Annotated in this window: 49 protein-coding genes, 1 tRNA gene and 1 other RNA gene (2 of these 51 running past the window's edge); 33 read left to right on the plus strand and 18 right to left on the minus strand. The window is 44.2% G+C overall.

The genetic code is table 11. The features are described 5' to 3' along the window. On the minus strand, positions 1-711 hold the 5' portion of the coding sequence (locus HRU80_07550) for a hypothetical protein (protein QOJ28743.1). 816 nt of this gene lie to the left of the window's left edge; 711 of the gene's 1,527 nt are visible here — the first part of the coding sequence; it begins with the start codon at positions 709-711; its stop codon lies off the left edge, out of view. A gap of 77 nt (positions 712-788) precedes the next feature. On the opposite strand from HRU80_07550, the gene HRU80_07555 reads away from it, so the two are divergent. The 22 genes from HRU80_07555 (at position 789) to HRU80_07660 (ending at position 21,423) form a co-directional block, all read left to right on the plus strand. Continuing rightward, positions 789-941, plus strand: coding sequence for a hypothetical protein (locus HRU80_07555; GenBank protein ID QOJ28744.1), 153 nt, complete (start codon positions 789-791; stop codon positions 939-941). 102 nt (positions 942-1,043) lie between these two features. Continuing rightward, complete coding sequence (locus HRU80_07560) at positions 1,044-2,027, plus strand: MoxR family ATPase (protein QOJ28745.1); 984 nt, start codon at positions 1,044-1,046, stop codon at positions 2,025-2,027. Positions 2,028-2,045: 18 nt separating this feature from the next. Continuing rightward, the gene (locus HRU80_07565; protein ID QOJ28746.1) at positions 2,046-2,921 is read left to right on the plus strand and encodes a DUF58 domain-containing protein; all 876 of its coding nucleotides are present in this window, start codon (positions 2,046-2,048) and stop codon (positions 2,919-2,921) included. Next, a complete protein-coding gene (locus HRU80_07570) occupies positions 2,918-3,829 on the plus strand; it encodes a hypothetical protein (GenBank protein QOJ28747.1) in 912 nt (303 codons plus the stop codon). Before HRU80_07565 ends, HRU80_07570 begins: the two co-directional genes overlap by 4 nt. Then, positions 3,829-4,830, plus strand: coding sequence for a VWA domain-containing protein (locus HRU80_07575; protein QOJ28748.1), 1,002 nt, complete (start codon positions 3,829-3,831; stop codon positions 4,828-4,830). Before HRU80_07570 ends, HRU80_07575 begins: the two co-directional genes overlap by 1 nt. A gap of 2 nt (positions 4,831-4,832) precedes the next feature. Further along, positions 4,833-5,852: a VWA domain-containing protein gene (locus HRU80_07580; protein ID QOJ28749.1), complete on the plus strand. Its 1,020-nt coding sequence runs from the start codon at positions 4,833-4,835 to the stop codon at positions 5,850-5,852. Beyond that, complete coding sequence (locus HRU80_07585; GenBank protein QOJ28750.1) at positions 5,849-6,583, plus strand: tetratricopeptide repeat protein; 735 nt, start codon at positions 5,849-5,851, stop codon at positions 6,581-6,583. The genes HRU80_07580 and HRU80_07585 overlap by 4 nt, the downstream gene beginning before the upstream one ends. Positions 6,584-6,611: 28 nt before the next feature. After that, entirely contained in the window at positions 6,612-8,423 is a 1,812-nt protein-coding gene (locus HRU80_07590) for a protein BatD (GenBank protein QOJ28751.1), read from the plus strand. Further along, entirely contained in the window at positions 8,420-9,160 is a 741-nt protein-coding gene (locus HRU80_07595) for a tetratricopeptide repeat protein (GenBank protein QOJ28752.1), read from the plus strand. Before HRU80_07590 ends, HRU80_07595 begins: the two co-directional genes overlap by 4 nt. 48 nt (positions 9,161-9,208) lie before the next feature. Further along, positions 9,209-9,499 (plus strand): YHS domain-containing protein, encoded by a 291-nt coding sequence (locus tag HRU80_07600; GenBank protein ID QOJ28753.1) that lies wholly within the window; start codon positions 9,209-9,211, stop codon positions 9,497-9,499. After that, positions 9,499-9,804, plus strand: coding sequence for a hypothetical protein (locus HRU80_07605; GenBank protein ID QOJ28754.1), 306 nt, complete (start codon positions 9,499-9,501; stop codon positions 9,802-9,804). Before HRU80_07600 ends, HRU80_07605 begins: the two co-directional genes overlap by 1 nt. A 462-nt stretch (positions 9,805-10,266) precedes the next feature. Continuing rightward, entirely contained in the window at positions 10,267-10,971 is a 705-nt protein-coding gene (locus HRU80_07610) for a 1-acyl-sn-glycerol-3-phosphate acyltransferase (protein QOJ28755.1), read from the plus strand. 2 nt (positions 10,972-10,973) lie between these two features. Further along, on the plus strand, positions 10,974-11,258 hold the full coding sequence (gene gatC, locus HRU80_07615) for an Asp-tRNA(Asn)/Glu-tRNA(Gln) amidotransferase subunit GatC (protein ID QOJ28756.1): 285 nt from the start codon (positions 10,974-10,976) through the stop codon (positions 11,256-11,258). A gap of 23 nt (positions 11,259-11,281) precedes the next feature. Continuing rightward, positions 11,282-12,031: a 3-deoxy-manno-octulosonate cytidylyltransferase gene (gene kdsB, locus HRU80_07620; protein QOJ28757.1), complete on the plus strand. Its 750-nt coding sequence runs from the start codon at positions 11,282-11,284 to the stop codon at positions 12,029-12,031. A gap of 11 nt (positions 12,032-12,042) precedes the next feature. Continuing rightward, entirely contained in the window at positions 12,043-12,996 is a 954-nt protein-coding gene (locus HRU80_07625; protein ID QOJ28758.1) for a pyridoxal-phosphate dependent enzyme, read from the plus strand. Between the two features lie 40 nt (positions 12,997-13,036). Further along, positions 13,037-13,477 (plus strand): HIT family protein, encoded by a 441-nt coding sequence (locus HRU80_07630; protein QOJ28759.1) that lies wholly within the window; start codon positions 13,037-13,039, stop codon positions 13,475-13,477. Then, positions 13,462-13,869, plus strand: a complete 408-nt coding sequence (locus HRU80_07635; GenBank protein QOJ28760.1) for a cobalamin B12-binding domain-containing protein — start codon at positions 13,462-13,464, stop codon at positions 13,867-13,869. The genes HRU80_07630 and HRU80_07635 overlap by 16 nt, the downstream gene beginning before the upstream one ends. A 24-nt stretch (positions 13,870-13,893) precedes the next feature. Further along, complete coding sequence (locus HRU80_07640; protein QOJ28761.1) at positions 13,894-16,860, plus strand: choice-of-anchor D domain-containing protein; 2,967 nt, start codon at positions 13,894-13,896, stop codon at positions 16,858-16,860. A 222-nt stretch (positions 16,861-17,082) separates the two neighbouring features. Continuing rightward, positions 17,083-18,804 (plus strand): AMP-binding protein, encoded by a 1,722-nt coding sequence (locus HRU80_07645; GenBank protein ID QOJ28762.1) that lies wholly within the window; start codon positions 17,083-17,085, stop codon positions 18,802-18,804. Between the two features lie 168 nt (positions 18,805-18,972). Then, positions 18,973-19,659 (plus strand): IS5 family transposase, encoded by a 687-nt coding sequence (locus HRU80_07650; GenBank protein QOJ28763.1) that lies wholly within the window; start codon positions 18,973-18,975, stop codon positions 19,657-19,659. Positions 19,660-19,671: 12 nt separating this feature from the next. Further along, positions 19,672-19,998: a transposase gene (locus HRU80_07655; protein ID QOJ28764.1), complete on the plus strand. Its 327-nt coding sequence runs from the start codon at positions 19,672-19,674 to the stop codon at positions 19,996-19,998. Between the two features lie 246 nt (positions 19,999-20,244). Beyond that, positions 20,245-21,423: a hypothetical protein gene (locus HRU80_07660; GenBank protein QOJ28765.1), complete on the plus strand. Its 1,179-nt coding sequence runs from the start codon at positions 20,245-20,247 to the stop codon at positions 21,421-21,423. A gap of 64 nt (positions 21,424-21,487) precedes the next feature. Here the strand turns inward: HRU80_07660 and HRU80_07665 are convergent, their stop codons facing one another. Then, positions 21,488-26,836, minus strand: a complete 5,349-nt coding sequence (locus HRU80_07665) for a T9SS type A sorting domain-containing protein (GenBank protein ID QOJ28766.1) — start codon at positions 26,834-26,836, stop codon at positions 21,488-21,490. A 291-nt stretch (positions 26,837-27,127) separates the two neighbouring features. Here HRU80_07665 and HRU80_07670 point away from each other — a divergent pair, with 291 nt between their 5' ends. Beyond that, positions 27,128-27,730, plus strand: a complete 603-nt coding sequence (locus tag HRU80_07670) for a hypothetical protein (protein QOJ28767.1) — start codon at positions 27,128-27,130, stop codon at positions 27,728-27,730. Here HRU80_07670 and HRU80_07675 read toward each other — a convergent pair. The 9 genes from HRU80_07675 to HRU80_07715 form a co-directional block, all read right to left on the minus strand. After that, the gene (locus HRU80_07675; protein QOJ28768.1) at positions 27,727-28,944 is read right to left on the minus strand and encodes a hypothetical protein; all 1,218 of its coding nucleotides are present in this window, start codon (positions 28,942-28,944) and stop codon (positions 27,727-27,729) included. The genes HRU80_07670 and HRU80_07675 overlap by 4 nt on opposite strands. 373 nt (positions 28,945-29,317) lie before the next feature. Continuing rightward, entirely contained in the window at positions 29,318-29,662 is a 345-nt protein-coding gene (locus tag HRU80_07680) for an RNA-binding protein (GenBank protein ID QOJ28769.1), read from the minus strand. A 324-nt stretch (positions 29,663-29,986) separates the two neighbouring features. Next, positions 29,987-30,060: transfer RNA gene (locus HRU80_07685), tRNA-Asp, on the minus strand. A gap of 115 nt (positions 30,061-30,175) precedes the next feature. Beyond that, entirely contained in the window at positions 30,176-31,276 is a 1,101-nt protein-coding gene (locus HRU80_07690; protein ID QOJ28770.1) for a 6-phosphofructokinase, read from the minus strand. A gap of 138 nt (positions 31,277-31,414) precedes the next feature. Beyond that, complete coding sequence (locus HRU80_07695; GenBank protein QOJ28771.1) at positions 31,415-32,524, minus strand: T9SS type A sorting domain-containing protein; 1,110 nt, start codon at positions 32,522-32,524, stop codon at positions 31,415-31,417. A gap of 2 nt (positions 32,525-32,526) precedes the next feature. Next, complete coding sequence (locus HRU80_07700; GenBank protein QOJ28772.1) at positions 32,527-32,943, minus strand: hypothetical protein; 417 nt, start codon at positions 32,941-32,943, stop codon at positions 32,527-32,529. A 5-nt stretch (positions 32,944-32,948) separates the two neighbouring features. Beyond that, positions 32,949-35,402 (minus strand): HEAT repeat domain-containing protein, encoded by a 2,454-nt coding sequence (locus tag HRU80_07705; GenBank protein ID QOJ28773.1) that lies wholly within the window; start codon positions 35,400-35,402, stop codon positions 32,949-32,951. Beyond that, entirely contained in the window at positions 35,399-35,716 is a 318-nt protein-coding gene (locus tag HRU80_07710) for a DUF4286 family protein (protein QOJ28774.1), read from the minus strand. Before HRU80_07710 ends, HRU80_07705 begins: the two co-directional genes overlap by 4 nt. A 6-nt stretch (positions 35,717-35,722) precedes the next feature. Then, entirely contained in the window at positions 35,723-37,174 is a 1,452-nt protein-coding gene (locus tag HRU80_07715) for an SLC13/DASS family transporter (protein QOJ30487.1), read from the minus strand. Between the two features lie 216 nt (positions 37,175-37,390). On the opposite strand from HRU80_07715, the gene HRU80_07720 reads away from it, so the two are divergent. Genes HRU80_07720 through coaD form a run of 3 tightly spaced genes read left to right on the plus strand, consistent with a single transcriptional unit; the run spans position 37,391 to position 39,919 of the window. Continuing rightward, positions 37,391-37,921 (plus strand): type 1 glutamine amidotransferase, encoded by a 531-nt coding sequence (locus HRU80_07720; GenBank protein ID QOJ28775.1) that lies wholly within the window; start codon positions 37,391-37,393, stop codon positions 37,919-37,921. Positions 37,922-37,928: 7 nt separating this feature from the next. Next, the gene (locus tag HRU80_07725) at positions 37,929-39,428 is read left to right on the plus strand and encodes a beta-propeller fold lactonase family protein (GenBank protein ID QOJ28776.1); all 1,500 of its coding nucleotides are present in this window, start codon (positions 37,929-37,931) and stop codon (positions 39,426-39,428) included. Between the two features lie 5 nt (positions 39,429-39,433). Next, on the plus strand, positions 39,434-39,919 hold the full coding sequence (coaD, locus tag HRU80_07730; protein ID QOJ28777.1) for a pantetheine-phosphate adenylyltransferase: 486 nt from the start codon (positions 39,434-39,436) through the stop codon (positions 39,917-39,919). 354 nt (positions 39,920-40,273) lie between these two features. On the opposite strand, the gene HRU80_07735 is transcribed toward coaD, so the two are convergent. The 3 genes from HRU80_07735 to ychF form a co-directional block, all read right to left on the minus strand. Then, on the minus strand, positions 40,274-41,422 hold the full coding sequence (locus tag HRU80_07735) for a pyridoxal phosphate-dependent aminotransferase (protein QOJ30488.1): 1,149 nt from the start codon (positions 41,420-41,422) through the stop codon (positions 40,274-40,276). A gap of 83 nt (positions 41,423-41,505) precedes the next feature. Then, the gene (gene typA / locus HRU80_07740; protein QOJ28778.1) at positions 41,506-43,347 is read right to left on the minus strand and encodes a translational GTPase TypA; all 1,842 of its coding nucleotides are present in this window, start codon (positions 43,345-43,347) and stop codon (positions 41,506-41,508) included. A 76-nt stretch (positions 43,348-43,423) separates the two neighbouring features. Further along, positions 43,424-44,500 carry a redox-regulated ATPase YchF gene (ychF, locus tag HRU80_07745; protein ID QOJ28779.1) on the minus strand — a complete coding sequence of 359 codons (1,077 nt, stop codon included), beginning with the start codon at positions 44,498-44,500 and terminating at the stop codon, positions 43,424-43,426. Positions 44,501-44,829: 329 nt separating this feature from the next. Between ychF and glgC the strand changes: the two genes are divergently transcribed. From glgC to sixA, 4 genes are read left to right on the plus strand one after another with little or no spacing between them, the layout of a single operon-like run. Next, positions 44,830-46,071 (plus strand): glucose-1-phosphate adenylyltransferase, encoded by a 1,242-nt coding sequence (gene glgC / locus HRU80_07750; protein QOJ28780.1) that lies wholly within the window; start codon positions 44,830-44,832, stop codon positions 46,069-46,071. Positions 46,072-46,085: 14 nt separating this feature from the next. Then, positions 46,086-47,978: an excinuclease ABC subunit C gene (locus HRU80_07755; GenBank protein QOJ28781.1), complete on the plus strand. Its 1,893-nt coding sequence runs from the start codon at positions 46,086-46,088 to the stop codon at positions 47,976-47,978. A 50-nt stretch (positions 47,979-48,028) separates the two neighbouring features. Then, positions 48,029-49,225, plus strand: a complete 1,197-nt coding sequence (locus tag HRU80_07760; GenBank protein ID QOJ28782.1) for a hypothetical protein — start codon at positions 48,029-48,031, stop codon at positions 49,223-49,225. Beyond that, a complete protein-coding gene (gene sixA / locus HRU80_07765; protein ID QOJ28783.1) occupies positions 49,222-49,701 on the plus strand; it encodes a phosphohistidine phosphatase SixA in 480 nt (159 codons plus the stop codon). Before HRU80_07760 ends, sixA begins: the two co-directional genes overlap by 4 nt. On the opposite strand, the gene ffs is transcribed toward sixA, so the two are convergent. After that, positions 49,701-49,795, minus strand: an RNA gene (gene ffs, locus HRU80_07770) — signal recognition particle sRNA small type. The genes sixA and ffs overlap by 1 nt on opposite strands. A gap of 1,246 nt (positions 49,796-51,041) precedes the next feature. On the opposite strand from ffs, the gene HRU80_07775 reads away from it, so the two are divergent. Beyond that, positions 51,042-52,511, plus strand: coding sequence for a hypothetical protein (locus tag HRU80_07775; GenBank protein ID QOJ28784.1), 1,470 nt, complete (start codon positions 51,042-51,044; stop codon positions 52,509-52,511). 25 nt (positions 52,512-52,536) lie between these two features. Next, the gene (locus HRU80_07780) at positions 52,537-52,923 is read left to right on the plus strand and encodes a hypothetical protein (protein QOJ28785.1); all 387 of its coding nucleotides are present in this window, start codon (positions 52,537-52,539) and stop codon (positions 52,921-52,923) included. Positions 52,924-53,231: 308 nt separating this feature from the next. On the opposite strand, the gene HRU80_07785 is transcribed toward HRU80_07780, so the two are convergent. Next, the gene (locus HRU80_07785) at positions 53,232-54,179 is read right to left on the minus strand and encodes an SDR family oxidoreductase (GenBank protein ID QOJ28786.1); all 948 of its coding nucleotides are present in this window, start codon (positions 54,177-54,179) and stop codon (positions 53,232-53,234) included. A 17-nt stretch (positions 54,180-54,196) separates the two neighbouring features. Further along, a complete protein-coding gene (gene rfbB, locus HRU80_07790; GenBank protein ID QOJ28787.1) occupies positions 54,197-55,255 on the minus strand; it encodes a dTDP-glucose 4,6-dehydratase in 1,059 nt (352 codons plus the stop codon). A gap of 363 nt (positions 55,256-55,618) precedes the next feature. Here rfbB and HRU80_07795 point away from each other — a divergent pair, with 363 nt between their 5' ends. Further along, on the plus strand, positions 55,619-56,962 hold the full coding sequence (locus tag HRU80_07795; GenBank protein ID QOJ28788.1) for a UDP-glucose/GDP-mannose dehydrogenase family protein: 1,344 nt from the start codon (positions 55,619-55,621) through the stop codon (positions 56,960-56,962). Between the two features lie 263 nt (positions 56,963-57,225). Here HRU80_07795 and HRU80_07800 read toward each other — a convergent pair whose 3' ends face one another. After that, positions 57,226-57,671 carry the 3' portion of a response regulator transcription factor gene (locus tag HRU80_07800; GenBank protein ID QOJ28789.1) on the minus strand. The gene runs 316 nt beyond the window's last position, so the window shows 446 of its 762 coding nt (coding positions 317-762); its start codon lies beyond the right edge, outside the window; it ends in the stop codon at positions 57,226-57,228.

Below are 57,671 nucleotides of genomic sequence, written 5' to 3' on the forward strand. Positions count from 1 at the left end.
CGGGTTATCATTATTTTCGGTAAATAGTTCTTCTTCAACCCGGATAGCCAATATGGAATTTCCAATTTCTGATATTGAAAGAAGCTTCATTTTATGCCGGATGGTTCTGAAGCTGCTGAAGAAGAGGGATTTTTCGGCCGTAATTTGCCTTCGCGGATTTTGGGTTTGACTGACTGCGGTATCAGCAAACAGACTGAGGTGATTAGCAAGATCATTCCTGAGAAGGGTATTGGTATATTCAAAAAAGAATGTGTTGAGTTTATCGGTTAATGCTGCGGTTTTTTCTAGCAGTTCGGTCTCCAGATTGTTCAGGGTGTTCTTAAGGTCAGAGGTTTTAATGAAGGTTTTTTGCACTGACCGGAGTCCCAAGAGAGCATTAAAATAGTGTTGGCTATCCCGCTGGGCAATGGCAGAAAGAATGAGCCGGTAAAAATCAGCTGACTGAGGAGGAAGTTCTAGGATGGCGAGTTCTTTTTCGGCTTCAATGATTTTGCCTGAGACGATAAGTGCCTCGATGCGGGTTTGGGGAGTCTCTTTGTTTAAAAACCATACTACCGCTACAAGGAGCAAGAGAATGACCAGGCCGGCCGCAACTGCCAAAGGACTCTGTTTTTTGACCGGAGGCAGGTTACTCCCTGAGAGATTTTGAGCTGGATCGGAAAGGGAGGGTTCCTTTGGAATCTGGTTTTCCGGGGCGGAGTGGTCTGACATGGTTCTGTTTTTACTGATTAAAAGTGATAAAAAAGGATTGGGGCAATTTACAATAAAGAATTTTGCAGGATGAATTATTGCTCTGGATAGTGGCCGGAAAACCTGAGGGAATAAATGAACTTAAAAACCTCAAGCCCCTTCATCTCCACCCAGGGGCCGGCACTCAAAGTAGAGAAGAGGTGAACAGTAAACGGCCAGGAAAATTTAAAATTCTACTAATTATGAGGTAAAAAGGAGTGGTTTGTCATGGTTTTTTTCGCCGGGGGAGGTAAACTTTTTATTTTTGGGGTCGTCAAAAAAACAGGTTTTTTAATAATTTTTGAGGGTATCCCTTGGACATTTCAGCGTTAAATGAAAAAATCCGCAATGAGAGTGCATTTGTTGACCTGCTTTCCAATGAAATAAGCAAGGTAATTGTGGGGCAGAAGGTTATGGTGGAACGGCTCCTGATCGGGCTGCTTTCAAACGGGCATGTGCTGCTTGAGGGGGTGCCGGGTCTGGCCAAAACTCTGGCAATCAAGACTCTGGCTTCTTCGATGAAGGCAAAGTTCCAGAGAATTCAGTTCACGCCTGATCTGCTTCCGGCTGATTTGGTCGGTACACAGATTTACAATCAGAAAGAAGGGAATTTCCTGATAAAGAAGGGGCCTCTTTTTTCGAACTTTATTCTGGCGGATGAAATTAACCGCGCCCCAGCCAAGGTGCAGAGTGCATTGCTTGAAGCGATGCAGGAGCGACAGGTGACTATAGGGGAGCAGACTTTTAAGCTGGAAGACCCATTTCTTGTTCTTGCTACCCAGAACCCTATTGAGCAGGAAGGCACCTATCCGCTTCCGGAAGCACAAGTTGACCGTTTTATGCTCAAGGTGAAGATTTCCTATCCAAGTAAAGAAGAAGAGTTAAAGATTCTCAGAAGCAATACCTCAACTGAGAGTGTTTCTGTTCAGCCGGTGATTACCGCTGAGGATATCATCAGAGGGAGAGAACTGGTGAAGGAGGTTTATCTTGATGAAAAGATTGAGCGGTATATACTGGATATCGTATTCGCGACAAGAAATCCGGAGGAATATAAACTTGCCAAATTGAAGCCGCTGATACAATACGGATCATCCCCCCGCGCGAGCATCAGTCTTGCTCAGGCATCAAAAGCTCATGCATTCATCCGCAGAAGGGGATATGTGATCCCGGAGGATATCCGCTCGATTGCTTATGATGTGATGAGGCACAGGATAGGGGTTACTTATGAAGCTGAGGCGGAGGAGATTACTTCTGAGAATATCATACAGGATATCCTGAATACCGTTGAAGTTCCGTAATATATCTATCCTCAGGGCATGATTACATCAGAGCTTCTTAAAAAAGTACGCCATATTGAGATAAAAACCAGAGGTCTGGTAAACCATCTCTTTTCAGGTGAATACCATTCGGTTTTCAAGGGAAAGGGTATGGATTTCAGCGAGGTGCGTGAGTACCAGTATGGCGATGATATACGGAACATAGACTGGAATGTAACGGCCAGGTTCGGGCATCCTTTTATCAAGGTATTTGAAGAGGAGCGTGAACTGACGGTGCTTCTGGTAGTTGATCTATCAGGTTCGCAGTATTTCGGCTCCTATCAGCAGGCAAAGCAGCAGATTGCCGCGGAGCTGAGCGCCATCCTTTCACTGAGTGCACTGAAGAATAATGACAAGGTAGGGCTGATTCTTTTCACTGATTCAGTTGAAAAGTATATACCGCCTCAGAAGAAGAAGACTAATGTGCTGCGCATTATCAGGGAGGTGCTTTCATTTGAACCAAAGAGCCGTGGAACGAATATTAAAAGTGCGCTTGAATTTGTGAACAAAGCGGTAAAAAAGCGGAGCATCTGTTTTCTGATTTCCGATTTTAATGATAAGGATTATGAGCAGGTGATCAGAATAACGGCAAGAAAGCATGACCTGATTGCCGTAAAGGTCGAAGACCCGCGTGAAAACGACCTGCCCTCAGTCGGGCTGATGCGGCTTGCTGATCCGGAGACGGGCAAAGAGATGCTGGTAGATACCAGTTCTATTAAGATACGCTCGAAATTTTATGAAAAGGTGCAGGAGCGGAGGGAGCGTACAAAGAAGATATTCACTGCTGCCGGGGTTGATACCATTCAGATTAATACGGCTCAGTCTTATATACCCCCATTAGTCAGTTTCTTTAAAAAGCGGGAGACACGCTTGTGAGTAAAAATCTGCTGCTCCTTCTTTTTCTTCTTCCTGTGATTCTCTCAGGACAGGAGATTCAGTTTAAAACAGGGATTGATTCGACATCTTATCTGGTAGGTGATCCGGTTTCGCTGAAGATAGAGGCAAAGTATCCGGCAGACCACCGGTTAGTGTTCCCCGCACGGTTTGATTCACTGGCGCCGCTTGAATATTTATATACCGATACACTTTCGCTTGAAGAGAGCGGGGGCATGCGGGAAGCGAAGTTTGCTTTTGTGATAGCGGGATATGACAGCGGGCTTTTTACCATCCCACGCATGCCTTTTCTGTTTGTAAAGGGGGAAGGTACAAAGACCTTTTACAGCGATTCCTTTCAGGTTCTGATTTCCACTGTAGCGGTTGACACTTCTCAGGATATACGTGATATAAAAGCCCCGGAGAGAATTCCTTTTGATTACTCATTCCTCTGGTGGCTTCTGCCTCTGCTGATTGTGCTTGGTGCACTGGGTTACTGGCTCTATAAGACACTAAGCAGGCGGGAGAAACCTGAGGCGAAGGTTCCGGTGGTGAAAGTGAGTCCTTATGAGGAAGCACTGAGCGCGCTGCAGCTGTTAGAAAAAAAGCAGCTCTGGCAGAGCGGCATGATTAAAGAATTTCATTCTGAGATTACCGGTATTATCAGGAATTATTTTGAGCGGGCTTATTCACTCCCAGCGCTTGAGAGCACGTCTGCCGAAACGCTTGAAGCTCTGAGAAACAAGGGAATTTCGCAGGGTATTATCGCGAAAACGGAAACATTTTTTGAAAACGCGGATCTGGTAAAGTTTGCTAAATATATACCTGTCCCAGACCTGAATCAGCGTATGATGACAACCGCCTATGATATCCTGAAAGAGTCTGAATCAGTTAACGGGGAGAAGCGATAATGAAGTTTTTCGCGAATTATGAGTTTCTTCAGCCGGGATATCTCTGGTTTCTGCTGCTGATACCCGCGGTTCTGGCGTGGAAATATTTTATTGCGAAGCGGGATTCAGCCGCGGTTGTTTATCCGGGTACGGCAGATATTTTCGGTGGAATTAAGAGTCTGCGGATGAGACTTGCATTTTTGCCGGCGCTGCTGCGGTATCTTGCTATTACGGCAGTTATTATTGCCATCGCACGTCCGGTTTCTTATACATCGGGAGAGAATATCAATACGGAGGGTATTGATATTGTCCTGGTACTGGATATATCAGGCAGTATGCTTGCTGAGGATTTTAAACCAAACCGGCTTGAGGCGGCAAAGAACCTGACAAAGGAATTTGTGATGGCACGCCAGACAGACAGAATCGGACTCGTGATATTTTCACGGGATGCTTTTACACAGTGTCCGCTTACGGTTGATTATAAGGTGCTTACCGATCAGCTCCGGGTTGTGAAGTCCGGAATGATTGAAGACGGCACAGCAATAGGCAATGCCATCACCAATGGTGTTAACCGCCTGAAGGACAGTGACGCAAAAAGCAAAGTGCTCATACTGCTGACCGACGGTGTGAACAACGCGGGAGAAGTTGACCCGATAACCGCCACAGAGATTGCAAAGACCTTTGGTGTGAGAATATATACCATCGGTGTCGGAACCATGGGTGAAGCGCCATATCCCTTTAACACTCCGTTTGGAAAGCAGTATCAGATGGTGCCCGTTCAGATTGATGACGCAATGCTGACCAAGATTGCCACACAGACCGGCGGGAAATATTTCAGGGCTACGGGGAATAAAAAGCTTGAGGGGGTATTTAGCGAAATTGATAAACTAGAGAGGTCAATTATAGAGGTGACTTCCTACAGAAACAAGACGGAGCACTTTTATCCTTTTGCCCTTGCTGCGCTGCTTCTGGTATTTTTTGAGTTCCTTCTTGCGCGAACCTATTTCAGGAGACTGGCGTAAGTATGAGATTCGCGAGACCTGAATATCTTTACCTGCTCTATGCACTGCCGGTGCTTATTGCTTTTGCTGTTTATATCTATAAAAGACAGAAGAAGCAGATAAGCCGCTTTGCCGGTGCCGGGATTTTTTCTTCCCTCCTAAGCAATAAGAGCAGGGGTAAAGATTATCTGAAGCTGGGTATCATTCTACTTGCATTTCCTTTCCTGATACTTGGAATTGCGAATCCGCAGATCGGGACCAGGATAGAAGAGGTGAAACAGAAGGGGATTGAAATCTATATCCTGTTGGATATTTCGCAGAGCATGCTTGCGCAGGACTTGCTGCCTAACCGTCTTGATAAGGCAAAGAGTGAAATTAACGCACTGCTGCAGAAACTGAAGGGTGACAGGATAGGTCTGATTATTTTCGCGGGAGATGCGTATATACAATTCCCGCTGACCACTGATTACTCTGCCGCCGGGCTTTTCCTGAGCGCTGTGGATGTAAATTCGATTCCTAAACCGGGAACGGCTGTGGCTTCGGCGATCAATCTTGCCGTGGAGTCGTTTGATTATGACTCTCCTTCCCGCAAAGTGATTATTACTATAACCGATGGTGAGGATCATGAAGGAGACCTGGAATCTTCGCTCAGCAGCGCAAAGGATAAAGGGGTGAGCATTTATACGATTGGAATGGGTTCACCTGACGGAGCACCGATTCCCATACTTGATGCACGGGGTAACAATATCGGATTTAAGCAGGACGGAAGCGGCAATGCAGTAATCACCAGACTCGATGAACAGACTCTGCAAAAGATAGCCGCTGAAACCGGAGGAGAGTACTATCTTTCTTCACCGGGACGTAATAATCTGGATGAGATACACTCTGATCTGGAAAAGATAGAGAAAAGTGAATACGGCGCAAAGATGATAACAGATTATGATGACAAATATTACTGGATGCTGATTCCGGCGCTTTTCCTGCTGATACTGGAACTTTTAATCTCTGAACGGGTAAAACTGAGGAAGGAGAAGAAATCATGAAATATATTTATATACTGATGTTTGCCGCTATCCTGGCAGAAGCACAGGGGCAGAGCATACGCACACTGAACAATGACGGTGTGGAGGAGTTTGAGAAGAAAAATTTCTCCGAGGCGGAAATTAAGTTCAGAAAAGGGCTTGAGCAGGAGCCGGAAAACAAAACACTAAAACTGAACCTCGGCGGAAGTTATTATAAGCAGTCCAAGTTTGAAGACGCGCTGAAAAGTTATACCGAAAGTATTAACGCTCTGACTGATAAGAATGAAAAATCGAAGGCATATTACAATCTGGGGAACTCACTGCTGAAGCAGGAGAAATATAAAGAAAGTATTGAAGCATATAAAAACGCACTGAAGTATAATCCGGGGGATGCTGATGCAAAATATAATTTGAGTTATGCCCTGAAGAAACTGCAGGATCAGCAGAATCAGCAAAATCAGGATCAGAATAAAGATCAAAACAAAGATCAGAACAAGGACCAGAATAAAGATCAGAATAAGGATCAGAACAAAGACCAGAATAAGGATCAGGACAAACAGGATCAGCAGAATCAGCAAAACCAGCAGAATAAGCAGGATCAGAATCAACAGAAGCAGGGGCAGGATAAGCCAAAGATTTCTAAGGAGGATGCAGAGCGGATTCTGACCGCGATGAAGAACAATGAAAAAGAGATGCAGAAAAAACTGCGCAAGCAGGAAGGAGTCCGCGTTAAAGTTGAAAAAGACTGGTAAGCACGAAGCAGGATATTCCAATTAAGCGATGATTACTTTGCAGAGACTTGCGGTTTTTATTTTTCTTGTGCTGGTGCAGCATGGATGGTCCCAGACATTTCAGGCAACGGTTAACAGGAACAGCGCTACAACGGATGATGTGATAGAGGTGAGCTTTACATATTCCGGCAAGGATATCAATGGTGTGGGGGGATTCCAGGCACCGACCTTTACGGATTTTAAGATAGTCTCAGGACCTAATCAGTCAACCAGTATGCAGTTTATAAACGGAGCAGTCTCGGGGCAGAAATCCTTTTCTTATTATATACAGCCGCTCAAGACGGGAAAACTCACTATACCGGCTGCCACGGTTACAGTGGGGGGGACCAAGATGAGTTCTAATACTATTACGGTTGATGTAACCAAAGGAACGGGGAAGCCGAAGAAGGAAGAATCAACCGATGTGGATATGAATGAGATCGCGGAGAATCTCTACATCCGGGCATTTGCTGATAAATCATCAGCTTACACCGGCGAGCAGGTGACTGTCACTTATAAGCTATATACACGCCTGAATATATCTACACCGCAGATAACCAAACTGCCGAATTATCAGGGATTCTGGGCGGAGGAAATTGACATGCCGCAGGTTATCAACTTCAGCCGGGAGACTATTGATGGTGTTGTTTACAATGTGGCAACGCTTAAAAAAGTTGCCCTTTTCCCGCAGCAGACGGGACAACTTTCGGTAACGCAGTATGAACTGAAAATACCAGTGGTCATACAGCGGAAAAGAAAGTCAAACGACCCGTGGGGAGATTTCTTTAATGATCCTTTCTTCCGGACAACGGAGACTATCGAATATACCGCCAAATCCAATGTGCTGAAGATAGAGGCGAAAGAGCTTCCTCCTGCAGCATCCATCGTGAATTTCACCGGTGCAGTGGGGAGTTTTAAACTGCAAAGTAAGATTGATAAAAAGCAGGTGAAACAGGGAGATCCGGTAAGGCTCACTTACACCCTGAGCGGAACAGGCAATATATCTCTGCTCACCCTGCCGGAGTTTGATCTGGGGAGCGGGATTGAGAAATATGAGGATAAGTCGGATAACAGTATCAGCAGAGGCGGAGTGATCAGCGGAACCAAGACTGTTGAATATCTGCTGATTCCGCGCAATGCAGGTGAGACGGTGATTCCGCCTCTGGCATTCAGTTATTTTAACACTACTGCAAAGAAATATGAAACCGTTGAAGCTGAAGGATTTACTATTGAAGTAACACCTAACGCAGATTTTGTTTCATCGCTTCCGGACAGAAGCAATAAAGGGGAAACTGATATCCGGTATATAAAGACCAGTTACACCAACGCGGAGATGAGCAAAGGCAGTCCGTTTGAAAGCCCCGTGTTCTGGGTTTTGTCATTACTGCCATTTATCGGATTTGGGGCGTTTGCGTATATATTCCGCAGAAAGCAGGAGATGCTTGCTGATCTTTCCGGTTACCGGGAGCTTCAGGCAAAGAAATTTGCCGCAAAACAGCTGAAACAGGCAAAAAAGCTCATGGAAGCGGGGAACAAGGAGGGCTTTTATCTTGAAATTTCTCGCGCGCTGCAGAAGTACCTTGAGAATAAACTCAGGATTGCCGCTGCTGACTTTTCCATCGAAACGGCTGAGGAACGGCTGAAAGCACTGCATCTTGAAGAAGATATTCTTCAGCGGCTGAAGGATACTTACAGCGGCATACAGTTTGTGCGCTTTGCACCGGCTTCAGGCGCGGGTGAGGCGATGAGTTCGGTATTTGAGTCGGCTTCCGGACTGATAACCGGTCTTGAGAAAAGCATTGTAAAAGGGAGGAAGCGTTGAGGTACGGACTGATACTCTTCCTTCTGATGAGCATAACGGTATATGCGGACACGCAGAAGCTTTTTTCGGAGGGGTGTGAACTATATAATCAGAAAAAGTATGAAGAGGCGCTTGAGCGTTTCGGGGAGATTGAATCCTCAGGTGATATATCCGCAGAACTGTTTTACAATATCGGCAATGCGCATTTCAGAAGGGGACGGCTTGGCTTTGCGATTGCTTATTACGAAAAAGCAGCTGTTCTCAATCCGTCTGATGAAGATATCCGGCAGAATATTTTGTTTACCAGAAGTCTGGTGAAAGAAAAGCAGGAGGAGGTACCGGTGATTGCTCCCCTTGAGTGGTGGATAAGTGCCGCCGGGATGCTGAGTTTTTCAGGATGGATGTATGTACTGGTTTTTCTTCTTTATCCTTTGTCACTTTTACTGATTTTACGATACTTTTACGGTAAAGGGGGAGTGGTTCATTTGTCCGCGGTAATTGCCATTCTGGTAATGATGTTTTTAGCGGCTAATCTTGCTTACACCCGGTCGGATTGGATTGATACTGTTAAGCACGGGGTGATTGTCCAGACTTCGGTTACCGTGCTTTCTTCCCCGGCTGAGGACGGAAATCAGGTTTTTAAGACGGTCGAGGGGGTAAAAGTAAGGGTTGAGGATACGGTTGAGGAGTGGGTCAGGGTAAAAATGGCGGACGGAAGATCCGGATGGATCAAAAAAGAGCAAATTATGGTTATTTGATAATTAGAAGATTTCTATTAACTTGAAGTATAAAAAGAAGGAGTTCCAATGAAGAAAGTTCTGTTGTTTCTGTTCCTTTTTGTTGTTTCCGCCTCATTTACCCTGGATGCCGGTATTCAGGATAAAAAGGAGAAGCAGGAAAAAAAGGAGAATAAAGTATTTAACACTGTATGTCCTGTATCAGGCGAAGAAATTGAAGGTGATTATACCCATACCTATAAGGGTGTTACCTATGCAGTTTGCTGCAAACGCTGCCTGAAAAAGTTTGAAAAAGAGCCGGAAAAGTATATCAAAAACCTCAGTGAAGACGGAAAAAAATTCAAAAAAGGAGATAAATAATGAAAAAATCGCTTTTGTTCCTGTTCATGTTTGCAGTTGCTTTCACCCTGCAGGCGGACGAACCAAACAAGAAAACCAAGAAAGAGTCTGATGATAAATTCTGCGTTGTTCCTGAAGACGGAAATAACAACCAGACCTCTTTTGTTTTCACAAAGTCCGATGACTCAAAAAAATCTGAGTCCAAGAAGGATAAGAAAGAGATGAAGGATGGCGAAAGCTGTTCAACAGACAAAGAATCAAAGGAAAAAAGCTGCTGCTCTTCAGACAAGAAAAAGAGCGATAAAAAAGAAGATCCTAAAAAGTGATTTTAGAACCCCTCCAAGTGAGGGGTTTTTTATTTTAGTTTCTGGTTCCACTCGGCTTCCCCTCGGCTTCCCCTCGACTCCGCTCGGGGGCCAGCTCGGGGATTGGCTTGGAGAACGGCTCGGCTTCCCCTCGACTCCCCCTCGACTTCGCTCGGGGACCAGCTCGGGGACCGGCTCGGGCACCGAATTGAGGACCGGCTTGGGGACGGACTTGGGGAGAGGGCAAGGGCAGGGTAAGTACTGTTAGGATTTTAAAGACATGAAAACGAATGGGGTCGTTTGGGAATATTGGGAAGTTGTAAGCAGTGGATAGAATGGCTACAATGGAAAAAGCATTCATGAATTAAATAGGTATTGAGTAATCAGGGGATTGCTAATATTTCCTGGAAATTCTCGGGGGTGGGCAAAAATCCAGGTGAAATTGCGTAAATTTACGTTCAAATAAGTAATTTTCAGGCGAATTTGACTTACATAAAACTTACTCTCATCGGGCTTTACACCCTCTTCCTTTCGGTTGTGGCCCTGATATTCTCATTTGTTGACCGTAGTTTTAAATCCTATTTCTGGACCTCCAAAATTTTTGCTAATGGTGTTCTGGGTATCTCTGGCGTAAAGCTTAAAGTGACCGGACTGGAAAATCTGGAGAAGGATAAAATCTATATTTATGTTTCCAATCACTCAAGTATGTTTGATATTCCTGCATTGCTGGCGGCATTCCCGGGCAGGGTGAGCATTATTTATAAGAAGGAGCTGAGCCGCATTCCGGTTTTTGGATGGCAGCTTAAGACCGGACCGTTTATCTCTATTGACCGGCAGAAAGCAGAAAGCGCAATGGGGAGTATTGACCGGGCAAAACAGACAATGATGAAGAATAAGTTTTCAGTGATTCTTTTTGCTGAAGGAACCAGAAGCAAAACCGGCGAAATTCAGCCGTTTAAGAGGGGAGCGTTTTATCTGGCTGCTAAGGTACGGTTTCCCATTGTGCCGGTGACCATCAACGGCGCTTCCAAACTGCTGCCTAAAGGAAAACTGACGATCAAGGGAGGAGAGATTCATGTCCACTTTTCTCAGCCGATTGTGTTTGATGAACTTAAAACCAAGAATGATGAGCTGAAGCTGATGGATGACGTCCGGAACGAAATTCTTAAAAATTATCAGGGATTCTGACAATGGCTGTTACGCTTGACGAAGTAAAAAAGATCGCGGAACTCGCCCGGCTGGATTTCACCGAAGAGGAATATATACGCTTCACCGGTGAAATGAACAGGATTCTCGAATATATGGATAAGCTGAATGAGCTTGATACCGCCGGAGTTGAACCAATGGCACATCCCGCGGGGGGAGTGAATTTTATGAGGGAAGATGAACTGAAACCCTCCTTAACCCCTGAAGAAGCATTAAAGAACGCACCGGCACGGGAAGATAATTTTTTCAGCGTTCCTAAAGTAATCTGAACACGGTTTTTGTAGGTCATTAGATGATTGTTGGAATTATACCCGCCCGGCTCGGGTCAACACGGCTTCCGGGGAAACCTCTTGCAGATATCGGCGGAAAGCCGATGATTTACCATACCTATAACAGCGCTTCCGGCTCAAAACTGATTGACCGCCTGATTGTGGCTACTGATGATGAGGTGATATACAATACCGTCACGGAATTTGGCGGAGAAGCAATTATGACCTCGTCGGATATTAAAACCGGTTCAGACCGTATTGCCGCGACGGTTCATCAGCTCCGTAATATTGATATTGTGGTAAATATACAGGGGGATGAGCCGTTTATTCCCTGGAAGATGATTGACAAGGCCATTGAACCGCTTCTGTTTGATAAAACGGTGGAGGTTTCCACCCTGGTTAAGCGCATAACCGATCCTGCCGAGTATATATCACCCGATACCGTAAAGGCGGTGTTCGACTATTATAATTTTGCTCTTTATTTTTCCCGTTCCCCGCTGCCTTACGTCAGAGATACGGGAGACCCCTCCGAGATTGTAAAATATCACGCGGTATATAAGCATATCGGGCTGTATGTTTACCGCTATCAGGCACTCATGAAGTTTACCTCATGGCCTCAGACTGATCTTGAGAATCTTGAAAAGCTGGAACAGCTCAGAATGCTTGAGAAAGGGATGAAAATCAAGGTGGTGGAGACCGATGAGGAGAGCATCGCCGTTGATACGCTTGAGGACCTTAATCGGGTAAGAAAACTTTACGGATTTGAGGGATAAAGATTATGCTGATGCCTCCCAGAATATCACTGGCATTTCTGCCGACACCGGTTCAGAAGATTACGTATAAAGATTATCCTCTGATCATAAAGAGGGATGACCTGACCGGAATGGAGACAACCGGAAACAAAATCAGAAAACTGGAATATATCCTTGCTGATGCGTTAGCCCGAAAAGCCGAAATCATCTTTACCACAGGCGGGGAGCAATCCAACCATGCCCGTGCCACCGTGGCAGCGTGCCGGTCACTCGGACTGGATGTAAAACTTTTCCTTTGGGGAGAGCCGAAAGAGGAAGTAACGGGTAATATATTTATAGACCGTTTTCTCGGAGCAGATATCAGGTATCTGAGTTATGAAGAATTCCTCCGTTCGGAAGAGATCATGAAAGAAGAAGCCGAGAAACTGGCGGCGGAAGGCAAAAAAGTATATATTGTGCCTGAGGGGGGGTCTTCGTCTGAAGGCATTACCGGATATATACGATTCTGGGATGAACTGGAGTCACAGATGAATCTTGCCGGGCTTGATGAGGTGTATGTCGCGGCCGGCTCAGGGGGAACGGTATCTGGACTGCTGATTGGTGCCGCGCTGAAGGATATTCCGGTAAAGATTAACGCAGTTTCAGTTCTCTATGAGGCTTCTGTTCTTGAGAAAAAGGTAATGCATATTCTGGAAAGCTTTATTGCTGCTTACGCACCTGATATGAGGCTGCCGTTGCATCAGTTTGAGATTATCGGGGGGTACTCCGCGGAGGGATACAAGCAGATAAGCAATGAGAAAGTTACCGTCCTGAAAGATTTTGCCATGAAGACCGGCATCATCCTTGATCCGGTTTACACTGGCAAGGCATTCTTCGCCTTGCAGGACAGGTGTATTAACGGCGGTGAAAAGAAAAATATCCTTTTCCTGCACACAGGGGGACTTTTTGGTGTTTTTGAGAAGAACCGTGAATATCTGCAGCTCTGACGGACTTGGTAAACAGGCCGTCATTTGATATTTTAATAAGATGGATTGTATTTTTTGTAAAATAATTGACCGCAGTGCTCCGGCAGAAATCCTGTATGAAACGGATACAGTAATCAGTTTTCTTGACATCCTGCCGGTAAATCTCGGGCATGCACTGGTGGTTCCCAAAGGCCACTATCGTGATTTAACAGAAGTACCGGCCGTAATACTGGGAGAACTATTCAGCACAGTGCAGCGGCTGAGCCCGGTTATCACAGGTGCGGTGCAGGCTGAAGGATTTAACATAATCGGCAATAATGGCAGGGCAGCCGGTCAGACGGTATTTCACTGCCACATTCACATCATCCCCCGTTATCATGATGATAAAGGGCGGTTCAGAAGACCGCAGTTTTTACAGTACAATAACGGATCATTCAGAGAATACGGAAAGAATCTCCGCGAAAGCATTAAAAAGGAGTCATCTACATGGAAAGAAAAATAAGAGTAATTGTTGCAAAAGCAGGGCTGGACGGTCACGACCGGGGCGCAAAAGTGATTGCATCCGCGCTGCGCGACGCAGGCATGGAAGTTATATATACCGGACTGAGGCAGACTCCGGAAATGATTGTTGAGGCGGCAATTCAGGAAGATGTTGATGTGATAGGCATCAGCATTCTTTCAGGCGCGCACATGACAATTTTCCCGAAGATCAGGCAGCTCATGAATGAAAAGGGGCTTACTGATGTTCTCCTGACCGGCGGCGGCATTATACCTGATGATGATATAGCAGAACTTGAAAAACTTGGCGTCGGAAAGATATTTACTCCCGGCGCGCCTACACATGAAATATCCGCATATATAAAGGAATGGTGTTCAGTTAATCAGCGTTACTGATAAAGTAACAGAAAGGAGAATAACATGAGGGTGCTTTCTCTCATCGTTGTACTTTCAGCAGCTCTGTTCTCTCAGAGTCTCGTGCAAACCATACCTCTGCCCAGGTATGCTTATATGGATCAGGGTTACGGGCTGGTCTATCATGACGGAAAACTATGGATGTCTTCCGGATCAAGCTCGCCAACCACCAACCGGGGAAAGATTGTTTCACTCGATCTTAACGGTACGGTGCTAGATTCATTCAATATCAATTATCCCACAATTAACACGTCGCAGGGACTGGCGTTTGACGGTACCAACTTCTGGTATGTTGAACGAAAGACAGCCCGGTGCGATCTTTTTAAAGTATCCCCGACCGGAACGGTACTTGACTCAATCCCCATTGCATCAGCGGGAGGCACTACCTCCTGGTATCTCGGCGGCGCTGCATGGGACGGCCAGGGATTGTGGGTATCACTTTACTCACCTGATGCATCAGCAGGATTATATAAAATTGATGTAACAGCCAAAACGATTCTTGATACCATACCGGTATTCGGACTTCAGCCGCAGGGTATTGCCGTAAGGGGCGATACACTTTTTTACGTGATGGATGGATTCCAGAATGATCCTGAAAAGATTTATGCCGTTGATCTTGCCACTGAAGATACGCTCTTTTCTTTCAGGGTACCTGAGCAGCCAGGTGTGAGACAGAATCCGCGCGGTCTTGCATGGGATGGCAGTCACCTCTGGCTGATGGCTGAGCCGGTAGGGGCCTCCACCGGCAGAGCATTGTTTAAGTATGATCTTGGCGGTACAGGTACGCCGGCAATTTCAGTGCTGACCGCTAATTTTAATTTTATGAATGTGCAAGTGGACTCAATAAAAAAAGTAACTGCAACGCTTAAAAACTTCGGCACGGCAAATCTTGTACTTGATTCCATAAGCATCAGCAATCCGGCATTTACCATAAGCATAACGCAGTGGCCGGTAACCATAAAACCGGACAGTTTCTATTATTTCGATATATTCTTCAAACCCTCGGCAGCAGTGAGTTACTCTGATTCGCTGCTCATCTACCACAATGATCCGAATTTTGCGTTCAGCAAGATTAAATTCACGGGTACCGGAGTATATACTGCCCCCTATATAACATTTAATCAGGACGCGTTTAATCTTGGCGCCAGAAGAGTAGGCAGCACTTCCTCATTTATGCTTACTATAAAAAACGACGGCTCCGCGCCTCTGGAGATTGATTCACTGCGGCTGCTTACTCCGGATTTCTATTTCGAAAAACAGCCGGGGCAGGTGAATATAGATTCGCTGAACTCCTGGACAGGACGTTTATGGTTTAAGCCAACGCAGTACAAAGATTACGCTGATACCATAATGGTTTACAGCAACGCATCAAACGGCGCTCTCAAGAAAATCATTCTCACAGCATCGGGAGCCCCGTTTGACTCCACGCTCGGTAATATCGTCTGGCAGGGTGTTGTGCCTGATAATCCAGGAACTAACTTTGATGACTACACTGCCAGGATGATAAAGAGGATAAAGGACATCAACGAAGATGGCGTGGATGATATCATTGTAACCACGGATAACTATTATGTGGTTGCATATAACGGGAACAGTTCCGTTACGGCAGATGTTCTCTGGACCTTCAGGACCAATCCCAATAACAACAATACCGGTAATGTTGATCAGTACGAAGCATTTCAGATTGCTGAAGATATAAACGGCGATGGTATTCAGGATGTGGTTGTCGGCACAGCCGGCGGCAATGAGTTTGTTTATGCGCTCAGCGGCCGGGACGGTTCAAAACTCTGGGAGTATGGAGACTCCATTAATTATTCAAACGGGGATATCATGGGAGTTGATGTAAAACGCGATGTTACCGGTGACGGAATTCCCGATGTTTACGTAAGCGCCAGCGGAAATGAAACTTCATTTGAAGGAAGATTTTCTGTCTATCTCCTCAACGGAGCGACCGGTGCAGAGATGTGGCGGATTGATCAGAGCGCAACCCGGAAACTGAAATATGGCATTGTGTCAACACAGGATGGCGGTGCTGTCGGCTCAAGAGTATCCGGCGGTACTCCGGGTGAAATTATAGGATTTGATTCGCTTGGTAATGTCACCTGGGCTTACCCGACTATCTCAGGTCCATGGGGAATTGATGAGATAGAAAATATCGGGGGACTGCCCACAACTGATATTATTGCCGGCGATATTAACGGCAACGTCTATGCCATCAGCGGTGACGCAGGTGTTGAACTGTGGAAAACAAATATCGGCAATGTGTTCATTGAAGATTTGTTTGTGGTGCCTGATATCAACGGCTCCGGTGTGGATGACATTATGATATCAGCGCTTACGCCAAACTTCTATGTGCTTGAAGGATCAACCGGTGCACAGATTGTCGCCACCCGTACCACCGGCAATAACCTTGGCGTCGGTCTTCTTGGTGATATGAATGCAGACAGTATTCCTGAATTCGGCGTAGCATCACTTGACGGAAAAGTATATATATATAACGGACGCGGCGGTGACCCCAATCCGCTGTTTACCTTTACCGCGGGAACCGGCAACAGCACCGCGCCGGAAACCGTCTGGAAGATGGGTGATCTTGACGGCAACGGCTCAAATGAGTTCGCCGTTGGTACCCGTGACGGCCGTGTATTTGCTTTCTCAGGCGGTACTGATGTGATTGTTGTATCTCTCAGATCGAACCATGAGATTCTTCCTGATGAGTTTTATCTGGCTCAGAACTATCCGAATCCGTTTAACCCGGAAACGAAGATTGGATTCAGAATACCGGTTGAAACCAAAGCATCACTCAAAATATACGATGTGCTTGGCAGGGAAGTCATGCAAATCTTTAACGAGCAGCTAAAGCCCGGATATTATGAGTATCTGCTTGATGCATCATCACTTGCAAGCGGAGTATATCTCTATTCACTCATTACTGATCAGCAGACCCTCACGCGCAAGATGATAATGCTGAAATAATGAATAATGAAAAATTAAGAATGAATACTGTTTAGAACTTTTCACACTTAACTTGTATCTTTTAACTAAAAAAGCCCTGGTTAGCAGCCGGGGCTTTTTTTTGAAAAAGTTTCAAATTTGAATCTTCTGCTATGAATCCGGGCGATCACAGGCAACATTAGAGTGTTTGGCACAAAAAATGCAGGATTTTTAGTTTATTCTCATTTTTGAAAAGGTGCTAAGATGGCTAAAAAGTATGATCTTTTTACGGTTCCTGAGATTTCTTCTATTCAGGATATGCTTGTCAGGTCTGCCAGGGTGTATGGCAATAAAACCGCGCTGAAGGATCTGAATCCGACACCGGTTCCTGAAGTTTCTTATGAAGGACTTCTCAATTCGGTCCGCCATTTTGGGGAAGGGTTGAGGTCACTGGGGATTCCTGAGAGGACTCACATTGCTCTCATCGGGGAAAACCGCACCCAGTGGGGAATTGCCTACCTGACCGCAATGTGCTACAATTTCGTGATTGTCCCGATAGACCGGAATCTTTCTCCTAATGAGATTCTGAACATCCTTTATGAGTCAGACAGTGAAGCGGTTATTTTCTCTGAGATGTTTTACCAGCTTTTTTCTGATAAGGGAGAGTCCATAAAACGGCTAAAACACTTCATTTGCATGGATAAGGTACAGCCCGGAGATGGGTTCCTGAAAATGATGGATTTGATTGAAACCGGTTCCCGTGCATCTTCACACACGCTTCCTGCAATTAATGCGGATGATGTTGCTGAGATTATCTTTACTTCCGGCTCACTTGGCCGTGCAAAAGGGGTAATGCTTACACAGAAAAATCTGACCGCCAACCTTATGGCAATGACCAAGATGATTAACATCCGCAGTGAAGACAGGTTCCTTTCGGTGCTTCCGATTCATCATACCTATGAGTGCACATGCGGATTTCTCTGTCCGATGTATTGCGGCTCAACGGTATATTATGCACGTTCACTCAAAACCGTGGTTGAAGATCTGCAGGCCTCGCAAGCCACAATTCTGCTTGCGGTTCCTCTATTGTACGATAAGATGTTTAAGAAAATCCACAAGGGTATTACAGAGGATAAAGTTAAAAGCAAGATTGTACCTCCGCTGATTAAAGTTGCCGGAGCATTGGAATCGGTTGGATGGAAATCAGCCCGCAAGAAAATATTTAAAGAGCTTCACGCCCGGTTTGGCGGAGCAGTTCGTCTCTTTATTGCGGGAGGGGCTGCACCTGATCCGGCAGTTGCAAAGGGGCTGCGGGAATTTGGCTTCCACTTTGTGCAGGGATATGGCCTGACTGAAACAGCACCGATTCTTGCACTAAACCGTGAAGATGCATTCAAGGATGATGCAGCAGGTCTGCCACTGCCGGGAATTCAGATAAAGATACACAATCCGGACGCGGACGGAGTCGGAGAGATATATGCACAGGGTCCGTCTGTGATGCCAGGTTACTACAAAAACGAAGCGATGACCAAAGATACTTTTGACGGACCATGGTTCAAGACCGGTGATCTCGGATATATAGACCAAGACGGATTCCTGCATATAAGCGGAAGGAAGAAAAATGTTATCATCTCAAAGAGCGGAAAAAATGTCTTCCCGGAAGAGATTGAGGATATACTGAAACGGAGCCCGTTTATCCTTGAGTCATTGGTTTATGGCGAAGAGGATGAAAAGCATGATGAGATTATTGCTGTGCAGATTGTCCCCGAAGCAGAAGCGCTGATCGAACTTGCAGAATCAAAGCAAACCTCCATAACGCCGGAGTTCATTAATAAGGTGATCGGTGACGTGGTTAGGGAAGCGAACAAGGAACTCTCATCCTACAAACAGATCAGGAAGTTCTATATCCGTGAGAAAGAGTTCGAAAAAACCACAACACAGAAGATTAAGCGTTACTTAGTGCAGTCAACCACACCCGCAGAGTAAACAGCTTATTGAGCATAAATGAAAAGCCCGTCCAAAATTGAACGGGCTTTTTTTTGTAATTTCGGTATGACAAAACTCTAGGGCACCTCTAAAAACCTGGCAAATTTATGATATATATAGTTTGCTTAGAATGATTATATTGCATGAACACTTCAAAAGGTATTTGTCATGGCAAGGAAGCAATCACCAGGTTTATTTGACGAACAAAATCTTCGTGAATCCTTAAACAAGCCGAGCTTCATACTTGTGAAGCTCAAGAAATCTATTCCGTGGGATTCTTTCAGAACCATGATAGAGAATGCAGTAAGGAAACCTGACCAGGGACAGGGTGGTCGCCCGGCTTTCGACTCAATACTGATGTTTAAGATTTTGATTTTGCAGAGAATTTATAATCTCTCAGATGAGAAAATGGAATTTGAAATCCTTGACAGAACAACATTTAAGGTTTTCTTAGATCTGGAGCTGGAAGATACGGTTCCGGATCAAAAGACCATTTGGCTGTTTCGTGAACAAATCACCCAATCCGGAATAGCTGATAAATTATTCAATAAATTTGCCGGAATACTTTCAAGTGAAGGTATGATTGTCAAAGAGGGAGTTCTTGTTGACGCAACTCTGATTGAAGTACCCAAACAGAGGAATACAAAAAAGGAAAATGATCAACTAAAAGAAGGTAAAATACCCGCTCCGTGGAAGAAAAACCCCAATATGCTGAGCCAGAAAGATACTGATGCCCGTTGGGTAACCAAAGGCGGTAAAGCATTTTACGGATATAAGAATAATGTCAAAGTCTGCAAGAAAACAAAACTGATTCTAAATTTTGAGGTTGATAGCGCCAATGAACACGATAGTTAATTTGTTAAAAAATTGGTTGGTACCGATGACAAAGGGCAATGTCTCTATGCAGATGGTGGCTATGATGGTATGGCTATCCGTGAAATGTTGACACGTAAAGGAATAATTCCCATGATTAAAGATGCTGCAAGAAAGAATAAATTTCTCACGCCTAAACAAGAAAAGAGAAACAAACGAATCTCAAAAGTACGGGCAAGAGTGGAACATGTCTTTGCGAGCATAAAACAGCGGACCAATGGATTAGTACTCCGATGCATTGGCTTAGTCAGAGCCAAAGCCATGATTGCCTTTCAAAATCTGACCTACAATATGGAGAGGTATGCTTTCCTGGTCAAATGACCGGAGAAACAGGGGTAAAAAATTGATCGGAACATAAACCCGATCAAAAAAGTTGCGTATAAAAGCAGAACAACTAACTTTTTTAACTAAATTTTCGTAAAATCATATATATTGATGGGAAACAAGCTGGAATATATAGTTTTTAGAGGTGCCCTCTAGAATAAGCAGGTTATTTTGCTATTGCAGTTTTGTAAAAACCCTGATTTTGATCTTAATTAAGGATTTTTAACTCTGAGAAATTTTCGATTGAATATTCGTTCAGACCGGGCCGTTTATTCTCTGATTTTTTTCTTTGTCGCTGTCTTCTCTTCATGGACAGTATTGGAAAGATTTACGGGATATTACGGAATAAGTCTGTATGCTGTCATTTCAGGTCTTCTTATTGGTTTTATTCCTCAATATTGGCAAACAATCCAAAAGATTAAACCCAGACTTGTTACTTTAGTTCCATTTTTTGTGATCATAATACTGTCCTGTCTATTTCTCATTTTGAACCCGATCGCAAATAACAAAGACTATTTTGGCGGCAGCGATAGTGATGATGCGTTAAATCAGGCGGCAACGGCACTTCTTGAGGGGAAATATCCCTATAACGAACTTACTTATCTCGGAAATGCAATTACTCCAATGCCCGGTGCTGTACTTATTGCTGTTCCATTTGTTGCTGTCTTTGGAAATTCTGGTACTCAGAATCTGTTCTGGATCAGCGTATTTCTACTTTTCCTTTTCTTTCATTTCAACAAGAAGCATCAGGCATCTGCATTAGGGGGATTATTGCTTCTGTCGCTTCCGCTGATACTCTATCAATTGGCAATTGGCTCTGATCATCTTGCAAATGCAATTTATGTACTGCTGGCCTTTATTATGCTTGATAAATATTTGGGTAAAAATCAGTCCTTACTGTATGTAGTTGCATTATTAAATGTGGGGATTGCTCTTTCTTCCAGAGTAAACTTCACACTTTTATTTCCGTTATTCTTTTTTTATGGGGGATACAAGTACGGATGGAGAAGGTCACTATTCACCACAGGTATGAGCTTATTAGTATTTATTATTGTCACTCTGCCTTTTTATTTATATAACCCTGATGGATTTGCTCCACTGCATACCCGTTATAAACTTGACCGGTTTAATAACGTATTGCCTAATGCTCAGTTGATTGTGCCTGCCGTCAGTCTGCTTACAGGTATTCTTGTTATTGTTTTGAAGAGAAAAATGATACTTTTAAATGATTTTCTACTTAGTTCAGCAATTGTACTTTTTATTCCAGTATTATCCGGTGTGATCTTAAGAAGCCTGCAGGAAAGTCACCCCTCATTGGGATATAGTTCTTACAGTACTTTTTTTATACCATTTGTTATCGTTTTGTTTCTGACTAAGTTTTTAGGAAGAGATGCTGAATATCAATCACGCCATACCCTATGATAACAAAAAGCCCGTCCATTTCTGAACGGGCTTTTTTGTTGGAAGCAAGTACACTGCAGGAAAATTACTTCATCAGAAGCATTTTTCTGACGAGCTGTTTTTTGCCGAAATTAAGCCGGGCGAAGTAAACACCGCTTGCATAACGGGATGCATTAAACTGCACTTTGTGAAGTTCACCTGCCTTCAGTTCTTTTCTGAGAAGCGTTTCAACCTGTTCCCCTAGAGCATTGTAAATACGCAGCTCAGTCAGCCCGTCCTTGGGAATGGTAAACTCCAGCGTGGTCTCCGGATTGAACGGATTTGGATAGTTTTGGTTCATCGAAAAAATCAGCGGAACTCCAAAAATCTCTGCCTCAACAGCAGAAGAATAATTTATACTCCCATCTGTATCAATTTGCTTGAGTCGGTAGCGGTATTTACCCTTCTCAAGGTTTTTATCACTATAAGTATACTTTTGAGGACTATTGCTATTGCCAAAACCAGGAATGAAGGTAACAGACTGCCAATGAGCAGGATTGAATTCACCGGTAGTGCTGTTAGCTTTATTTCGCTGTACCTCAAATCCGTAATTGTTTACCTCTGTTACTGTGGTCCAAATCAGATCAACATTGTTGCTTTTTACTTTTGCGTTGAAGAGGTCTAATTCGACTGGCAGCGGAGCATCCCCCGGCAGAGCATCGGTAAACTCAGAAAAATGATTAAGCCCGCGAACGGTTATATACGGATAACTATGCGTTAGAGATACTCCCGGAATTGAATCGGCTATGGTCCATGCTTCAGTAGAATCCTGTCTGATCAGAATTGTTCGGTAAGGAAACTGAAAATCATCCGGCAGATTTGAAAGATCAAATGTCAGACTATATTGGAAACCGCCACCGGCCAGAGGTGACCCCTTCTCGAAAGCGCCGTCAGTCGTAATTCTCCAGTATTTATTTCCGTAACTCTGAATAGATTCCGGAATAAGACTTGGATAAAGCAGATTATGCAGAGACGCTTCAAGCTGAGTGGGACCATCGGTATGGTTCTCTTCAATATTCAGTGTTGCGCCGGTTTCACCAAGGATGAAGGTGCCGGTCTGGGCTTCTGCTACCAGGGGTTTATCGCTCAGATCCTCAAGGGCCGGTATTAATCTACCTAAAGGCCCATGTATTGTATCCTCACCTGATATTGCAACCTGGCGGTAGTAATATACCCTTCCGACCTCAAGATCGGGAAGTTCGTGTCGTACGGTAACCAATCCCTGGCCGGGTTCAATCAGTTCAGGGTTAGTTGACAGAGCCGCCGATGAATCAAGATTGGGGAATGGCGCATAGAGGAAGTATGTGATACCGGGGGCATCATCCCCAGACTGAACTGTGGCAGTGGCAGTCATGGTTAAAACTTCATTAGTCAAATCATTTAATATGTCAGATGGTCTGAAATCCATTCCTGCTGCCACAGATTTCATTCTTCCTTCTTCCACAAGTCTGGATGCTTTTAAGTGCCCGGGATTATCATAACTCAGCGTAATTCCTGATTTTCCTGCAAGCAGTGAGAAAGCTAATGCACCCCATTTGGTGAAAGGATTTGCATAAAAGAAAAGTCCGCTATTCATACCAGAAATCTGCACATGATGGAATTCATTTTGCAGTTCAATCGTAAACCTGAATGAACGGTAATCCTGATGAAGTTCCAAGGGATGATAGAATAATCCTGCCATTTTGCTTAATGGAATGGTAAACTTTCTCCAGACGAAATCAGTGTGAGATCCTATATCAAACCATTCCGTGGCATGAGCATCCCGTATAAAATTGGGCTGCAGTCCACGCCAGAGCATACCTTCATCATATCCTCCTGAAGTATATCTCAGGCGTGCTTTGGTCGGAATGCCCCGGGCATTTACCCTGAAAAAAATTCGGTACTGAGTTTTTATTAAATCTCCCCAGCCATATTCTTTGATGGGGTTATTAAAAACGTAACCGGCCGATGTTCTCCAGTTTATTTCTCCGTCATGGTTTCTGCCAATGGGTACATAGCCGCTGGTTACAGCGACGGGGGGCTTTGGTTTGAGAGTTCTGAATGATTTCACTTCGCTATATACTACTCCGCTGTCATTTTCCGCCCTTACGCGGTAATAATATATCTGATCAGGCAGAAGCCATTCAGCAGTATGGGTTAAAAGAACATTCTGAGCATTGATATCTGAAACCGTCTTCCATCCGGTCCAGGCCATCTGATTGAACTCAGGGTTGTTGGCCCATTCAAAATTATATCCTGTAACAAACTGGTTCGGTGTAATTCTTACATTTAACTGAGCGGAATTTACTTTAATATGGCTTGCACCGGAATTAGAGACACCGGGTTTGGAAACAGTTTCAAAGGTCTCCTCGGCGGTGTAAAAAGTGCGGTCAGCAGATACAACCCGGAGGCGGAAATAATTGAGTGTTGAGTTGATCCCAGTCATCCGGTAGGTGACAGGAACAGGAGTATTTCCCCCGAGTATTGTCTGTTCCGCCTGAGAGTGAGTGTAGTTACCCGGAGTGGTGCCATATTCAAACCTGTAGGTGACTTGAACTCCCTTAGGATTAATAGTTCCGTTAAATGTTGCTGATGTGCGAACAACATTGGCGGCAGGGGAAATGGTTAACTGCGGGGTGACAAGTTTATATTTCCTGTTAAAGTAATTTTCAACGCTGCGCTGTTCCTGATTGTTCAGTGAACGGTCGTAGATGAGTACTTCAAGGATATTACCCTGATAATAATGTGATGAAGCAGGATTGCCGCCAAGAGCAGCCCCGGGGAATTCCGTAAGGTACTGATTTTCAAGCAGGGAAGAGCTGGATACATAATCGTGCCGGATCTGTTTTTCTGCATTCTTAAACATTGAAAGAGTAGTTTTATTAATGGTAAAAGATGCAGCAGCAGTCATATCAGCACCATTGAGCTGGGAATATCTCATAGTCGAGTTATTGCTATATCCCGCAACAATAGCCCGGTTGCTCTGAGTACCCGTGCCGCCAAGAAAATAATTATCAGCTTTATCAGAGGTGCGGGACTCAAGTATATATATTGTATAGTCCTTGCCGTTAAGGAAAGCGGAACCGAAACTGAGCAAATCATTACTGCCGTCAAAAGTGAGCGCTTTTCTCTGACCGACATCACCGGCAAATGTTATTAGATTTACCACAGGCCGGGCATCTTCGGCGGACTGATTTGCATCACGGTTATTGAGGGAGTAGTCACGCCAGGAACTTAATGACACCCCCGGACTTCCTGCTGATTCAGCTTTGTACCATACTGCGGGACCATCAGGGAAAGGAAATTGTGCTTTTATTTCACCGGAATCAGTTATTCCGGTTTCATTCATAATCACGCGTATCCGGTAATAAACCGGCTGATAAAGGGGGAATGTGTGATTATGGGTAATTAAAATTGCCTGTGTCCCGGTATATGGCTGGGCTGGGGAAAGATTAGCAGTAGTAAGCAGTGAATCCGGGCTGTTGCCGTAATCAATATATACCTGATTAATTGCTCCTCCGTTAGGATTTATCACTCCGCGGAGCTGGGTGCTGTTTGCAGTTACTAACTGCGGCTCAAGCGTTGTAGCAAGAGGTGTTGAGTTTTTTGTGATGAATGACCCCGTTTGACTGGTAGTTGAACCAATCACACTGGTCGCAATTACACGATAGTAATATCTTGTTACCGGTAGCAAATCGCGGATAGGTATGCGGCTGGCAAGAAAATTTGACCTGATATTTGTTGTATCATAGGCATCAGTCCAGGGACCCGATTCGGAAAGGGAAATCTGTACTTTGAATGAAGTTGGCTTTCTGTTCCAGTTAACCTTAAAAGAAGTTTCGGCCTCAAAAGCAGTCACAGCATTTGCGCTGATCAGTTCAACGGTGGGGGGAACGCCGCTCATTGCATCAACCACATTAGAATAAACTTCCTGCGGAGAAAAATTATTTAGCGCACCTGTCCTGAAATAGTATCTTTTATTGTAGGCAAATCCGGTGATATGCCTTCCGAACAGAACAGGATTGGGTTTGTGTTGAATTTCTGCAGGCAGTCCGAATTCAGTCCACGGACCTTCCGCGCTTTCTGCATAGTAGAACTTGACTGAAGCCCCTCCGCCGAGATCGGAAGCATTTGTCACGATTCTCCCCTGAACATGGAATCCGGTAAGATCATCATCCAGAACCGGAGTAAAGAGCGTCATCACCGGAGGACCGGCAGTATAAAAACCCTTCAGATCACTGAAAGCTACTCCGGTATTGGTATTTGCTTTCAGACGGAGCATATAAAATGTTGAGGGGGAGAGATTTGAAAGCAAAAGCTGTACCACGCGTTGTGTATCTGTTGCGGGAACATCTGTGGTTACATTTGTATAAAAGTTAGCCCCTCCGTCTGATGAGTATTGCAGTTCAACAAACTGATTAAGTCCGCGCGGTTTAATGGTGCAGAGTATATAAGCTCCGCTGTTGGTAACCCCGAAGGATGAATCAATGGTCATCTCCGCGAAATTAACGTTGATTCCCTCCACTGACCGGTCAGATCTCATAGCGCCATTGCGTATTTCGGCTGTGTATATATTCTGTTCATAACTGTATGTTAAAGCCCCCTCTGGTTCCTGAAACCGGAAATCGCATATATAATTTACATCATTCACAGCCTCTACAGCTATTGCGGGATCAAAGTTTTCCGTATATCGCAGAACTTTAGAGACACGGAAATTCTCAATTTTTCCATTAAATTGATTCGGGTTCGGAAGAGCATACAATGATGCTCCCAGATATGTGTGCATGCCGTAATCTGTCGATTGATCTCTGCTTTCATAACCGTTCAATAAATAGCGCTGAATAGTACCCGAAGCAACCATAACTCCATTAACGAAATATTTCATTATCCCCGGTCTGTGATGGCCGCTGGGTAAAAATCCACCCGGGTAATCAATAGTTATTGCAACATGAGTCCATTGATTTATCGGAAGCGGGTTAGCACTGGTGATAGGATTGACCGGATAGGGATCGCCTGCAAGTACTCCGGTAATTCTTGAACCAGTAATGCCAATACCAGGGTAATCGAATCCTGTTTCAAGTGCAATATAATTCCTTGCCTCATGTTCATTCCCATAGCCAAGATAAAAAACTTCAGACGGATTTGTTCCAAACCAGAGTACCCATGCTTCAATTGTTCGGGTTAAAGTACCGGATCCTGGCTCACAAATATCTCCCCAAAGACTTGTATAGTTGCCGTTAGTGACGCGAGGATTGATTTTCACCCCCTGCCCCATGTTATTCGGATTGGTAAAAAGTATGGTTTTTTCATACCAGGTAATGGGAAGCTGAGCAGACAGTTTCACCGAAAACAGTATGATTATAAACAATACCCGCAAGGGGGTAGTGCAGCAGTTACCGATAGCCCGGAAACTCATGTACAAGACTCCTGTTGTTATGTTTTATACACACGAAAAATTTGCGGGGAGCAAATTATAATGAAAATTTTGCTTCAATTTGGAGAGCAAGATAAAAAAGTGGGGGAAAAGGGCAAAGCAGAACCGGCTTTATCCTTTAATTTTCTCTATTTTCACCGATGAATTGCGATTCGGGTCGCATACAAATCGGAAGTAAGTTTTTATCAATATCCAAAATAAATTATCATCCGATGATATTCATCTGTTTGAAAATTCTGATAATTTTCGTGAGCAAAATGCAAGGAAAAGAAGATGGATATTGTTCAGGGTGATTTCATAAACGGCTCAGCAGTTGTTTATAAAAAAGAAGATGGTGCACTGGTAGCCGGGCTTCAGTTTGAAGATGGAAGCTACCGGTGGTTTTATGACCGTAAACTTTCCCGCTTTACGTGCGACCGTGCTATTCTGAGCGACGGAGTATGTATTGTCTATATTAACCGTCTAGGGGAAATAATTACCCCCATGGATTTTTTAGCCGCTGATGAATTTTCTGAAGACCGTGCCTTTGCCACTGACGGCATGTCAACCTATTTATTGGATACAGATGGGATGATCATCAGGGAGTGGGATGAGCCGTTTGTGACCAGTTTATTTAAAAACGGAACTGCTCTTCTCCAGCGGATGACCGAAGACGGAAACTCTGCAGAGGAAGCTCTGGTGGACAAATACGGAAATATCATTGCGGGATTTGCACCAAAACGAAACCTTCAGTCACCGCTTGACATTATGATTGATGAGCAGCCCGATGAGTGGCATGAGGGAATACAGCACTTCTACTCAGGTGAAGGATTCGGCGTAAGGGACCGTTTCGGGAATGAGCTGATAAGCGACCGGGGGTGGGAGGATATTTTTTAGGGGGCAGGACTGAGTGTTCTTCTGTGATACCAGGTTCTGGCAGCAGATACAGCAAGTAATATCATTAACGGTTCAAGCGGCACAATGAACCGGTAACCGGAGAAGTAAATCGTATGGATAACAGTTATGGTTACCGCGAGTGCAGAAATATAACTAAAAAAACAAAGTTGCATACCTCCTTTGATAATCCATTTCTTTACCAGAATCAGGTAAGCCATATAAATCCAGGAGTCAAAAAGCAAAAAACGGACTCCGAAAAGAATTCTGAGCAGCCGGTTGTTTGGTTCAAAAGAGTAAGGGCCCCAAAGTTCATATAAAGCTGATATACGCTGTAAGAGAAACTCAGCAGGGTGTTCCAATGCAAACGTCATGTAGGTCGTGAGCGGGCTGATAAATGCTTCAGGAGCAAAGTTGCTCAGATTATGATTTACTTTTGGACTATAGCCATTTATTGCAATCAGCAGGTTGTATGACTGGTTTATTGGAAAGGCGGTTATCTTTATCAGATCTAACCCAAAAAATAGTGCCGAGATTAATGCTGCACCGGACACATAGCGTAAAAAATGTCTCCTTTGTATAACAAATACCACGATTGCAGTTAAAAAAATTGCCGGAAGATATACCGTCCGGAGTTGTGCCGCTAACGCCAAAAGCATTCCGGCATAAGTATAATTTCTTTTGAGAAGAAGGTAAACCGAGGTTGTCAGAAGAAAAGTTGTAACACTTTCGGTAAGAACATAACTGGTAAATAAGACCTGAGTTGGATAAAATACGAAAACAAAAAGGGAAAGGATTGCAAATTTATGCGCGGACATTTCACTTGTCTCATCTTCGGATGATCGGAAAAGCAAATGACCTGTTTTGTACAATATGACTCCGGTAAAAAGCTGTACAAGAAGGTTAATTACAAGAAGAGCAAAGTAGAGGTGTGTTTTGCCTGTTATGGTTAAAATGCCAGATATAAGCAGGGGATATCCATTTGGAAAGACCGGGAAAGGTGCCCCATTAAGAATAGCTTCTGCCTGAGCGATATACACAAATGAGTCTGCGGTTGTTCGCGTTGGCCAGAAGCCGAGGAACATTATCCGGATGAAAACCACAAGAGAAATCAGGTAATAAAAAGATTCTTTCCTGTTCAGGAAGTCCAGGATTCCGGATAGAAACCTGGTTACTCTGTTGTTCGGAATTCCGGGTATCGGCTTGTGCTGCTGCATTTATAAGAATTTGATTCCTAATCCTAAAGTTAGCATTAGGGTGCTGAATTTCCAATGAGCACTTTATTGGCTTTTTGTACCTCTCAGGAGAATATCAGTTTACAGTCTCTAACAACTAAAATTCTGCCCAAATTCGACTTTGAGAGGGATTTATCCTAAAACAGTCCCCTAATACCGAATTTAGCAATGATACACATATTTGGAGGAATTTATGTACCAGGTTGGTTATGAATACATGATTACAACACTGGCATAATCAATGTAAAATCGATTAGGTGCTTTAAAATATAATATATATAAATACCACATTGTTAAATAAAAAAAGCCCGTCCATTACTGAGCGGGCTTTTGAAATAACGTCTGTTAAAACAGCTTACCAGCGATTGCCGAAGCCACGGTTTCCGCCGCCGCTTCCGCCACGACCGCCGCCGTAACCGCCACGGTTTCCGCCGCCACCGCCGCCCTTACGGTCGTTGGTCTTCGGACGTGCTTCGTTAACAACAAGTTTCTTGCCTTTAACGTCTTTGGTGTTCAAGCTGTTCATAGCCTTCTGAGCTTCAGCAAGACCCGGCATTTCAACAAAGCCGAAACCTTTTGATTCGCCAGAGAACATGTCCTTGATAACTTTAACACTTCTGACAGCACCGAATTCGGTGAAGAGATTCTGTAAATCCTCTTCGGTCACGTCTTTTGCTAAATTTCCGACAAAAATATTCATGATAATAGATCCTTTTAGATTAAGTGATTGAGATTACATTCAGCAAAAGTTTAGATTAAAGAGAACTTCGCTAAAAAACAGTATTTGGAAATAAAAGTCAGAAGTAGTATGTGAAGATTCCGTAAGCAGGGAATGCATCAAAAAGGTCTATTAATTATCCGGGAAGGAAAAAATTAAAGCCGCAACTGTAGCTGCTTTTATGAAAGAAAATCCGTTGAAGGATTTCCATTTTCCGGGGCCGACCAGACTTCCCGAAACTTCGGGACAACCTCCTGTGTGAAAGGTGACCGTGAAGTAATGAAAAATCTTATCGGATCCGTTAAGCGGGGCCGACGAGACTCGAACTCGCGACCTCCTGCGTGACAGGCAGGCGTTCTAACCAACTGAACTACGACCCCGTAGAAAAACAAATTTAATAAGAGCGTGTCAGAGAATTTTCTCATACAGAACCAAAATTTACAGCTTTTTTATTTTTCACACAACAAAAAAGTTAAATTTTGATAAAAACCGTGATTAATCTCCGAATCCGATACCGATTTGCCGGGCGGTAAGGAGCGTTTGGGAGTCCGGCTGAACCAGCTTCTGACGGGAGATAGCATCCTCAATGAGAACGTTTTTGATCTCATTTCCTTTGAGAGCGACCATTCTTCCGAACTTCTTTTTGAGTGCCAGCTGAATAGCATATGCGCCGAACTTGGTTGAAAGAATACGGTCGTAGGGAGTTGGGCTTCCTCCGCGCTGGGTATGTCCCAAAATGGTTACCCTTGTTTCACGACCGGTGTTTTCTTCTATTTTTTGAGCAACTACTTCACCGATGCCGCCGAGCTGTTTGGGATCGTGTCTTCTGATATCCGTGCCCTTGAGTACCATGGCGCCATCCTTTTCCCGGGCTCCTTCTGCAACGCAGACCAGTGAAAAACGCTTTCCGGATAGTTCACGCTCTTTTATTTTCTGATAAATCTTTTCGTAAGTGAAAGGAATTTCAGGAATCAGAATAATATCCGCACCGCCGGCAAGTCCTCCATTCAGGGCTATCCAGCCTGCGTATCTCCCCATCACTTCCACCACGATTACTCTGTGGTGAGAGGAGGCAGTGGTATGAAGCCGGTCAAGCGCCATAGATACAACATACACAGCCGAATCATGACCGAACGTGAGGTCGGTTGCTTCAAGGTCGTTATCAATCGTTTTTGGGACTCCCACGATATTCAGCCCCATTTTGCTGAGCTTATTACAGATGTGCATAGTACCATCTCCGCCTATTCCTATCAGGCAGTCAAGTTTCCACGCATGATAATGTTTTACGGCTGCTTCCGAGCGGTCATGGATGGAAATGACTCCGTTGGAGTCAGCTATTGGCCAGTGAAACGGGTCGCCCTTGTTCGAAGAACCGAGAATAGTACCGCCGATAGCGAGAATTCCGGATACGTCTGAGTTGCTCAGTTCCCGCGCTTTTCCCTCAACAAGACCTTCAAAACCGTCAATGATTCCGATAACCGTGATGCCGTTATCCAGCGCTGATTTTGTTACCCCTCTGATTACTGCGTTAAGTCCGGGGCAGTCACCGCCTCCGGTTAAAATACCTATCCTGGTGATCTTTTTATTAGGTTTCATCTTTCCTTCTTCATATCCACAAAAATTCAAGCCCCAAAAATACTAAAACAGGGGGGAAACCTGAAGAAGAATTATTCAGTTTTTTTATTTCCAGTTCTTAACTAATTTCACCGGTATTTCCCGGGAAAAGGAGACTCATTATTTCATCAACGTCAGTTTGAGTGAGGCTCTGTAGCCTTCTCCCTCAAGCCGGAGTATATATATGCCGGAAGCCAGACCCTGAAGCCGTATAACTTCCTGATGAGTGCCCTGCGCATAGATCCTCTGACCGATATCGGATATATATTCACCTGAGGATGAAAAGAGCCGGAGAGAATAACTGCCGGCACGGCTCAGAGTGAAGCGTACGGTGGTCTCCGGATTGAACGGATTAGGGAAATTTTGCAGAAGTTCAAATCCTGAAGGTTTGTCTCCGGTATGCTCCTCAACTCCCGTTACGATAATCTCCGGGATTGAAGTAATTTTTACTCCGGGAAGTGTAAAAGACGGCAGATTAAAAATTGAAAGATCAATGCCAGATGTCGGGATATGAGACTGTACAATCCATTTTTCCGGAGCAAACCAGATACTGTCTCTTATGGTAAGAATACCAACAGGAAGCACAAACGGGGGAACTCCGAGCAGGTAACTAAGCACAAAGGAGTTAACAAAACGCTTGGTCTGGAAGGTGCCGATTTCGGTAACCAGCTGAGCGTCTGCAATTCTTCTTCCGCGCAGTTCAAACCGCATCGGAAGGGTAATGGTATCAATGGTTATGGTTGTATCATACTGAAAATAGGTGTAGGTGGAGTTCACCGTATTATTAAACCGGTAGGCATTATACCATCCGTCAAAGGAAGCAAGCCGGCTGAGAAGTGAACCGATTCCGGTTCCCAGGATTGAATCGATACCGGTGGTGTCAATAGCTCCGAGCAAAGAAGTGAGCCCTGAAAATGATATATATGTTCTTCCGTTATTGCCGTCAAGATTGATATAACTTGTGTCAGTATAGGGCTGAAAGGGGACAGTCTCAAACAAGCCGTTTTTGCTGAGTACCACATTAGCAGCCAGCCCCTGATGGGTTGATGCCACTGCAAAGGAATCAATCCTGTATGTTGAAAGAGAATCCTGGGGATTGTTCAGAGTATCAACCGGTGTGGTTTTGAAATACCATTTTTGCCCTGGGGCTGAAGGAAAATAGAGCGATGCCTGAGCGTGCAGAATCGTCTGGGTTAATAAAATCGTAACAATAATGAGAAGGTTTTTCATAATCAGTTTGCTGCCATTAATTTGATATTTACATTTCCGGTAAAGTTCCTGAACTGCATTTCAATCCGGTCAATATTTGCATTGTCAATAACCCGCCTCACTGTTGCACGGTTATTATCAAGAATCTCAGTATACTGAAGTGACCCGAAAGGGTTATAGAGATTCACGGTAAGCGTTCCCCGTATATAATTTGAGTTGCTTATGTTAAGTATCGTCATTGATGAGTTAAGCCAGACGCTGTCAGAAACGTTCAGGTTCAGGTTTGCAGCATCAACGCGGAGGGAATACGACCGGTAATAGTTGTCCTTAACCGGTGTATTCAGCATACCCACGTTATCGCCCGGGGGAATAATTCCCTCTCTGCATCCTGCCAGGAGCAGGGCAGCCAGAGCAATGATTGTGCTGAACTTTCTGAACATGATACTTATTTTTTACTATTTCTAAGTTTCTCAAGAGCTTTTCCGACCGGCTCTTTTACGACGATTCTTCTTTCATTAGCCAGCAGGGAACTGATCTCATCCGCCATTGCGGTTATACCAAGCTCCGCTGCTACATTTGCGGCTTTTATCCTTGTGCGAAAATAAGGATTTTTCAGCCCTTCAGATATGATGCGTTTCACTTTTTCAGGATGCTTTTGATAATGCCTGGAAGCCCAGTCCAGAACTGTAATATCACCAAGATGCATATCTCCTGTAGCTATATTGTAATCGAGCGCTTTTACGGCGATATCAAAGAGCTCATCCTGCTCATAACCGGCCAGACCGCGGAATACACCTGAACGGACTGCGTCCAGATGGGAAACATTAAGTGCGTAACTTTTCAGAATCTGGTAATTGTCGTCAAATTTCAGTTTGCCGTAAGTTTCCAGAAGGCCTCCAAGAACATAGTGATTACATTCAGTGCTGAGCTTGTTTTTCAGCAGTCGCTGAACTTCCTCCCGCGCATCTGCAGGAGTCATTACTGCACCAAATGCACCGATGGCTTTTGCTGCCGCTTCTCTCACTCTGCCGTCCAGGTCATCTAGTCCGGAATAGAGAGCCCTGAGGGAGTAGATATTGTTAATTTTATCCAGTGAGAGAACAATTTCTTTCTTTACGAGAAAATTTGTCTCATTTTTAAGGGCGTAAGCAAGGGACGCTGTGCCCCTGTTATCAAATTTGTGCAGTTGCGATGCTGCATAAAGGCGGGCAGAGGCATCATCGGAATAAAGGAGGATATATACCAGTTCATCAAAACTATAGGATACTTCATACGTGCACAGTATTGCGGAATGTGAATTAAATGTTACCGCATCCGGTTTCAGTTTTGAAGGGATTTCAAATGAGGCAGAAGCCCCTTTTATATTCAGGGTAAATGGAAATGAACCTTCAGCGGTGAGAACTTCGCCAGGGAGGTTCATCACAAAGAATTGCTCAGAGGAACCAAACGAAGGGGTCTGATTCACCTTAATGCTGATCTTGCCTGTTGTTTCATTATAGGTATAGCTGATATTCAGTTCCGGATAACCGCTGCCATAGACCCACTGATCAAAGAATTTGTCCCAGTCAACATGAGAAACTTCCGGGAGTGCATCCTTGAACTGATCACTCACCACTGAGCCGTCACGGTATTTCTGTGTATAATCAGCAACGGCTTTATTATATTCATCCCTGCCGAGTTCATAACGGATCATATTCAGCACAGAAGCTCCCTTATCATACGCAACACCTCCGTTCAGATCGACGGGAATTTTTGCTTTTTTTGTGCTGTCATCGGCGGTTTTAATGTTGCCGAGCCACTGGTTAATATAATCACGCTGATTGCCAATGTGGGAGGCAATATATCCATCATAACCGAAATACTCTTCTTCCCAGAGTGTTGTGTAGTAGGTGGCAAAGCCCTCATTCAGCCAGATATGATTCCAGTCGCGGCAGGTTACCAGATCTCCGAACCACTGATGCACCAGTTCATGCGCAATCAGGCCGTCCGCGGAATAGTTTGGTTTAACGCAGTTATCATGATTAATTCTTCTGTTGAGAGTTGTAGCGGTGATATTTTCCATCCCTCCCCACTCGAAGTCCTGCACGGGTATCTGCGCATAACGCTTGTAGGGATAAGGAAGCAGCAGGCGGTTGTAAAAGCGGAGCATATGTGCGGTCCTGCCATATATATAAGAGGCGTTATCCTGATCCCAGTCCGGAGGGAAAAAATGTTCCAGACGGGTATTTTCCAATTCTTCCGTGATGACTGAATACTCCCCGACAATCACTGAAGTGAGATAGTTGGAGTAAGGTTTGTCCATTTTCCAGTGCCAGGTCATGCTGCCATTATTATCTTTTACCGTATCCTGCAGAATACCGTTGGAACTGGTTCTGAAATTCTGCGGAACAGTCAGAAAGATTTCTGAAGTCAGTTTGTCATCGGGGAGATCATAAGCCGGATACCAGAAACGGTTGTTGTTGGACTGTCCCTGAGTCCAGATCTGATAGGGCATGGTGTGGAATTCTGCCGTAGGGGAGAAAAAATACATGCCTCTCTCCGGGAGTGATATATACTCAATTGCAAGGGTGAGCGTATCCTGAGTGCTGTATTTTTTGTCAAGGGTTATGCTAAGAATTTCACCGTCTGACGAAAAAGTAAGCTTTTTTTTACCGAGCGTAACAGAACGGACGTCAGTGGTTTTACTGTGAAGGCGGAGAAGAGAAAAATTATTCTTAAGAGGCGTGAAGGTAAATTCAGACTTTCCGTTCACCTGTTTTTTTTCAAAATCAAATGAGAGGCGAAGGGTGATGTGAATCTGGTCATAATCCCTTGTGGTATGATCCAGTTTTGAGGAACTGGCGGATGCCAGGCCTGAAAGGGTGAATAACATCAAAAGAATAATGCCGGGAAACTTCAACAATCCTCCGTATACACTTGTTGTAAAATAGTTCTTTGTACTTTTGTTATTTCGGGAAAATTCCTTTTAAAATCATCTCTGAGAGCAGGGGCATAACTGCTGAAATACCTTTGCAGAACTGTCTCATCAGGGCAGACATAATCAGCCCGGTATTTCATATCAGCAGAACCTGAGTCTGCAATTTCTCTCATTAGCCGGGCGGAAAGAAAACACCCGGTCTGCAGAATCTGAGGTATTAGCACACGCTTCATCCATTCCGTCCACTGCTGCGCTAAAGCAGCGGGCACCTCTGTTGTGACGGAGTAAATGATCATCAATTGCTATTTTGGCAAAGCCCAGCCCGGTAAGGTACTGAGATCGATGTCAAAGATGATGATTCCAAGAAAGTATACAAAGATAGTAATTAACAGCGAAGCAAAAAGGTTCAAAAATGCCCCCGCTTTTGCCATTTCCGGGATTGTCACCCTGCCTGAGCCAAAAATGACTGAATTTGGCGGAGTAGCTGCCGGAAGCATAAAAGCCATTGATGCTGAAAGAGTTCCTGTAATCATCAGAAGAAGGGGATTAATTCCTGCCGCAACGGAGAAAGCTGCCAGTATGGGGAGAACCATTTCGGTAGTTGCCGTATTTGAGGTAAGTTCTGTTAGCATGGAAATTGCCACAGCAATTACAAAAGTAATCAGAAGTGGATGAAGCCCTCCGATACCGCTTAACTGGCTGCCGATATGGGTTGATAATCCGGAAATAACAAATCCTTTTGCGAGTGCAAATCCGCCGCCGAAAAGCAGAATAATATCCCAGGGAACTTTACGGAATACATCCCCTCCGAGAATCCTTTCCCCATTGTTACGGGCCGGAATGATAAAGAGAAGCAGTGCGGTAAATATTGCAACCGTGCCGTCATTAAAAAAGGCAGATTTCGGAAAGATACCAGACCACCCCGGCAGGATGAAGAAGCCGAGATTAAGATCTGCACGGGTCATCCATAAGATTGCGGTTGCCAAGAATACTATTCCAACCGCTTTTTCTTCAAAAGCAGCCCGGCCGAGTTTATGCAATTCCTCTTTAATCTGTGATTTTCCGATTGTGGCTGATCTCCCGACTTTGAAGAGAATTCTTGTCAGCATAAACCAGGTAAATGTCAGCAGAATAACAGCAATCGGAAACGCAAGAAGAAACCAGTTGCCAAAATTAACCTCGGGCGCTTCAGGAAAGATAATCGAAAGAATTCTCGTAAAGGAGATATTTGGGGGAGTTCCGATCAGGGTCGCCGTTCCTCCGATAGATGCGGAGTAAGCAATTCCCAGCAATAAAGGGAGAGCAAAGGCTTTTGTATTATCCCCGCCGGTTAACTCCTCCTGTTTGCTGATGATGGAAAGTCCTATTGGCAGCATCATAACGGCTGTCGCCGTATTGGACATCCACATGGAAAGGAATGCAGTGGCAAGCATGAAACCAAGTATCAGACCGCTTGGTTTTGATCCAACAACAGAGATGATGCTGAGGGCTATACGCCGGTGAAGATTCCATCGCTCCATGGCAAGTGCTATCATGAAGCCGCCAAGATAGAGGAAGATGGTTGAGTTGATATAGGATTCTGCGGTTTTATCGCCGCTGTCGATACCGAAAATGGGAAAGAGCACTACTGGAAAAAGGGAGGTGACTGCCAGTGGGAGTGCTTCAGTAATCCAGAGAATAGCCATCAGAGAGGCAACTGCCCCCATTGCATTTATGTGCTGCCCTTCGTTCCCCTCCGGAAGGAAATAGTACATAAATACAGAGACTGCGGCAGCCGAAATAATGCTGAGGGTTTTCTTTGTATGATTCCTGGTCAATAATATTCACTAAAATTTGAAACAAACAGTAAAATAAGATTTTCTTAAATTAAATCTGATAAATATTTCTTGTTTAAGAGTACCGTATGGCCGGATAAGCGATGGTACAATGACGCGAATGAGAAAACCCGAAATAGTTTATGAGGAGCGAAAATGAAAAATATATCGGAAATGAAGATTCTGATGTTTGTAGATGATGTGTATGAGGATCTGGAATTGTGGTATCCTAAACTGCGTATGGAGGAAGCCGGGGCAAAAGTTTCAGTAGCAGGCCCTGATGTTTCAAAGGTATATAGCGGTAAACATGGTTATCCCTGCAAGGCAGATATCGCGATCAGCAAGCTGAATTCTCATGATTTTGATGCCCTGATAATCCCCGGAGGATTTGCTCCTGACAAACTTCGCCGCGATCCCAGGATTCTGCAGGTCACCTATGAAATGTTCAGTCAGGGTAAACTGGTGGCGCACATCTGTCATGCGGGCTGGATACCTATTTCAGCCAAAATCATGAAAGGATTCCGCTGTACCTCAACTCCGGGAATCAAGGATGATCTAATTAATGCCGGGGCGGAATGGATAGACGCACCGGTTGTGGTTGATAGGAATATGATTTCCTCCCGCAGGCCTGATGATCTGCCTAAATTCTGCGAAGCTATTATTACTTATTTAACCAGCAATGATTAAAAAATTGATGAAAAACCATAGATATATATTCCTGTACATATTACTCATTACAGCTCTGATAAGCAGCGGCTGTTCTGAAGATCATGGTCACAATTCAGACCCGATTGATGCAAACAATAACGGATTTGAGAGCCGGGCGGTTGCTGAAGTTTTTGTAACAAACTGTGCCTTAAGCGGGTGCCACGCGGGGGCTTCACCACAGGGGGGGATATCGTTTGAGACTTATGATAAAATGATTGCCGGTTCTCAGGGGAGGGATACAACCTCCGGCGGGGGGCACGGCCACGGAAAGCGGCTTGGTATATATCAGGGTGAGGGGGTTTATGGCGGTGAAGCGGTGGTGCCGTTCAGCCCTGAGGAGAGTCTGGTTTACCGTCTGATTACCGGCAATGTTGCTGATTCTACAAGGCACATGCCCTATAACAAGAACCCCCTCTCTGAAACACAGATTCAGACTGTGCGCAACTGGATACTGAACGGTGCGAGGAATCATCACCGGGAGGTGCCGTTTTCAAATCCTTCGGTCAGGGCGTATATATGCAGCCAGGGGAGCAATCAGATTTATGTTATTGATGGTGATAAAAAAATGATCTCCCGTGTTGTTGAACTGGGATCCGGAACGCAGATTGCTCCGCATAACGTCAAAGTTTTCGGCGATTATTATTACGTAACGCAGATCCGGGCCGGTAAACTGGTTAAATACCGTATTGCGGATAATTCAGTTGCTGCGGAACTGACCGGGCTGGATGTCCCCGGAATGGTTGAACTTTCTTCTGACGGATCGAAAGCATTTGTATCAAAATCATCAACCGCTTCGGGTTCTTATAACAGCATTTACGTTATTAATACTGCAACCATGCAACTTGTTAATGAACTTGCCATACCGGTTTCAGGCATACCGCACGGCATTGCACTTAATTCTGATGCCACTAAACTGTATGTAGCAAACATGACAAAGGACAGGATAACGGTTCTGAACACTGCAACGGGTGATCCGGTAATTGATGACATTGTGATGTCTTCCGGAACGGCAACGGTCCATGAACCGATGCATATCTATGTTTCGCCGGATGATAAGTATCTGTATGTCTCTTGCCGGAAATCTGACAAACTTCTTGTTTATGATGCTGGTACTGGTAGTCTTCTGAAGGATATACAGTTTAACTCCCACCCGATGCAGATATCCATTATGCCAAACGGAAGCCGGCTATATGTAAATCTGATGCACTCAGCTCAGATTGCAGTTATAAACTTCAGCGGAACAGACTGGTCTGTGTCACAGTATATAACCTATCCGAATTTCAGCATGCTGTATGGTTCCGCACTCAGCGCGGACGGGAAATATCTTTTTGTGACCAGCTGTAATGAGATGAACGCCTATAAGCCGAGGTACGCAGTTAAAGGACGCAATCAGCCGTCAAATCTTGGAATCATAGAAACAGCTACAAATGAGGTGGTCAGAGTTCTTGATCTTGGTTCATACGCAACAGGAATAGCAGCGAGATAACAATCATGAGTAAAAAAAGAATTGCATTATATCCCGGAACATTTGACCCGGTAACCATGGGGCATATAGACATTATTAAGCGTGCCTGTATGCTCTTTGACGGTGTGAGAGTGACAGTGGCGATTAATCCTTCAAAAAATCCGATGTTCAGTATTGAAGAGCGGATGCATTTTCTGCGAGAGAGTGTAAAAGAGATCGGAAATATTGAGGTAGATTCTTTCACCGGTCTGGTGGTCGATCTTGCCCGTAATACCGGAGCCGTTGCCATCATCCGTGGACTCAGGGCAGTGAGTGATTTTGAATATGAATTCCAGATGGCGCTGATGAACCGGAAACTTGCGGAGGATATCACCACCGTCTTCCTGATGCCGCATGAAAAATATACCTATCTGAATTCATCCATCATCCGGTCGCTCGCGCAGTTTAACGCTGATGTGGCAGAGTTTGTGCCTCCGGTGGTGGCAGAGGCGCTGAAAGCAAAGAGCAGGTAGGAGGTTGTAGTTTGTAATACAGGGGGAGATAAAAAGAATTGCGGATCAGTGGTTTAATATGAGGCAGCGATGCGGCTAATCATTTTTTTTGGCTTCCTATAGACAGGTAACCGCATTGTTACTCAAAAATGAGTTCTTTTGGTGATGTAAATAATAACCTGCAAATCCGCGGCTTTTTGAATCATTTGTTGCTGGTTCTGTCTTAAAAGAACGCTGCAACACAGTTCATATGTTCATTTCATTGTGTTTCAATTAACGGGTCACCGCTTAACTGCATATGAATTGAAGTTCAGGTTATTTGGAATTCATGCCCGATCGGGGTAAATGAAATTCTTACTTCAAGCCTGATAATTCCTATACCAATTTTGCGACTGCGGCTTTGATTCTTCTGACGGCATCTTCAAGCTGTGCCATAGAGGTGGCATAGGAAAAGCGTATATATCCGTCTGAACCGAACGGGGAGCCGGCTACCGCCGCAATGCGGGCTTCTTCAAGGAGGAACATGGAGAAATCCATGGAGTCCTTAATCACTTTGCCGTTAAAAGATTTTCCAAAGAAAGACTTTATTCCCGGAAAGAGGTAAAAAGCTCCTTCGGGTTTGTAGCAGGTAAATCCGGGGATTTTGGTTATTTCATCGTAGAGATAATTTCTTCTCTTCTCAAACTCGACACGCATCTTTTCAACTTCGGACTGGTCACCGAGCAGCGCTTCTATGGTAGCATACTGGCTGATTGCGGAAGGACCTGATGTGCTGTTGCTCTGGATTTTATCCATTGCCTGAATCACTTCTTTGGGTCCCGCGGTATATCCTATTCTCCAGCCGGTCATTGCGTAGGATTTTGAGACTCCGTTGACCAGTATAATCTGTGACTTCAGGTCAGGAGCCACAGCCGGGAAACTGACAAATTTAAAGTCATCAAACACCAGCTTTTCGTAGATTTCATCGGAGAGGACATAGAAGTTATGTTTTTTCACCACATCAGCGATTGATTTCAGCCATTTCTCATCAAACGATCCTCCGGTCGGGTTGGAAGGATTACAGAGTATGAGCATTCTGGTTTTTGGGGTTATCACCGCTTCAAGTTCTTCAGCAGTAATGCGGAATCCGTTTTCTTCTTTGGTCTGAGGGAAGACACATACCCCGCCTGACAAGGATACCATGTCAGGATAAGAGACCCAATATGGGGCGGGAATGATTACCTCATCACCTTCGTTAACTGTTGCCATTACTGCATTAAAGATACTCTGTTTGCAGCCGCTTGAAACAATGATTTCAGAAGGATCATAATCCAGCCCGTTTTCATTTTTCAGTTTGGTGCTGATGGCTTTACGAAGTTCCATAGTGCCGGGATTAAGAGTATACCTTGTATGCCCCTCAGCCAGTCCCCGCACGGCAGCATCTTTCACATTCTGCGGTGTTGGGAAGTCAGGTTCACCAAGACTCAGGTCAATAACGTCAATACCCTGTGCCTTCAGTTCTTTTGCCTTGCCGGCAACTTTCATGGTGGGTGATACCTGGATTTTACTGGCTCTTTTCGAAATCACGGCGTTTTCCTTTTTGTATATACGGTTACGTGAAATTTATTTTATAACTGCTGAAGTTCTTCAGCACGTTTCTGGCTGAGTCTGGCATTTTTCTTGTCCATCTCAGTCAGATAGCGTTTCCTGATTCTTATATTCTGCGGAGTAATCTCAACGAATTCATCATCGGTAATCCACTCAATTGCCTGTTCAAGGGTTAACTGGCGCGGCGGTTCAATGCGGATTGCCTCATCAGCACCGGATGCACGCATATTGGTAAGCTGCTTGGTTTTGCAGACATTTACCTTCATATCGTTTTCACGGCTGTTTTCTCCGATGACCATTCCTTCATATACCCGGATGCCCGGTTCAATAAAAAATACTGTCCGCTCCTGCAATTTAAACATTGCATAAGCAGAAGCAATACCTTCTTCCTGGCTGACCAGTGCTCCGCGCAGGCGCTGCTGAATTTCTCCTCTGAAGGGCTCATAGCCATGGAAATTGTGATGCAAAATTCCGGTACCGCGTGTATCAGTCATAAATTCCGAACGGTATCCGATAAGTCCGCGGGCAGGAACCACAAATTCGATTCTGGTATTATCCTGCAATGTAATCATGTTCTTCATTTCCCCTTTTCGCTTTCCGAGTTTTTCTATAACGATTCCAACAAACTCTTCCGGCACGTCAATAATCACATGTTCAACCGGTTCGCAGATCACATCACTGATTTTCTTGAGGATAACTTCCGGTTTGCTCACCATCAGCTCGAATCCTTCACGGCGCATATTCTCAAGCAGGATACCGAGGTGCAGTTCACCTCTTCCGCTTACTTTAAAGACATCGGCAGATTCGGTAATTTCCACACGAAGCCCGACGTTAGTTTTTAGTTCTTTTGAAAGACGTTCGCCGAGATTACGTGTCGTAACGAATTTACCCTCCTGTCCTGCAAAAGGGGAGTTATTTACAATAAAATTCATTGATATACGCGGCTCTTCGATGGCAACAGAGGGAAGCGCCTCTGGTTTAAGGGGACTGGCAAGGGTATCACCGATATCAATATCTTCCATACCTGCTACTGCAACGATATCGCCCGCAAATGCTTCAGTGGTTTCCACGCGCTTAATGTTATCATATACATAAAGTTTGGTAATCCGCACTTTTTGCTGGCTGCCTTCCCGAGGTATCAGAATTGTGTCATCACCAACTTTCACTTTGCCATAGTGAAGTTTTCCGATACCGATTCTTCCCAGATAATCATTATAATCAATTGCCGAAATAAGCATTCTGAATGGTTCGGATTCCTCAACCAGAGGAGCAGGAATCTTTTCAAGGATGATATCAAGCAAGGGAATAAGATTCTCTGACGGATCAGTCAGGTTAAGTTTTGCAATGCCCTGTTTCGCAATGGCATAGACAAAGGGGAAATCTAGCTGCTCATCATTAGCGCCAAGTGAAACGAAAAGGTCAAAAACTTCATTCAGAACTTCATCAGGGCGGGCATCATGACGGTCAATTTTATTAATGACCACAATCGGCTTGAGACCAAGATCGAGTGATTTCTTTAACACAAATTTTGTCTGAGGCAGCGGGCCTTCTGCAGCATCAACCAGAAGCAGAACACCGTCAACCATTTTGAGGGTACGCTCTACCTCACCGCCAAAATCTGCGTGTCCCGGGGTATCAACTATGTTAATTTTAAAATCTTTATAATGCACACTGAGGTTTTTGGCAAGGATGGTAATTCCGCGTTCCTTTTCAATATCGTTTGAATCCATAATCCTTTTTTCAACCTGCTGGTTTTCCCTGAAGGCGCCGGTCTGTTTAAGGATATGGTCAACCAGTGTGGTTTTGCCATGGTCAACGTGGGCGATGATTGCAATGTTTCTTATCTTGTTTTTATGACTCACTCTGAGCTTTCTTCGTTTCTAATTAAATCTTTGTATATATATGCCGGGATCTTTTCATCGGTGCTGTATGCGTTTATCAGCCGCTGTGACGGATATTGAGGATGTCTCCATCCTTTACAATGTATTCTTTGCCTTCAAGGCGCCAGACTCCGGCCTCCTTGCATTTTGCGAAAGTCTGGAATTTAAGAAGGTCTTCATAATGAACCACTTCCGCGCGGATAAACTTTGCGTAAAAATCTGTATGGATAACTCCTGCCGCATCCTGCGCGGTGTCGTTTACCTTAATGGTCCAGGCACGGCACTCATCCTCACCCACGGTAAAGAATGACTGCAGCCCCAGCAGTTCATAAGAACGGCGGATGATTCTGGAAAGCGCTGACTCGGTAATGCCCATATCTTCCATGAATACGGAAGCTTCTTCTTCAGATAAATTTGCCAGTTCAAGTTCAAACTGGGCGAAGAAGGGGATAACAATCAACTGGGATTTTTCGAACCGGGTGTTTATTGATGCAACCAGTTCATCGGCTTTGTCTTTGGAGTTTTCATCAAGGTTTAGTCCGATGATTAATGGCTTAATGGTAAGAAACTGATACCCTGAGATTACTTTCCTTTCATTCTCATCCAGTTCAAGAAGGCGGAGAGGCACTTCATTGGAGATATGATCCATCAGTTTTTTGAAGACCGGAAGCTCACGGACAAGCTGATCGCTTTTTGATTTCTGAACATCCTTCTCAATTTTCTGGAGGCGGTTTTCTATCATCGCCATGTCATTCAGAAGAAATTCAGTTTCAAGGAATTCGATATCCCTGACCGGGTCAATAGAGTCTTCCGGATGAGGAACCGCGTCATTCTGAAACTGGCGCACCACATGAAGCAGTGCATCGTTATTCTTTACTTTATTCAGGAAGTCGGAAGTGATCTTCACTTTTCCGGTATCTGCAACCTGAAGACCGGGGATGTCAATGAACTCAAGAATAGCGTTCACTTTTTTCTGGGGATTAAACATCTCCGTCAGGAGATCAAGCCGTTTATCAGGGACGCGAACTACGCCTCTTGAGCCGTCTGCCTTCGGCGTATCGGTTACCTGTCCGGTTAGTGTCTGAAAAAGGGTGGTCTTTCCGCTGTTTTGGAGTCCTACTATACCTATCTGCATCGCACGAAAAAAAATTTAAAACACAAATTTACGAAAAAAAGGGCTCAGAATCTATTGAAAACCCCGGCTTACACCCCTGAAGATGAAGCAATAACAGTAATTTAACATAGGAGAAACCGGATATGGTACAGTTAAAATCCGGCGTGAAGGGATATAATCTTCAACTGCGGCTGCAAGTCAGGCAGACCGGATAATTAATCATCAGTATAGAACTTTTTCTTAAAATAAGCGTACTAAACAGCAGTAAATGCTTCATTTTCACAATATTTTTATGTTAATTTGCATAAAGCATCTTCAGGCAAATTAGGACTAAATTCCGGAGTTACAGTATGATATTTCCAGGTTCCGCGATCCTCAGAGACACTATTACCATGATCCTTGCCGGAGGGCAGGGGGAAAGGCTTTATCCGTTAACCGCCTACAGAAGTAAGCCGGCCGTGCCGTTCGGCGGCAAATACCGCATCATTGACTTCGCCCTTTCCAATTGTCTGAACTCCGGACTGAGGAGGATTTATATCCTGGTTCAGTATAAGTCAGACTCACTTAATCAGCATATCTATGAGGCCTGGAGCATTTTTAACCCGGAACTGGGTGAATTTGTCTTTACCGTACCACCGCAGAGAAAAATCAACGGTGACTGGTATCTCGGCACCGCGAACGCAATTTACCAGAACATGAACCTCTTTTCATCTGACCGGAAGTGTAAATGGGTCCTGCTCCTCAGCGGTGACCATATATACAAAATGGACTATCTGAAAATGCTGCAGAACCATATTGACCGCAAGGCTGATCTTTCCCTTGCAAGTATAAATGTTCCCGTGGATGAAGCCAGCCGGTTCGGCATTGTAGGCATTGATCCTAATAATAAGGTAAGTGAGTTTATTGAGAAACCGGAAAATCCCCCCGAAGATCCGAACAACCCGGGGCAGTCTCTGGTGAATATGGGCATATATATCTTTAACACTAGTGTACTGAGGGACGTGCTGAACGATATGGTATCCAAGAAAATCAAGAATCATGATTTTGGCCAGGATGTAATCCCATACATGATTAAAAACGGCATGGATGTGTATGCCTATAACTTCGTGGATGAAAACAAGAAGACGAAGCCCTACTGGAAGGATATCGGGACCATTGAATCCTATTATGATGCCACCATGGATCTGATATCGGTTGTTCCAGAATTCAACTTGTATGATTATGACTGGCCGATACGCACGTATCAGAATCAGTATCCTCCGGCAAAAACCGTGTCACACGAAGGAGACAGAATAGGCCGTACACTCAACTCGATGCTGTGCGACGGAACTGTTGTATCAGGCGGTCTGGTTGAGCGCTCAATTATTGGTGCCAATGTGAGAGTGAACTCCTACTCATATATAACCGATTCCATCATCATGAACAGCTGCAATATTGGCCGCCGTGTTAAAATACGCCGTGCCATCATTGATAAGAATGTAGTGATTCCGGAAGGAACCGAAATTGGTTTTGATCCGGTAGAAGACCGGAAGAAATTTACTGTGTCCGAATCCGGAATTGTGGTTATACCCAAGAACTACGTATTCAGGTAAAACAGCCGGCGGGCATGCATCCGGATCTTCAGACAAAGCTTGAGAATCTTCCTGATAACCCGGGTGTCTATCAGTTTTTTGACGAGGCAGGCAAGTACCTTTATATAGGCAAGGCGAAAAACCTTAAGAACCGGGTACGCTCCTATTTCCAGAAGGGGGATCACTCCGTGAGGATCGGGCTGATGGTGAAGAAAATTCACGATCTGCAGTTAGTGATCACTGATTCTGAAATTGAGGCGCTGGTCCTTGAAAACAATTTCATAAAGCAGTATAAGCCCCGCTATAACATCCTGCTGAAGGATGACAAATCATTCCCGTATATACGCATTACCAACGAACTATTTCCGAGGATATTTCCCACCCGCCGGATAATCCGCGACGGATCCAGGTATTACGGACCGTATACGGAAGTCCGTGCGATGCGTTCGGCACTAAGGATGATAACTCAGGTGTTCAGGATACGGAGCTGCAGGCTTCAGATAGATGAACAGAGCATAGAAAAAAAGAAGTTTAAGGTTTGTCTGGATTATCATATCAAGAAGTGCGACGGTCCCTGCGAAGGACTAATCTCATCTGCTGATTATAAAAAGATGGCAGATCAGGTTGGCAAGCTCCTCTCAGGCAAGACTTCCGATCTGATAAAAGAACTGAAGCAGGAAATGAATGCTGCAGCGGCAGATCTCCGGTTTGAGTTTGCTGCTGAGATCAGGGATAAAATAGACAAACTTGAAACCATTTCAGAAAAGCAGAAAATCATCAGCAGCGATGAGGAGGACAGGGATGTAATAGGAGTTGCATTTGAGGGGAAAGATGCAACATGCACCATCTTTAATCTCCGAGGCGGTAAACTGATAGGTAAAAAACAGCTGCGTCTTTCCATAAGTGATGACAGCACTGAAGCGGATATCTATGCATCGGTGATAAAGCAGTTTTACGCAGAAATGGTTGAGATACCTGATGAAATACTGCTTGCTGCAGAACCGCCGGAGACTGAACTGATCCTTGAATGGCTCAGAAAAAAAGCTGAGAAAAAAGTAACATTTCATTATCCGAAGCGGGGAGATCTCAGTTCGCTGCTTAAGCTCTGCAAAGAAAATGCTCTTCTGCAGCTCAAGGATATTCAGCTGCAGAGAATGAAGAAAGAGGGGAATCTTCCTTATCCGGTCAAAGCGTTACAGCGGGATCTCCGGCTGAAACATCTGCCACGCAAGATTGAGTGTTTTGATATCTCTAACCTTCAGGGGACTGACACTGTTGCGAGCATGGTGGTCTTTTCTGACGGTAAGCCAAAGAAAAGTCTTTACAGGAAATTTATAATCCGCAGTACTGAAGGGGAGCCTGATGATTTTGCTAGTATGTTTGAAGTAATAAGCCGGCGGTATAAACGTTTGAAAGAAGAAGGGGGTAAACTTCCGGATTTAATTATGGTTGACGGAGGCAAAGGGCAGCTTTCAAGTGCTGTGCAGGCACTGAACAAACTGGGGTATGAGAATTATGCAATTATCGGACTTGCAAAGCGGCTTGAGGAGGTTTTCTTCCCCGGACAGTCTGAACCGGAAAACATTCCCAAAGTATCATCCGGGCTTAAACTGCTGCAGCAGGTCAGGGATGAAGCGCACCGTTTTGCAATCACTTTCCATCGTGAGCGCAGGAGCAAAAGAACATTTACCTCGGAACTGAATGAAATTAAAGGAATCGGGGATGTTGTTGCCGCAAAACTGCTCACCCATTTTGGAAGCATCAGGGCAATAAGAACTGCCGGAATGGATACCCTTACGCCGGTTGTCGGGGAAAAGAGGGCCAACCTGATTGTCCGCTATTATAATGAGCATCCTGAACTGCTTGCTGAGGATGAATCAGAGCAGCCGGATGAAACGGGGTTGGCTGAACTTCCTCCCGGAGAGTAAGCCAAAAAAGTGATATATTTTATTTTGTGTTTATTTACAATTTCACTGATTTGCTGAACAAACTGAGTTTAGGCGTAACTGCCCTTATTTTTATAACTGTGGCTGCTTTCAGCGGCTGCACCACCGAATCGGATGTAAAACCCTTCACGGGAAATGATCTGTTTAAGCTTGTTGAATCAGCTGTCGCGGGAAACGAAGCGGTAAATGCCCGGCTTGGAGAGCTCTTTGACTACTCCCTTCCTCTTCCTGGGCAGTGGAATACCTTTTATCTGGACAGCATCACCGCCAAAAACCGTCTGAAGTTCTATTACCTCCTGCTCGAAAACCCCAATCCGGTATATAACAGATTCGCGGTTTATGACAGTCTGGGGCATCTCTATCTTATGGATAAATCGCTTAATGGCAATCTTTCGGTTTTTACCGGTCAGCTTGATTCGATCCCCTACTTCCGGGTAACGGAAAGTTTCAGGACAAAGGATACCATTATTGTCCGTAGGCTTAATTTATATACGTATCATTATACCACCTATTCTCTGGCTTTCAGATCGTTCACCTATTATAAAGAAAACAATGTTGAACGGGAGCAGTATATAGAGTCCATTTCGCTTAAAACTATCAGCACAAAATTCCGTACTGAGCCGAATTCCGATTTTACTCCGGAGGGGGAAATCTTTACCTATGATTCCGGCACCGAAACCTATCAGGGGAAATACCGGTATTTTGATTCGATGGTAGTACAGCGGATTAACACGTTCAAGGGTAAGGTTAGCGACCGGCAGATTTATGATAAAAATACGGCTCTCCGCTCAACAGGGTGGATGTCAGCCGAGGACTCAGCGAAGCTCTTTAAGAAACCGCCTGAGCAGCCAAAGGGTTTTTCGATATTTGTGCCTGAGGGATGGAAGATCCGCAGGGATATCTTTATTACTGCCTATATAAAGCAGCCCAAGCAAGGAACGATGTATATCAATGACAGCCAGGCGGCAAGTTTCTCTGTGATAGAGCTTGCCATTGATGACTCAGCGGAAAATCATCTGAGCCATAGTCTTGAAATACGGGTAGAAAAGCCATTCCCCGTCCGTATGACGGAAATGATGGTGGTTAAGAGGCTGCATATGCAGTTTTTTGAGGTGCTTTGCTCGGACAAGCGTTACCTGATCATCTTTGAAGCGCCGGCATTTTCCTATGAAAAGCACAAGGATATATACGAAGCTATTATCAATTCTTTCGGAGTGAACTGTTCATGAATGTATATTTAATAAGGCACGGAGAAGCTGAATCCGGAGGATATTCCGTGTCTGATTTTGAGCGCCGGCTCACCCCCCACGGCAGGAAGGTGGTTAAAAAGGCGGCTGAATACTGGAAAAAAATTATACCCGTACCGGAACTGATTGTCTCCTCCCCTCTGCTGCGGGCAAAAGAGACGGCTGAGATTGTCCACAGCGTTTTTGGGGTGAAAGCGGAAATAACCTTCGACCGGCTTCTTGCCGGGAATCTGGATACTGACAGCGTCTGTGAAATGATTAATATGACAGGAGTTAATTCAGTCATGCTCTTCGGGCATGAGCCGGATATGTCTCACCATGTTTCGAATATGACTTCTCTGGGGCATCTGCATGTTGAATTCAAAAAGGCAATGATTGCCAGGATTTCATTCACATCCAGGGCTGCAAAAGGGCGGGGAGTGCTGGAATATATGATTCCCGCTAAGATTTTTGAATAAAAAAAGGGTAGACACTTACCCGGACGGAATACTGACCGTTGCTGCCTTCCGGCCCTGGCGGGGTTGGGTACCCGCCCGTCAAGTGCTACCCAAAAAAATTGAGATTTCAAATATAGGGAAAAGAGGGGAGAGATGCGATGGATAAATTGAGCGGGAAGTAACTTATTTGATTTCTTTTACAAGTCAGTTCTGCTGTTGTAATTGCATTCTGGGATATCCATTTGGGGAAAAATGAAATTCACCTCTGAAGCTTCTAAAATTATAAAACTATTCATTACTTTTACGCGGTAAGGGGAGGTTCTTCGGCCGTACATTTTTCCAGTATCTATTTAAATACGGATTCGGTTGTTAACATTATCTTGATTGCAGCCTATCTGCCTAGCTGAAATTTCTCCTGAGTTGAAGAGTACGAATTTATTCTTTATGACGCAGATGCATTAAGAAATCCCGGCTTCGCCGGTATCGTAGTTTTAAAGAACAGTTGTTCATCAGGAGTTTGTAATGATTGCTGATTAATTATTACTCTTAAAGTCATCCGTAATTCCACAGTTTTTTTTACATAGTCTGCCGGTGTCTGAATATTTTTTCTTCAGCAATATGGCTAATTGAAATGCAGTATATATAAAAAATTCATTGGGCGTTTTACCTACCGGAGTGACCACAGAGATTTATATACACCGCAGCCATTAGAAGTATCATCCTGGGTTGGTTAAGAAAAGGGTTAATAAACCGGTTAATATAAGGATTAATAAAACCAGGGCTTTGAAGAGACAATCAATCCTTCTTCTTGATACTCATTATACCGAAACTTCTAATAAAAATAAATCAATAGGAAATTCCTTTGGTTAACTTAAGATGATGCGTATATTTTCTGTGCCCGGGAAGCGTAACCATCTGATTTATTATAACGGAGAAATTCAGATCAATCTGCTGTCATCCATACTGATGCGGCAATTGATAAAAAAGGCCGCCCCGCGGAGTGATAAACCGCGGGGCATTTTTTACCGATTTTTGTTATTAATTATTATAAAAATATTTATATTATTAACGGAAAATGAATATTCAATCTGATTTATTATACCGGATTTTCGGGATTTTAGGGTATAATAATTTCATGGAATTACAGGCCTCCTGTCAGAGCTGAAGGTTTATTGTGAACAGATTATTGGTAAGGGATGATTGGCGGTTCCTGTTTTATTTTCCGGTATGATCAGAGTTTTGCAATCAAATAAGCAGCTCGTATTTCTTTGGTGATTTTTGGTATCCGTTTCATGCGGATATGAGGGTTGAAATGCGCGGTGGAAACGTAAACATTTTTATAGTTAATGGGAGAGAAACCGGTGAATTATTTTCACAGGGTCAGCGAAATACAGGATCTGGAAGAAAAGTGTGGTTCCGGGAATGGTTCATCGAAATTCATTCTGGTTGAAGGGAATAAACACACAGGGAAAACTACGCTTGTTTCAAAGTTTCTGGAGTCCAGAGGGGGAATTTACATTAAAATTACTCAGACTCCTTCACATCTTCAGCTCAGAGAAATTTCTTCAAGACTAAAGCAATATGTGAACGGCGAGGGTTATATTCCCGAACTGGTAAGCTGGGATGAGTTTTTTACCTGTCTGTTTCAGCTATCAAAAAACAAACCTCTATGTGCAGGGCTGGACGAAATTCACAATCTTGAACAGATTAACCCTGGTATTTTAACCCGTCTGAAAAAACTCTGGCAAAAGGATGCACAACACTCCCAACTTAACCTGATTGGGGTGACGCTGCCCGTCTGCCGTCAGGAGGGGGGACAGCTTAAAAGTGTTAGTGTGTTGAATGATCTGTTTCACGGAGTTGTGAAAGTTGGTGAACTCAGTTTTACCGAAGTCTGCCGTTATGCACTTTCAGAGGATGAAAGAGCTGATTTCATCATGCTCAGAAACGTTTATATTTGTTTTGGAGGGCTTCCCCGTATTTATCACTATCTTTCTCAGGAAAAGCTCTGGAGCAGATCATTTGATTCAGTGCTCGGAAGTCTGATGCGAATGCAGTTCAGTCCGCTCGCTCCTGTAATAGAAACCCTGACTCACTCCATTCCCGAAAAAGGAAATACAGTTTATAATTCAGTGCTGCAGTCTCTGGCACATGAGTATGCAACCGTAAGCAGCATAGGGCACCTGATCGGTATTCCTGCCACAAGTGTAATAAAATACCTGACCATTCTTGAAAAAAAGAAAGAAATAATCCGGAGGATTGTTCCGCTATCAACTCCGGAGCCGGAAAAGTCCCGGTATGGCAGATATATATTCCGGAACAATTTTCCCCCCTTCTGGTACCGCTTTAAGGAGCGGAGCAGCGGTATAAATGACCCCGCTGGGTATGAGACAGGAATAGCGGCACTTATACCGGAGGTGGAAGAGTATATCCGCAGCCGTTACTCCAGATTTGCATGCGGTTTGCTGCTTTCCGGCGAGGCGGATGAGTTTTTTGCTGCATGCAGGGGGCCAGAGGATACTGAAGCAGGTCCGGTCTGGAACCGTTTTATTTATTTTGAAACAGCTCTTTATAACCGGAAACGCCATGAGATTAAAATCATCCATTTTGCCGGGGAAAATGATGATTTTAGCACACTGGTAAGCCACGTAAAGAGAATCCGCGATCATTTTGGAATGAAAAAAGCGGAATTGCATGTCTTTATTCCGGAAGCGAATCAAAAAGAATTAAAATTTCTGATACCTTATGAAGAACTGAAAATTCATACCGGCTTCCCCGATGAGCTGATATTTAACCGCAGCGCAAAGGAATTGCAATTGGTCTCTGATTAAATACAAAAACAGACAGGAAAAAGATATGATAGTATCTCAGGAATTGCATTTTGTCCGGGACGGAAATCCTGTATATACAACATATAACAGCAGGAAGCTAAAAGGATATTTACTCGAAAGAGGTGAGGTAGACCGTCATGGTCTGAGGCTGCATTTTGAATGGTACTGCTTCCGGTTCCACCTGACTGTAGAAGTTCAGCCTCCGCCGGAGGGTTATACATATAGCAGGCTCATGTACCGGCATAATGATATCTCTGCACATAATTATTGCAGAACAGGAGTAACCGGGACAAAAGTCCTGTATGGAAGCCAGTTTCATCTGATTCAGAGCAGATTCTGGCTGCCGAGGATATTTTCAATTTTATCCAATCCCGATAAATTCAGAGCTGTATATAGTTCAGCAAAAACTTAGAGTATTATCTTCTATTACCACTGACTGGATTTGAACCATCCAGTCAGATCCACGGTAGGCCCCGCAACCTCTCTATGGCGGGGCTTTTTTTTTGAATGGAGGATGCAGAATGGTAAGCCACTATTGAACTATTCTAACAGATGATGTTGTACCCACTTTTTTCTCTCTATCAATCACCTTAAAATTATCAAATTATTGACCTCAGTGGAAGTCTATTCACATTAATCACTAAAAACCAGGCATGAACGCCTCCGGAATGAGAAGGTAACTCCGGAGGCTGTTGAAATCTTTTCGGATTTAAGACACCTTTAGCTGTGTAACGCGGCGCCTTTGAAGTAATCCAGTGCTTTGATCAGGCCTTCATTCCTGCTTACTTTCGGCTCCCAGTTAAGCAGGGTTTTTGCTCTGGTGATATCAGGCTGTCTTACCTTTGGATCATCCACCGGTAAGTCTAGAAAAGTAAGTTTGCTCTTTGATCCGGTGAGCCGTACCACTTCTTCAGCAAATTCTCTTATGGTAATTTCCTCAGGGTTGCCGATGTTCACCGGGTCTGATGTATCGGACATCAGAAGTTTGAAGATGCCGTCAACCAGGTCGGATACATAACAGAAACTGCGGGTTTGTGAGCCGTCGCCAAAAACGGTAATATCTTCACCTTTGAGTGCCTGTGAAATGAATGCCGGCAGTGCGCGTCCGTCATTAAGCCGCATTCTTGGTCCGAAGGTATTAAATATTCGTACGATTCTTGTTTCAACACCGTGAAAACGGTGGTAAGCCATGGTAATAGCTTCAGCAAAACGTTTGGCTTCATCATACACACCGCGGGGGCCGATCGGGTTTACGTTGCCCCAATAGTCTTCCGTTTGCGGATGAATTTCCGGATCACCGTATATCTCTGATGTTGAGGCAAGAAGGAAGCGGGCTTTTTTTTCTTTTGCCAGTCCAAGTGCCTTGTGAGTACCGAGAGAACCTACTTTAAGCGTCTGAATAGGCATCTGCAGATAATCAATAGGGCTTGCCGGTGAGGCGAAGTGAAGGACATAATCCACATTGCCGGGGACGTGAATAAAATTTGTTACATCATGCTTGATAAAACTAAAGTGGTCATTCCCGAAAAGATGTGATATATTATCAACTGATCCGGTGAGAAGATTATCAATACAGACTACATCAATTCCGTTTTCAAGCATTTTTTCACAGAGATGTGAACCAAGAAATCCTGCTCCGCCGGTAATGACTGCGCGTTTATTACTCATTTAAAAACTCCTTATGTTTATAATTTGCCCAGCCGTTCAAGCTGGTATTTATTGGAAAGAACTGCCGTGCACCAGTTGTTATTATTAAGATACCACTCTACGGTAGTTCTTATGCCAGTTTCGAATGTATATGCGGGTGAGAATCCAAGTTCGCGTCTGATCTTTGAAGCATCTATTGCATAGCGTTTGTCATGCCCCGGACGGTCAGTCACAAAAGTAATCAGTTCACGATAACTCTTCCCGGCCAGCGGCTTCATCTCATCAAGCAAATCGCAGATAGCATGAACAATTTCCAGATTAGTCTTTTCATTATTGCCGCCGATATTATAAGTCTCGCCTGGTTTTCCTTTCTCAAGCACACTCAGCAGCGCACGTGCATGATCATCCACAAAAAGCCAGTCACGGATATTATCTCCCTTGCCGTACAATGGAATTGATTTATGTTTCAGGGCGTTCAGGATAATGACGGGAATAAGTTTTTCAGGATACTGATAAGGACCGTAATTGTTTGAACAATTGGTTATAAGCACCGGAAGTCCGTACGTATGATACCAGGCATTCACCAGATGATCAGATGAGGCCTTGCTGGCGGAATAGGGGGAACGGGGATCATACGGAGTCTCTTCGGTGAAATATCCCGTATCTCCCAGAGAACCATATACTTCATCAGTAGAAACATGAAGAAAGCGAAACAGATCTTTATCTTCCGGAGAAAGCATCTTGAAGTAGTCATATGCCTCGCTCAGCAATATAAAAGTGCCATTGATATTGGTTTGAATGAATGCATCAGGCCCGTCAATGGAACGGTCCACATGAGATTCTGCGGCGAGGTTCATTATATATCGGGGAGAATACATAGAAAATACTTTTCTTACGGCTTCCCTGTCACAAATATCCGCCTGAATAAATGTATATCCAGGATGGTCTTCGATATCAATAAGTGATTCAGGATTGCCGGAATAGGTCAGTTTGTCAATATTTACCACAGAATAGTCTGTATAATTAATAATTCTGCGGATAAGGTTTGAGCCGATAAATCCGGAACCTCCCGTCACGAGTATGGTCTTTTGGTTCATGTTCACTTTCAGATTAATAAAATATCTGAGGACAAAATTAGAGGGTTGTTTAGGGCAGGCACCGCAATCTCAGATAAGCGGAACAAAATTTCCTCCGAGCGGGCATAAGTAACAGTGAAAAATTCTGTACTGTTTATGGGGATAAAATGACGGGAATACTGAATCCGGTGAGCGGTAAATAGAGGGGGTCAGCTAATATGTATTAAAATAACAAGCGGAAAATCATCCTGACCAGATTTTGGAAGCCCTCTATACCGGACAAGCAGGATTTTGATCCGTCTGTCGGATTGAAAACTTTATCAGCGGGTTATCTCCTTACAATTGCAGCATAAATTTTTTTCAATATAAAACGGAACAAACATCATGAAAATCACCGTAGTCGGAACCGGATATGTAGGACTGGTTACCGGTACCTGCTTTGCCGAAATGGGTAATCAGGTACACTGCATCGAAAAAAACCCACAGAAATTAGATCAGCTGCAAAATGCACAAGTACCAATTTTTGAGCCGGGACTTGAAGGACTCTTTTTTAGAAATATTGCACAAAAACGCCTTACCTTTTCCAATGATCTTAAACAAGGCATTGAAGAGGGAGAGGTTATCTTTCTCTGTCTGCCCACACCTCCGCAGGAAGACGGCTCGGCAGATCTTCAGCACGTATATAAAGTAGCTGATCAGATCGGAGGCATTCTTAAGACCTCTGACAAAAAGGATTTTAAGATTATTGTAAATAAAAGCACTGTACCGGTAGGAACGGCAAGGAAGGTAGATTCAATCATCGCAAAACATGGGGCTGATAATTTTGCGGTTGTATCAAATCCTGAATTTCTGAGAGAAGGTTTTGCTGTGGAAGATTTTATGAAACCGGACAGAATTGTCATCGGTTCGGATGATCCTGATGCTCTGGCAAAGATGAAAAAGCTGTATGAGCCTTTTGTAAGGCAGGGGAATCCGATTATTGAAATGGACCCGGAAAGTTCAGAAGTAACCAAGTATGCAGCTAACTCCTATCTGGCCATGCGTATTACGTTCATGAATCAGCTAGCTAACTTCTGTGAAAGTGTGGATGCAAATGTTGATCTTGTACGAAAAGGGATGGGTACCGATTCCCGGATAGGTAAGCGTTTTCTGTTCCCAGGAATAGGATATGGCGGCTCCTGCTTCCCGAAAGATGTGAAAGCACTTATCCAGACAAGTAAATCAACCGAATCAGAACTTAGTCTGCTTGCAATGGTGGATTATATAAACGATGAACAGAAAAAGGTGCTGGTTCACAAAGTGAAAAATTATTTTAAGAACTCCCTAAAAGGAAAGAAGTTTGCCGTGTGGGGACTCGCATTCAAGCCAAATACCGATGATATGCGTGAGGCACCCTCAATTACCATTATCAACAGTCTTCTTGAAGAAGGAGCAGCAGTTACTGCCTATGATCCGGTTGCCATGGAGAAGGCAAAGGATGTTTTTGGAAACCGTATCTCCTACGCGGAGAATGATTATGCCGCGTGTGAAAATGCAGACGCTCTGCTCATCCTGACCGAATGGAATGAATTCAGAAATCCTTCGTTTGAAAAACTGGAGAGTCTGCTCACCACAAAAGTGATTTTTGACGGAAGGAATCTCTTTGAAAGTACAGAAGTTGCCAGGGCAGGATTTGATTATATCTCTATCGGGCGTACTCCTGTATTAACAAGTAATAATCATAAATAAAAACCCGTTTTTCGCAAAGATGCCGCAAATGCTACAACCTTGTTTTAATTCCACGATGTTTGCATTTGCGGTGTTTCGGGGAAGAAAATGTAACAGGTTGGTAATGCCGGTTTTGCAGGGATAGTTCGCGCGCTGTCCCTTCCGGGCGGTGTGAGACGAAGTAATTGTAAAAATTATTCGTATATAAAAATATTATGTTGCTATTGCTCCGCGTTTTGCATTCGCGGAGCGAATTTATACTTCACACTTCATTGTTAAACAACCTATTCCCCGCCGTATATTTCACGGATTTTTGAATAGTATCTTCGGCTTATTTCAAAAGGTTCTGTGATGCCTTTTAATTTAACCCGGTAACTGCGCTGAAACCACTTCTCCACTTTTTCGATTCCCTCAATATTAATGAGGGTTGCCCGGTGAATCCGGATAAAACTGGTTTGCGGTACCATATCTTCCCATTCTTTAAGAGAAAGAGATGAGATAATCTTCTCGCCGTTGGTGAGAAAGACTTTCGTATACTTGTCTTCAGCAGTTACACAGATGATGGTCCCGATTTTTACAAATTTGGGATTCCCCTTGTCCTTTAACATCACAAATTCATTAGGGTTGTGTTCTTTGACCGGCAGTTTTTGGGGTACGGCTGCTTTCATGCTCATCAGCTTTTCCCGTTTTTCCATCTGGGTTATTATAGCTGAGCGAAGTTCCTCCATGT

The organism is Ignavibacteriales bacterium, from assembly GCA_015709675.1.
GTDB lineage: Bacteria > Bacteroidota > Ignavibacteria > Ignavibacteriales > Ignavibacteriaceae > H2-BAC3.

Bases quoted from the DNA above. Each gene is read 5' to 3' on its own strand.
- HRU80_07680 (QOJ28769.1), bottom strand. From the start codon at position 29,662: ATGAATATTTTTGTCGGAAATTTAGCAAAAGACGTGACCGAAGAGGAT.
- HRU80_07600 (QOJ28753.1), top strand. From the start codon at position 9,209: ATGAAGAAAGTTCTGTTGTTTCTGTTCCTTTTTGTTGTTTCCGCCTCA.
- HRU80_07725 (QOJ28776.1), top strand. From the start codon at position 37,929: ATGAAAAACCATAGATATATATTCCTGTACATATTACTCATTACAGCT.
- HRU80_07640 (QOJ28761.1), top strand. From the start codon at position 13,894: ATGAGGGTGCTTTCTCTCATCGTTGTACTTTCAGCAGCTCTGTTCTCT.
- HRU80_07590 (QOJ28751.1), top strand. From the start codon at position 6,612: ATGATTACTTTGCAGAGACTTGCGGTTTTTATTTTTCTTGTGCTGGTG.
- HRU80_07690 (QOJ28770.1), bottom strand. From the start codon at position 31,276: ATGAAACCTAATAAAAAGATCACCAGGATAGGTATTTTAACCGGAGGC.
- HRU80_07625 (QOJ28758.1), top strand. From the start codon at position 12,043: ATGCCTCCCAGAATATCACTGGCATTTCTGCCGACACCGGTTCAGAAG.
- HRU80_07580 (QOJ28749.1), top strand. From the start codon at position 4,833: ATGAGATTCGCGAGACCTGAATATCTTTACCTGCTCTATGCACTGCCG.
- HRU80_07720 (QOJ28775.1), top strand. From the start codon at position 37,391: ATGAAAAATATATCGGAAATGAAGATTCTGATGTTTGTAGATGATGTG.
- ychF (QOJ28779.1), bottom strand. From the start codon at position 44,500: ATGCAGATAGGTATAGTAGGACTCCAAAACAGCGGAAAGACCACCCTT.
- HRU80_07575 (QOJ28748.1), top strand. From the start codon at position 3,829: ATGAAGTTTTTCGCGAATTATGAGTTTCTTCAGCCGGGATATCTCTGG.
- HRU80_07795 (QOJ28788.1), top strand. From the start codon at position 55,619: ATGAAAATCACCGTAGTCGGAACCGGATATGTAGGACTGGTTACCGGT.
- glgC (QOJ28780.1), top strand. From the start codon at position 44,830: ATGATATTTCCAGGTTCCGCGATCCTCAGAGACACTATTACCATGATC.
- HRU80_07670 (QOJ28767.1), top strand. From the start codon at position 27,128: ATGGATATTGTTCAGGGTGATTTCATAAACGGCTCAGCAGTTGTTTAT.
- HRU80_07675 (QOJ28768.1), bottom strand. From the start codon at position 28,944: ATGCAGCAGCACAAGCCGATACCCGGAATTCCGAACAACAGAGTAACC.
- HRU80_07650 (QOJ28763.1), top strand. From the start codon at position 18,973: ATGGCAAGGAAGCAATCACCAGGTTTATTTGACGAACAAAATCTTCGT.
- sixA (QOJ28783.1), top strand. From the start codon at position 49,222: ATGAATGTATATTTAATAAGGCACGGAGAAGCTGAATCCGGAGGATAT.
- HRU80_07565 (QOJ28746.1), top strand. From the start codon at position 2,046: ATGATTACATCAGAGCTTCTTAAAAAAGTACGCCATATTGAGATAAAA.
- gatC (QOJ28756.1), top strand. From the start codon at position 10,974: ATGGCTGTTACGCTTGACGAAGTAAAAAAGATCGCGGAACTCGCCCGG.
- HRU80_07645 (QOJ28762.1), top strand. From the start codon at position 17,083: ATGGCTAAAAAGTATGATCTTTTTACGGTTCCTGAGATTTCTTCTATT.
- HRU80_07735 (QOJ30488.1), bottom strand. From the start codon at position 41,422: ATGAAAGTTGCCGGCAAGGCAAAAGAACTGAAGGCACAGGGTATTGAC.
- HRU80_07635 (QOJ28760.1), top strand. From the start codon at position 13,462: ATGGAAAGAAAAATAAGAGTAATTGTTGCAAAAGCAGGGCTGGACGGT.
- HRU80_07785 (QOJ28786.1), bottom strand. From the start codon at position 54,179: ATGAGTAATAAACGCGCAGTCATTACCGGCGGAGCAGGATTTCTTGGT.
- HRU80_07715 (QOJ30487.1), bottom strand. From the start codon at position 37,174: ATGTACTATTTCCTTCCGGAGGGGAACGAAGGGCAGCACATAAATGCA.
- HRU80_07695 (QOJ28771.1), bottom strand. From the start codon at position 32,524: ATGAAAAACCTTCTCATTATTGTTACGATTTTATTAACCCAGACGATT.
- HRU80_07665 (QOJ28766.1), bottom strand. From the start codon at position 26,836: ATGAGTTTCCGGGCTATCGGTAACTGCTGCACTACCCCCTTGCGGGTA.
- HRU80_07780 (QOJ28785.1), top strand. From the start codon at position 52,537: ATGATAGTATCTCAGGAATTGCATTTTGTCCGGGACGGAAATCCTGTA.
- HRU80_07700 (QOJ28772.1), bottom strand. From the start codon at position 32,943: ATGTTCAGAAAGTTCAGCACAATCATTGCTCTGGCTGCCCTGCTCCTG.
- HRU80_07755 (QOJ28781.1), top strand. From the start codon at position 46,086: ATGCATCCGGATCTTCAGACAAAGCTTGAGAATCTTCCTGATAACCCG.
- HRU80_07710 (QOJ28774.1), bottom strand. From the start codon at position 35,716: ATGATCATTTACTCCGTCACAACAGAGGTGCCCGCTGCTTTAGCGCAG.
- HRU80_07585 (QOJ28750.1), top strand. From the start codon at position 5,849: ATGAAATATATTTATATACTGATGTTTGCCGCTATCCTGGCAGAAGCA.
- coaD (QOJ28777.1), top strand. From the start codon at position 39,434: ATGAGTAAAAAAAGAATTGCATTATATCCCGGAACATTTGACCCGGTA.
- HRU80_07630 (QOJ28759.1), top strand. From the start codon at position 13,037: ATGGATTGTATTTTTTGTAAAATAATTGACCGCAGTGCTCCGGCAGAA.
- kdsB (QOJ28757.1), top strand. From the start codon at position 11,282: ATGATTGTTGGAATTATACCCGCCCGGCTCGGGTCAACACGGCTTCCG.
- rfbB (QOJ28787.1), bottom strand. From the start codon at position 55,255: ATGAACCAAAAGACCATACTCGTGACGGGAGGTTCCGGATTTATCGGC.
- HRU80_07605 (QOJ28754.1), top strand. From the start codon at position 9,499: ATGAAAAAATCGCTTTTGTTCCTGTTCATGTTTGCAGTTGCTTTCACC.